47 protein-coding genes, 4 tRNA genes and 4 pseudogenes (1 of these 55 only partly in view) are annotated in these 56,235 nt (G+C 64.4%); 42 read left to right on the top strand and 13 right to left on the bottom strand.

Annotated features, from left to right (window positions below):
• From EG19_RS04960 to EG19_RS04930, 8 genes and pseudogenes are all read left to right on the top strand, one after another.
• Window positions 1-717: the 3' portion of a glycosyltransferase gene (locus tag EG19_RS04960; RefSeq protein ID WP_038048185.1), read on the top strand. Its footprint begins 231 nt before the window's first position; the window shows 717 of its 948 coding nt (coding positions 232-948); its start codon lies beyond the left edge, outside the window; it ends in the stop codon at window positions 715-717.
• Window positions 714-1,302 (top strand): annotated as a pseudogene (locus tag EG19_RS14405) (glycosyltransferase family 4 protein); the annotation flags it as partial. The gene EG19_RS04960 and the pseudogene EG19_RS14405, both read left to right, overlap by 4 nt.
• Before the next feature lie 2 nt (window positions 1,303-1,304).
• Window positions 1,305-1,709, top strand: a pseudogene (locus EG19_RS14045) (hypothetical protein); the annotation flags it as partial.
• Window positions 1,706-2,998 carry a protoporphyrinogen/coproporphyrinogen oxidase gene (locus EG19_RS04950; protein ID WP_161685395.1) on the top strand — a complete coding sequence of 431 codons (1,293 nt, stop codon included), beginning with the start codon at window positions 1,706-1,708 and terminating at the stop codon, window positions 2,996-2,998. The pseudogene EG19_RS14045 and the gene EG19_RS04950, both read left to right, overlap by 4 nt.
• Window positions 2,995-4,146, top strand: a complete 1,152-nt coding sequence (locus EG19_RS04945; protein ID WP_152543920.1) for a glycosyltransferase — start codon at window positions 2,995-2,997, stop codon at window positions 4,144-4,146. Before EG19_RS04950 ends, EG19_RS04945 begins: the two co-directional genes overlap by 4 nt.
• On the top strand, window positions 4,143-4,925 hold the full coding sequence (locus EG19_RS04940; protein WP_038048178.1) for a prepilin peptidase: 783 nt from the start codon (window positions 4,143-4,145) through the stop codon (window positions 4,923-4,925). The genes EG19_RS04945 and EG19_RS04940 overlap by 4 nt, the downstream gene beginning before the upstream one ends.
• Window positions 4,922-6,223 carry a sensor histidine kinase gene (locus EG19_RS14260; RefSeq protein ID WP_038048176.1) on the top strand — a complete coding sequence of 434 codons (1,302 nt, stop codon included), beginning with the start codon at window positions 4,922-4,924 and terminating at the stop codon, window positions 6,221-6,223. The genes EG19_RS04940 and EG19_RS14260 overlap by 4 nt, the downstream gene beginning before the upstream one ends.
• The gene (locus tag EG19_RS04930) at window positions 6,223-7,467 is read left to right on the top strand and encodes a sigma-54-dependent transcriptional regulator (protein WP_081799930.1); all 1,245 of its coding nucleotides are present in this window, start codon (window positions 6,223-6,225) and stop codon (window positions 7,465-7,467) included. The genes EG19_RS14260 and EG19_RS04930 overlap by 1 nt, the downstream gene beginning before the upstream one ends.
• On the opposite strand, the gene selA is transcribed toward EG19_RS04930, so the two are convergent.
• Window positions 7,452-8,774, bottom strand: coding sequence for an L-seryl-tRNA(Sec) selenium transferase (gene selA, locus EG19_RS04925; RefSeq protein WP_038048174.1), 1,323 nt, complete (start codon window positions 8,772-8,774; stop codon window positions 7,452-7,454). The two genes, EG19_RS04930 and selA, sit on opposite strands and share 16 nt — an antisense overlap.
• Window positions 8,775-8,805: 31 nt before the next feature.
• Here selA and EG19_RS04920 point away from each other — a divergent pair, with 31 nt between their 5' ends.
• Together EG19_RS04920 and EG19_RS12430 are read left to right on the top strand one after the other, a co-directional pair.
• A complete protein-coding gene (locus EG19_RS04920; protein WP_038048172.1) occupies window positions 8,806-9,321 on the top strand; it encodes a hypothetical protein in 516 nt (171 codons plus the stop codon).
• A complete protein-coding gene (locus tag EG19_RS12430; RefSeq protein ID WP_053334908.1) occupies window positions 9,318-10,151 on the top strand; it encodes a tetratricopeptide repeat protein in 834 nt (277 codons plus the stop codon). The genes EG19_RS04920 and EG19_RS12430 overlap by 4 nt, the downstream gene beginning before the upstream one ends.
• On the opposite strand, the gene ychF is transcribed toward EG19_RS12430, so the two are convergent.
• From ychF to EG19_RS04900, 3 genes are read right to left on the bottom strand one after another with little or no spacing between them, the layout of a single operon-like run.
• Complete coding sequence (gene ychF, locus EG19_RS04910) at window positions 10,141-11,208, bottom strand: redox-regulated ATPase YchF (protein ID WP_038048170.1); 1,068 nt, start codon at window positions 11,206-11,208, stop codon at window positions 10,141-10,143. The genes EG19_RS12430 and ychF overlap by 11 nt on opposite strands.
• Before the next feature lie 28 nt (window positions 11,209-11,236).
• Entirely contained in the window at window positions 11,237-12,463 is a 1,227-nt protein-coding gene (locus EG19_RS04905; RefSeq protein WP_038048168.1) for a hypothetical protein, read from the bottom strand.
• Window positions 12,460-13,641, bottom strand: a complete 1,182-nt coding sequence (locus tag EG19_RS04900) for a metallopeptidase TldD-related protein (RefSeq protein ID WP_038048166.1) — start codon at window positions 13,639-13,641, stop codon at window positions 12,460-12,462. Before EG19_RS04900 ends, EG19_RS04905 begins: the two co-directional genes overlap by 4 nt.
• 39 nt (window positions 13,642-13,680) lie before the next feature.
• Here EG19_RS04900 and EG19_RS04895 point away from each other — a divergent pair, with 39 nt between their 5' ends.
• The 5 genes from EG19_RS04895 to EG19_RS04875 all read left to right on the top strand — a co-directional run bounded on the left by EG19_RS04895 (window position 13,681) and on the right by EG19_RS04875 (window position 22,825).
• Window positions 13,681-15,228 carry an acyl-CoA carboxylase subunit beta gene (locus EG19_RS04895; protein WP_038048164.1) on the top strand — a complete coding sequence of 516 codons (1,548 nt, stop codon included), beginning with the start codon at window positions 13,681-13,683 and terminating at the stop codon, window positions 15,226-15,228.
• Between the two features lie 2 nt (window positions 15,229-15,230).
• Window positions 15,231-16,718: an acetyl-CoA carboxylase biotin carboxylase subunit gene (locus EG19_RS04890; protein ID WP_038048161.1), complete on the top strand. Its 1,488-nt coding sequence runs from the start codon at window positions 15,231-15,233 to the stop codon at window positions 16,716-16,718.
• Window positions 16,715-17,209, top strand: coding sequence for an acetyl-CoA carboxylase biotin carboxyl carrier protein subunit (locus tag EG19_RS04885; RefSeq protein ID WP_038048159.1), 495 nt, complete (start codon window positions 16,715-16,717; stop codon window positions 17,207-17,209). The genes EG19_RS04890 and EG19_RS04885 overlap by 4 nt, the downstream gene beginning before the upstream one ends.
• Window positions 17,210-17,527: 318 nt before the next feature.
• Window positions 17,528-20,440, top strand: a complete 2,913-nt coding sequence (locus EG19_RS04880) for a TonB-dependent receptor (protein WP_038048157.1) — start codon at window positions 17,528-17,530, stop codon at window positions 20,438-20,440.
• Window positions 20,441-20,512: 72 nt separating this feature from the next.
• Window positions 20,513-22,825, top strand: a complete 2,313-nt coding sequence (locus EG19_RS04875; RefSeq protein WP_038048155.1) for an alkaline phosphatase family protein — start codon at window positions 20,513-20,515, stop codon at window positions 22,823-22,825.
• On the opposite strand, the gene EG19_RS04870 is transcribed toward EG19_RS04875, so the two are convergent.
• Window positions 22,826-22,901, bottom strand: a tRNA-Ala gene (locus EG19_RS04870).
• A 54-nt stretch (window positions 22,902-22,955) separates the two neighbouring features.
• Between EG19_RS04870 and EG19_RS14335 the strand changes: the two are divergent.
• Window positions 22,956-23,993, top strand: a pseudogene (locus EG19_RS14335) (radical SAM protein); the annotation flags it as partial.
• A 122-nt stretch (window positions 23,994-24,115) separates the two neighbouring features.
• Here EG19_RS14335 and EG19_RS13065 read toward each other — a convergent pair.
• Together EG19_RS13065 and EG19_RS04850 are read right to left on the bottom strand one after the other, a co-directional pair.
• Window positions 24,116-25,558, bottom strand: coding sequence for an ArnT family glycosyltransferase (locus tag EG19_RS13065; RefSeq protein ID WP_081799925.1), 1,443 nt, complete (start codon window positions 25,556-25,558; stop codon window positions 24,116-24,118).
• 15 nt (window positions 25,559-25,573) lie between these two features.
• Window positions 25,574-26,494: a DUF4097 family beta strand repeat-containing protein gene (locus tag EG19_RS04850; RefSeq protein ID WP_038048147.1), complete on the bottom strand. Its 921-nt coding sequence runs from the start codon at window positions 26,492-26,494 to the stop codon at window positions 25,574-25,576.
• A gap of 159 nt (window positions 26,495-26,653) precedes the next feature.
• Here EG19_RS04850 and EG19_RS12425 point away from each other — a divergent pair, with 159 nt between their 5' ends.
• From EG19_RS12425 to EG19_RS04770, 16 genes are all read left to right on the top strand, one after another.
• Window positions 26,654-27,403 (top strand): class I SAM-dependent methyltransferase, encoded by a 750-nt coding sequence (locus tag EG19_RS12425; protein WP_152543917.1) that lies wholly within the window; start codon window positions 26,654-26,656, stop codon window positions 27,401-27,403.
• Entirely contained in the window at window positions 27,400-28,218 is an 819-nt protein-coding gene (locus EG19_RS04840) for an aldolase/citrate lyase family protein (protein WP_081799924.1), read from the top strand. The genes EG19_RS12425 and EG19_RS04840 overlap by 4 nt, the downstream gene beginning before the upstream one ends.
• Window positions 28,215-29,168, top strand: a complete 954-nt coding sequence (locus EG19_RS04835; protein WP_038048145.1) for an NAD-dependent epimerase/dehydratase family protein — start codon at window positions 28,215-28,217, stop codon at window positions 29,166-29,168. Before EG19_RS04840 ends, EG19_RS04835 begins: the two co-directional genes overlap by 4 nt.
• Window positions 29,152-29,949: a glycosyltransferase family 2 protein gene (locus EG19_RS12420; protein ID WP_053334906.1), complete on the top strand. Its 798-nt coding sequence runs from the start codon at window positions 29,152-29,154 to the stop codon at window positions 29,947-29,949. Before EG19_RS04835 ends, EG19_RS12420 begins: the two co-directional genes overlap by 17 nt.
• Complete coding sequence (locus tag EG19_RS04825) at window positions 29,939-30,667, top strand: class I SAM-dependent methyltransferase (RefSeq protein ID WP_038048143.1); 729 nt, start codon at window positions 29,939-29,941, stop codon at window positions 30,665-30,667. The genes EG19_RS12420 and EG19_RS04825 overlap by 11 nt, the downstream gene beginning before the upstream one ends.
• Complete coding sequence (locus EG19_RS04820; protein WP_038048141.1) at window positions 30,661-32,190, top strand: hypothetical protein; 1,530 nt, start codon at window positions 30,661-30,663, stop codon at window positions 32,188-32,190. The genes EG19_RS04825 and EG19_RS04820 overlap by 7 nt, the downstream gene beginning before the upstream one ends.
• Window positions 32,191-32,431: 241 nt before the next feature.
• Window positions 32,432-32,508, top strand: a tRNA-Val gene (locus EG19_RS04815).
• A gap of 34 nt (window positions 32,509-32,542) precedes the next feature.
• A tRNA-Val gene (locus tag EG19_RS04810) sits at window positions 32,543-32,618 on the top strand.
• A 66-nt stretch (window positions 32,619-32,684) separates the two neighbouring features.
• Window positions 32,685-34,625, top strand: coding sequence for a threonine--tRNA ligase (gene thrS / locus EG19_RS04805; RefSeq protein ID WP_038048139.1), 1,941 nt, complete (start codon window positions 32,685-32,687; stop codon window positions 34,623-34,625).
• 12 nt (window positions 34,626-34,637) lie between these two features.
• Window positions 34,638-34,838 (top strand): 50S ribosomal protein L35, encoded by a 201-nt coding sequence (gene rpmI, locus EG19_RS04800; RefSeq protein ID WP_038048137.1) that lies wholly within the window; start codon window positions 34,638-34,640, stop codon window positions 34,836-34,838.
• A 12-nt stretch (window positions 34,839-34,850) separates the two neighbouring features.
• Window positions 34,851-35,219: a 50S ribosomal protein L20 gene (rplT, locus tag EG19_RS04795; protein ID WP_038048136.1), complete on the top strand. Its 369-nt coding sequence runs from the start codon at window positions 34,851-34,853 to the stop codon at window positions 35,217-35,219.
• Window positions 35,219-36,247, top strand: coding sequence for a phenylalanine--tRNA ligase subunit alpha (gene pheS, locus EG19_RS04790; protein ID WP_038048135.1), 1,029 nt, complete (start codon window positions 35,219-35,221; stop codon window positions 36,245-36,247). The genes rplT and pheS overlap by 1 nt, the downstream gene beginning before the upstream one ends.
• Window positions 36,244-38,280, top strand: coding sequence for a phenylalanine--tRNA ligase subunit beta (gene pheT / locus EG19_RS04785; RefSeq protein ID WP_053334905.1), 2,037 nt, complete (start codon window positions 36,244-36,246; stop codon window positions 38,278-38,280). The genes pheS and pheT overlap by 4 nt, the downstream gene beginning before the upstream one ends.
• 9 nt (window positions 38,281-38,289) lie before the next feature.
• Window positions 38,290-38,514, top strand: coding sequence for a cell division protein ZapB (zapB, locus tag EG19_RS04780; protein ID WP_038048134.1), 225 nt, complete (start codon window positions 38,290-38,292; stop codon window positions 38,512-38,514).
• The gene (locus tag EG19_RS04775) at window positions 38,514-39,662 is read left to right on the top strand and encodes an AAA family ATPase (RefSeq protein ID WP_053334904.1); all 1,149 of its coding nucleotides are present in this window, start codon (window positions 38,514-38,516) and stop codon (window positions 39,660-39,662) included. Before zapB ends, EG19_RS04775 begins: the two co-directional genes overlap by 1 nt.
• A gap of 193 nt (window positions 39,663-39,855) precedes the next feature.
• Window positions 39,856-40,110 (top strand): hypothetical protein, encoded by a 255-nt coding sequence (locus tag EG19_RS04770; RefSeq protein ID WP_038048133.1) that lies wholly within the window; start codon window positions 39,856-39,858, stop codon window positions 40,108-40,110.
• 42 nt (window positions 40,111-40,152) lie between these two features.
• Here the strand turns inward: EG19_RS04770 and mfd are convergent, their stop codons facing one another.
• The 3 genes from mfd to EG19_RS04755 are packed head-to-tail and all read right to left on the bottom strand — an operon-like array spanning window position 40,153 to window position 45,515.
• Window positions 40,153-43,473, bottom strand: coding sequence for a transcription-repair coupling factor (gene mfd, locus EG19_RS04765; RefSeq protein WP_053334903.1), 3,321 nt, complete (start codon window positions 43,471-43,473; stop codon window positions 40,153-40,155).
• A 6-nt stretch (window positions 43,474-43,479) separates the two neighbouring features.
• On the bottom strand, window positions 43,480-44,625 hold the full coding sequence (locus tag EG19_RS04760; RefSeq protein ID WP_152543916.1) for a cysteine desulfurase family protein: 1,146 nt from the start codon (window positions 44,623-44,625) through the stop codon (window positions 43,480-43,482).
• Window positions 44,622-45,515, bottom strand: coding sequence for a CAP domain-containing protein (locus tag EG19_RS04755; RefSeq protein ID WP_038048130.1), 894 nt, complete (start codon window positions 45,513-45,515; stop codon window positions 44,622-44,624). The genes EG19_RS04760 and EG19_RS04755 overlap by 4 nt, the downstream gene beginning before the upstream one ends.
• 27 nt (window positions 45,516-45,542) lie before the next feature.
• Between EG19_RS04755 and EG19_RS04750 the strand changes: the two genes are divergently transcribed.
• Genes EG19_RS04750 through EG19_RS04730 form a run of 5 tightly spaced genes read left to right on the top strand, consistent with a single transcriptional unit; the run spans window position 45,543 to window position 50,999 of the window.
• Window positions 45,543-46,970 carry a phosphohexomutase domain-containing protein gene (locus tag EG19_RS04750; RefSeq protein ID WP_038048128.1) on the top strand — a complete coding sequence of 476 codons (1,428 nt, stop codon included), beginning with the start codon at window positions 45,543-45,545 and terminating at the stop codon, window positions 46,968-46,970.
• On the top strand, window positions 46,963-48,252 hold the full coding sequence (eno, locus tag EG19_RS04745) for a phosphopyruvate hydratase (RefSeq protein WP_038048126.1): 1,290 nt from the start codon (window positions 46,963-46,965) through the stop codon (window positions 48,250-48,252). Before EG19_RS04750 ends, eno begins: the two co-directional genes overlap by 8 nt.
• Entirely contained in the window at window positions 48,225-48,506 is a 282-nt protein-coding gene (locus EG19_RS04740) for a septum formation initiator family protein (RefSeq protein ID WP_038048125.1), read from the top strand. Before eno ends, EG19_RS04740 begins: the two co-directional genes overlap by 28 nt.
• A 33-nt stretch (window positions 48,507-48,539) precedes the next feature.
• Window positions 48,540-50,414 (top strand): serine/threonine-protein kinase, encoded by a 1,875-nt coding sequence (locus tag EG19_RS12415; protein WP_053334902.1) that lies wholly within the window; start codon window positions 48,540-48,542, stop codon window positions 50,412-50,414.
• A gap of 9 nt (window positions 50,415-50,423) precedes the next feature.
• Window positions 50,424-50,999 (top strand): peptidylprolyl isomerase, encoded by a 576-nt coding sequence (locus EG19_RS04730; RefSeq protein WP_053334901.1) that lies wholly within the window; start codon window positions 50,424-50,426, stop codon window positions 50,997-50,999.
• On the opposite strand, the gene EG19_RS04725 is transcribed toward EG19_RS04730, so the two are convergent.
• Window positions 50,962-52,122: a hypothetical protein gene (locus tag EG19_RS04725; protein ID WP_161685392.1), complete on the bottom strand. Its 1,161-nt coding sequence runs from the start codon at window positions 52,120-52,122 to the stop codon at window positions 50,962-50,964. The two genes, EG19_RS04730 and EG19_RS04725, sit on opposite strands and share 38 nt — an antisense overlap.
• Here EG19_RS04725 and EG19_RS04720 point away from each other — a divergent pair.
• The 3 genes from EG19_RS04720 (at window position 52,121) to EG19_RS04710 (ending at window position 53,404) form a co-directional block, all read left to right on the top strand.
• Window positions 52,121-52,546, top strand: a complete 426-nt coding sequence (locus EG19_RS04720; protein WP_038048273.1) for an ATP-binding protein — start codon at window positions 52,121-52,123, stop codon at window positions 52,544-52,546. The genes EG19_RS04725 and EG19_RS04720 overlap by 2 nt on opposite strands.
• The gene (locus EG19_RS04715; RefSeq protein ID WP_038048123.1) at window positions 52,543-52,884 is read left to right on the top strand and encodes an STAS domain-containing protein; all 342 of its coding nucleotides are present in this window, start codon (window positions 52,543-52,545) and stop codon (window positions 52,882-52,884) included. The genes EG19_RS04720 and EG19_RS04715 overlap by 4 nt, the downstream gene beginning before the upstream one ends.
• Window positions 52,885-53,026: 142 nt before the next feature.
• Window positions 53,027-53,404 (top strand): response regulator, encoded by a 378-nt coding sequence (locus EG19_RS04710; protein ID WP_038048122.1) that lies wholly within the window; start codon window positions 53,027-53,029, stop codon window positions 53,402-53,404.
• A gap of 4 nt (window positions 53,405-53,408) precedes the next feature.
• On the opposite strand, the gene EG19_RS04705 is transcribed toward EG19_RS04710, so the two are convergent.
• Entirely contained in the window at window positions 53,409-54,665 is a 1,257-nt protein-coding gene (locus EG19_RS04705; RefSeq protein WP_038048121.1) for an aminotransferase class III-fold pyridoxal phosphate-dependent enzyme, read from the bottom strand.
• Window positions 54,666-54,715: 50 nt separating this feature from the next.
• A complete protein-coding gene (locus tag EG19_RS04700) occupies window positions 54,716-54,919 on the bottom strand; it encodes a hypothetical protein (protein ID WP_038048119.1) in 204 nt (67 codons plus the stop codon).
• 56 nt (window positions 54,920-54,975) lie between these two features.
• On the opposite strand from EG19_RS04700, the gene EG19_RS04695 reads away from it, so the two are divergent.
• Together EG19_RS04695 and tilS are read left to right on the top strand one after the other, a co-directional pair.
• A tRNA-Met gene (locus tag EG19_RS04695) sits at window positions 54,976-55,050 on the top strand.
• A 6-nt stretch (window positions 55,051-55,056) separates the two neighbouring features.
• Window positions 55,057-56,235 (top strand): annotated as a pseudogene (gene tilS, locus EG19_RS14400) (tRNA lysidine(34) synthetase TilS); the annotation flags it as partial.

Genomic DNA, 56,235 nt, shown 5'->3' with positions numbered 1-56,235 from the left:
GCGGATGTCCACGTGGTGGGCTTCTTCAACCCCGACTGCTTTCCCCGCCCGGACTTCTTTGCGGTTTGCCTGGAGGTTTTCCAAAAAAGTTCGCAGGTGGGCGGGGTTGCCCCCCGTCTCCTGCGCCCGGGGGAAAGCACCCTGGACTCCTGCGGGCAGGTGCTTTCCCCATGGGTTTTGATGGTGCGGGACCGGGGGTACGGGGAGCCAGCTATCGGCCGCTTTCTCTCCCCGGAAAAGGTGCTGGCGGCTTGCGGGGCGGGCATGGTGTACCGGAGGGAGGCCCTGGAACGGGTCAGGGTGGCCGGGGAGGTGTTTCCCCCGGAGTTCTTTGCCTTTTGGGAGGACCTGGACCTGGGCTGGCGGGTGAGCGCTTGCGGGTATCACGTGGTGTACGAACCCCGGGCGGTGGCGGTGCACCGCCGGGGAGCCACTGCCCAAGAGGGCAGGGGGCGTCTTCTCTTTCGCCGCTCTCCGGCGCTGGCGGCCGGCTACCTTTTGAACCGCTGGGCCACCCTGGTGCGAAACCTCCACATTGCCGACGCTTGGTGGCGGCTGCCGCTGCTGGTAGCCTGGGATATGGCCATGGCGGCGGCTCTGGTGGTACGGAAACCGGCAGTGGTTTCTTCCCTGCGGGCCTTTCCCCACAGGTTGGCACTGGCTTTTCACCAGCGCCGTCTCCTGCCGCAAAAACGTCTCCGGGAGCTTTTGCCATGAGCTGGTGGTTTGCGCCTGTGGCTTTTGCGCTGGCTTTCCTGCTTTCCCTGTACCTCACGCCGGTGCTGCGGCAGGTGGCGCTGCGGGCGGGGGTGGTGGACCGCCCGGACGGCAAGCTCAAAAGGCAAGCGGAGCCGGTGCCGTACCTGGGGGGCGTGGCGGTGTTTCTGGCCTACCTTTTGAGCTTGGGGCTTTTTGCCGAGTTCGATCGCCAGGTGCTGGCGGTGCTGCTGGCCGGGACCCTGGCGCTTTTGGTAGGCCTGGTGGATGACTTTGGAGCGCTCACCCCCCTCCCCAAGCTCCTGGGCCTTGGGGTTTCGGTTTTTGCTCTGCTGCGGGCCGGGGTGCTGGTGGAGCTTGTGCAGCTTCCCTTTGCCCTCCACTGGATTTTGGCGGTGTTCTGGCTTTTCTTGGTGGCCAACGCCGTCAACCTGGTGGACGTCATGGACGGCTTGGCTCCCGGCCTTACGGCGCTGGCCGCGTTGGGCATGGCGGTGGTGGCGTTTTTTACCGATCAGGCGTTTTTGGCCATCCTGGCTGCCAGCCTGGCCGGCGGGCTGGCGGGTTTTCTCCCCGCCAACTTGCNNTACCTGGGGGACGCGGGGAGTTTGTCGGTGGGGCTCACCCTGGGAGCTCTGGCGCTGGCGGTAAAGTGGAGCGAGGTTTCACCGGCGGGTTTTCTGGCGCCCCTGGCTTTTCTGGCGTTGCCGCTTTCGGAGGTGGGTTACGTGACGCTGCTGCGGGCGCGCCAGGGGATCCCCTTTTGGAAGGGCAGCCCCGACCACTTTGCCCTTCGCTGGCGGGCCCTGCACGCGGGGGACACCCGCGGCACGGTGTTGCGCTGCTACCTTGTGGGTTTGGCCTTCCTGGGGGTGGGGCTGGCCCTGGCCCTCGTGCCGTCCTTTGAGCTGACTTTAGGGGCCTTTGTCGTGGTGTGGCTGGCCTGGGCCCTGTGGCTTTTGCGCTTGAGCTTTGTGCCGGTGAAGCCATGAAGGTGGTGATCGTTGGTGCCGGCCTATCGGGGCTTTCGGCCGCTTGGCATTTGGCCCAAGCCGGGGTGGAGGCGCAGGTTTTTGAAAAGGAAGCGGAAGCCGGTGGGGCCTGTCGAACGGTGGTGCGGGACGGCTTTGCCTTTGACTTTACCGGCCACCTGCTGCACCTGCGCCTGCCCGAAAGCCGCACTCTTCTGCAGCAACTGGGGTTAGGCCACGCCTTTCGCCGCCACAAGCGGCGGGCGGGTATTTTGCTTGCTGGCCGGGTGACCCCTTACCCTATCCAGATCCACACCGCCCGCCTGCCCCGGGAGATCCGCCGGGACTGCCTTTTGGGGTTTATCCAGGCCTGGGCGCAAAAGCGAGAGGACGACGGCAGCTTTGGCTCCTGGGTGCTATCCCGCTTTGGGGAGGGCTTTGCCCGGCACTTTTTCTTCCCCTACAACCGCAAGCTCTTCTGTACGGACCCTTTTGCCCTGACCTGCGAGTGGGTGGGGCGCTACGTGCCCAGGCCGGAGCTTGCCGACGTGGTGGACGGGGCTCTGGGGCTTTTCCCCAAATCCCGGGCGGTGGGTTACAACGCCTGGTTTCTCTACCCCCGGGTGGGCGGCATTGGCCTCTTGCCCCAAACCTTAGCCCAGAGGGTTCCCAGGCTCTTCCTGAACTCGCCGGTGGTGGCCGTGCGCTTGAAGCAACGTCAGGTGCTTTTGGCCAACGGGCAGGCGGTGCCCTTTGACGCCCTTATTGCCACCTGCCCCCTGCCGCAGCTTCTGGCCATGGCTGAGCCGGTGCCGGATGAGCTCCGGGAAAAGGCGAAAGAGCTGGCGGCGGTGGGGGTTTGGAACTTGAACCTGGCGGTGCGGGGTCAGGCCAAGCGGAGGGAGCACTGGATTTACTGCCCCGAGGAGCACCTGCCCTTTTACCGGGTAGGTTTTCCCTGTAACCACGGGGTTTTGGCGCCGGAGGGTTTCCACACGGTTTCGGTGGAGGTGAGCGTGCCCTCGGGACAAGAACCGCCCCCGGGGTGGCAGGAAGCTTGCCTGGACGCTTTGGTCCGGGAAGGCCTGTTGTCTTCCCGCAGTGACGTGGCGTTTTCCCATGTGGCCAGGGTGGACCCCGCCTACGTGATCTTCAACCCCCGGCGAACACAAGCGGTGGCGGCGGTCCGCGACTTTTTCCGCAAAGCCAACGTGTTCCTCTGCGGGCGGTGGGCGGAGTGGAAGTACTCCACCATGGAGGATGCCCTGTGGGACGGGGCGGCGGTGGCGCGCAAGGTGGTTCAGCGGTGAAGCTCAGGGTTCTGCACGTCATCACCATGCTGGAGCTGGGAGGCGCCCAGCGCAACACCCTGGACACCGTTCGGCAGCTGGATCGGCAGCGGTTTACGCTGGGGCTGGCGTGTGGCTTGGGTGGGGAGCTTTACCCGGAAGGGGCAAGCCTGCCGGACACGGAGTTTTTCCCCATTCCCCATTTGCGGCGGGAGGTGCGCCCGCTTTCCGATTGGCGCGCTTTTGGGGAGCTGCGCTCCGCCATCCGCGCCTTTTCCCCCCACATCGTGCATACCCACTCCTCCAAAGCCGGCGTGCTGGGGCGGCTTTCCGCCTGGTGTGAGGGGGTCCCCATCATCATCCACTCGGTGCACGGCTTTGGCTTTGGCCCGCACCAGTGGCTGCCGGTGCGGGCCGCTTTTATGGCCGCAGAAAAGCTCGTTGCCACCATGACCACGGCTTTCATTGCGGTTTCCCGGGAAAACCTGGAAACCGGTGTGCAGCTGGGGCTTTTTCCCCGGGAGCGGGTCACGGTGATCCGCTCGGGCATTGACCTGCGGGCGTTTTCCCAGGCGGCCGACGGCCAAGCCGTGCGGGAGGAGCTGGCTATCCCCCCGGAAGCTCCGGTGGTGCTGCAGGTTTCCTGCTTTAAGCCGCAGAAAGCCCCCGAGCGCTTTGTGGAGCTTTCGGCGCGGCTGGCGCCGGTTCTTCCGGAAGCGCGTTTCCTTTTGGTGGGCGATGGCGAGTTGCGGGAGCGTCTGGAGCGCTTGCGGCAGAAGTGGGGCCTGGAGCAGCGCTTGCACTTTTTGGGCTGGCGGCGGGATGTACCGCGGCTTTTGCGGGCAGCCAACGTGGTGACCCTTACCTCGCGCTTTGAGGGCTTGCCCCGGGTGCTGGTGGAGGCCCGCTGCGCCGGGGTGGCGGTGGTGGCCATGGCGGTGGACGGGGTGGTGGAGGTGGTGGTGGATGGGGTCAACGGCTTCTTGGTCCCCCCCGGGGATGTGGCCACCATGGCGGAAAAGGTGGCCTTGTTGCTGGCCAACCCGGAGCTGGCCAGGGCCCTGGGAGAAGCGGGGAAGCAGGGCCTGGAGGAGTTTTCGGTGGAAAGGATGGTGGCCGACCAGGAAGCTCTGTACCTTAAGCTCTGGGGGCAAAGGGTGGGATCATGAGCGAGCTGCCGGCTTGGTTTTTTCCGGTTCTTGCAGCCAACGTGGGGTTGGTGGTGGGCTCGTTTCTCAACGTGGTCATCCACCGCTTGCCCCGGGGGGAGTCCCTTTCCCACCCCCCTTCCCGCTGCCCCCGGTGCGGGGCGGCCATCCGCTGGTACGACAACGTGCCGGTGTTGTCGTACCTCTTTTTGGCGGGGCGTTGCCGGGACTGCCGGGCTCCCATCTCCCCCCGTTACCCGCTGGTGGAAGCGGCCACGGGCCTGCTGTTTTTCGCGGCGGCGCTGAAGCTTCCCCAGTGGCTTTGGGTTTTTCATGCGGTGGTGTTGGGAAGCCTTTGCCTGGCCTTGGCCCTCATTGACCTGGAGCACATGATCCTGCCCGATGCCCTCACCCTTCCGGGCGTGGCTTTGGGCTTGCTTTTCGCCTGGCTGGGTGGGCCCACCCCTTTGCTCCCCGCGGTCATAGGCACAGTGCTGGGGGCGGCGCTGCCGCTTTCGATCATTTGGGCTTACCGTTGGCTTCGCGGGGTGGAGGGGATGGGCCTGGGTGACGTGAAGCTGTTGGCCATGCTGGGGGCTTTTTTGGGCTGGCAGGGGATGCTGCTCACCTTAGCCCTGGGAGCGGTGGCGGGAGCTTTGGTGGGGGTGGGGTTGATCCTGCTGGGGAAAGGCTCGCGGCAAACCGAGCTCCCCTTTGGCACCTTCCTTTGCGCGGCCGCCATCGTGGTGCTTTTTTGGGGCGAAAAGCTTTTGACGTTTTGGAGCTGGAGCCAGCCGTGAAGAGCTTGCCGGTGCGCCGCTTTGCCGAGGTGAGGGCGCTTCTCCTTTTGGTCATCCTGCTTTTGGTTTTAGGGTGCCTGTTGCCGTTGGTGGGCCTTTACGTCATGGCCTACGCCCCGCGGGAGGATCCCGACCCGCTGATGACCACCGCGGCTGCCGTGGCGGCGGCCATCCAGGAAGGGCAGCTGCCGGTGGTGCCCGGGACCAAGGTGGGCGTGGCCCTTTACCGGGGGGAAACAGGTCTTTGGAAGGTAGGGGCGGTGCCTCCCACCCCCTACTGGCCCTTCCCTAGCCGTGCCGGCTGGGAACAGGCGGGACGGCCAACGGTGGCCCAGGGGGAATGGCAGGGGCAGAGGCTGCGGGTGGTGCTTTGGCCGGTGGGGGAGGATCGGCTCTTGCAGGTGGTGGCCCCGGTGGAGGAAAACCGCCACCAGCGGTGGCTTGCGGCCACGGTGTTGCTTTCCCTGGTTTTGGCCCTGGCCGGTGGAGGCCTGGCCTGGTTTTTGGTGGGGCGGGTGCTTTCCCCTTACGGCGAGCTGCTGGAAGAAGCCAGGAGGTTTTCGGGCAGGATGGGCGGTGGCCCCGAGGACGTTTTCCTGGTGAGCACCTTCCGCCAGGCGGTGCAACGGGTGGAGGAGCAGGAGCGGGAGCTGGCCGCCCGGGCCCAGGAGCTTTCGGAGCTTTCCGCTGGCTTAGCCCATGAGCTGCGCAACAACCTTTCGGTGATGGAGGGCTACCTGCGGTTAGCCCGGGAAAACCCCCAGGAGCTGGCCCGCTACCTGCAGGTTTTAGCGGCGGAGGTGCAAGCGCAAAGGGAGTTTTTGGAGCGCTTCATGACCTTTGTGCGACCGGTGGCGGCGCAAAAAACCACCTTCCGCCTTGGGCCGCTGGTCACGCAAGTGGCTTCCCGTTTGGCTTCCGCCTTCCCCCAGGTGAAGCTGGAGTGTGTGGGGGATGCCGAGCTGGTGGCTGACCCCACGGCGGTGCGGGTGGTGCTGGAAAACCTCCTGCGCAACGCCTGTGAAGCGGCCTCCCGCCGGGCCGATGGCCGGGTGAAGGCCACCGTGCAGCTTGAGGCGCGAAAGGTGCAGGTGGTGGTGGAGGACAACGGCCCGGGCATTCCCGAAGACCAGCGGGGCACGCTTTTTGAGCCCTTTGTTTCGCAAAAGCCCGCCGGTGGCATTGGTTTGGCTTTGGCCCGGCGCCTGGCCCGGGCCATGGGCGGGGAGGTGGAGCTGGTGTCCGCCCGTGAGCCTACGGCGTTTGTGGCCCGCTTCCCCCAGGAGGCCTCGCCGTGATGGGCCCGGTTCTGGTGGTGGAGGACCGGGAGCAGCTGGCCGCCATGCTGGCGGAAACCCTCACCCGGGAAGGGTACGCCGTGGAGGTGGTGTACCGGGGGGATGAGGCCATGGAGCGCATTGCCCATGGCCCCAACCTGCTGGCGGTCATTACCGATTTGAAGCTGCCCGGTGCCGACGGCCTGGAGGTGCTGCAGGCCGCCCGCCGCCGCGATCCCCAACTGCCGGTTTTTTTGATCACCGCCTTTGCCACGGTGGAAACCGCCGTGCAGGCGCTGAAGCTGGGCGCCCGGGATTACTTCCCTAAGCCCCTGGAGATGGCCCGGCTGCTGGTGGCGTTGCGATCGGCGGCTAGCGCCCGCGGTCAGCTCCTGGCCCTGGAGCCGGCTCCCGGGGCCCCCACGCTGGTGGGGGAAAGCCCCAACTTCCTGGCGGCCTTGGAGGCGCTGCGGCGGGTGGCGCCCACGGAAGCCTCGGTGCTGCTTTTGGGGGAGTCCGGCACCGGCAAAGAGCTCTTTGCCCGCTCCCTCCACGCCTACTCCCCCCGTCGGCATGGGCCTTTCGTGGCCTTTGCCTGTGCGGCGGTGCCGGAAACCCTTTTGGAGGCCGAGCTTTTTGGCTACGAGCGGGGAGCGTTCACCGGTGCCACCGCGCGGCATTTGGGGCGTTTCGAACAGGCCTCTTCCGGCACGCTGTTTTTGGACGAAATTGGCGAAATTGGCCCCGGTGTGCAGGTCAAGCTGCTGCGGGCTTTGGAGGAGCGGCGCATCAGCCGCCTGGGTGGCAGCGGGGAGATCAGCGTGGACGTGCGGTTGGTGGCGGCCACCAACCGCGATTTGGCCACAAGCGTGGTGCGGGGAAACTTCCGCGCCGACCTCTACCACCGCTTGAACGTGTTTCCCGTTACCCTGCCCCCCCTGCGGGAGCGCCGGCGGGACATTCCGGCTTTGGCGCTGCACCTGCTTTCCCGGGCCAGCGCCAAAAACGGCCTGCCCTTGCCGCTGTTGCGGCCCTCGGCGCTGGGAGCGCTGGTGCTCCCCCCTTGGCCCGGCAACATCCGGGAGCTCGCCAACCACATGGAAAGGGTGGCCATCCTCTCCGCGGGCGAGCGGGTGGGGCCGGGGGAGCTGCAGCTTTCCCGGGAGCTGTTGCGGCAGGGCTGGGAGCAACCGGAGGTGCGAGAGCTGGCGCTGGAGTTTGCCGGGGAGGAAGGGGAAGAGCTTTCCCGCTACGTGCTCTCGTAAGCCCAGGCCCGCCGGACGGCAACTGCCAGCGTGCCGTCCTGCTCGGGAAACACCGCCTTTAGGTCCAGAAGGAGCTTGCCCTGCTCCTGCCGGCACACCACTGGCGGCTCACCTAAGCGCAGCGCCCTGGCCACCGCTGGCGCCTCGGGCAAAGCCACGGCCCAGGAGGCCAGCCCCTGGCCGGGGGTGGTCCCTCCCCCCAAAACCGCTTGCGTGGGGACTGCGCTGGCCGGCACGCCGGCAGCCTGCAGCTGCCGCGCCAGCCGCTGGGCGCGCTCTTTCAGCTGGGCTTCCCCTTGGGCCAGCAGCCGGTACAGGGGCACCCGCTGGATATCGCCGCTCAAGTAACAGTCCAATGTGGCGGCCAAAGCCACCAGGGCGCTTTTGTCCGGGCGCAACGCCCGTCGCAGGGGGTGTTGCCGCAGCGGGGCCAGCGCCTGTTTTCGGCCCACCAGGATGCCGGCCTGTGGGCCGCCCAGGAGCTTGTCACCGGAAAACAGCACCACGTCGGCGCCGGCAGCCAAAAGCTCCTGCACCGTGGGCTCGTCCTTCAGCCCGTAGGGGCGCAGGTCCACATGACAGCCGGAGCCCTGGTCCACCCAAAACCCCACCCCCGCTTCGTGGGCCAGCTGGGCCAGGCTGGCCGTATCCGGGGTGGCCACAAAGCCGGTCATGGCGAAGTTGGAGCGGTGTACCTGGAGGATGGCGGCGGTTTCCGGGGAAAGCGCTTTCCGGTAATCGGCAATATGCGTGCGGTTGGTGCACCCCACCTCCACGAGCCTGGCCCCCGCTTCCGCCATGATTTCCGGCAGGCGAAAAGAGCCACCAATTTCGATGAGCTCCCCCCGGGAAACGATGACCTGGCGACCGCGGGCATGGGCCGCCAGAAGCAAGAGGAGCGCTGCGGCGTTGTTGGTGACCACCAGCGCGTCCTCGGTGCCAAAGTAGCGGCAGAGCTTCTCCCGCACTGGAGCCAGCCGCTCCCCCCGCTCCCCGCTTTCCAAATCGAACTCCAGGGCCAGGTAGCCGGGGGCTTCCACCGGCAGACGCGGGCTTCGCCCCAGGTTGGTGTGGATCAATACGCCGGTGGCGTTGATCACGGGGGGGTAAGAAGGGCGGGCCATTGCGGCCAGCTTTGCCTTGAGTTGCCCGATGATCTCGGAAGCTTCCGGAAACGGCCCCCCTGCCGCTCGCAGTTGGGCCAGGTGGTCGCGGATGACCCCCTTCACCGTTTCCCGCCCCAGACGGAAAACCGCATCCCCCAGGGCCGCCAAAAGCCTGTGGACCGCCGGCGGGTGCCCACTCATGGGGGCATTGTACGCGGTGTAAGCTATCCCCGTGGACGTACCGCTGGAAGATTTGGAAAAGAAGCTGGAGCTTTTGGCTCGCAAATGGGAGCGGTATTTTGCCGGGGACCGCGAGGTGCCCATTCCCCCCGAGCGGGAGCGGCAAGCACTGGCTCGCCAACTGCAGGTGGTTTCGCGCATGGAGGGCTTGCCCACGGCGGTGCGTTTTCGGCTGGACGGCCTGCTCCACCGTTTTTCCAGCTACTGCCAGCTCTGGGAGCGGCAGCTGCGGGCCAGAAACGAAGCCCGGCGCACAGCCGACGCTTTGGCCGCGGCATCCGTAAAGCCAGCGGACGAGGTGGATCGTTTGTATCGGGACTACGTGGAGGCCATGGAGCGGGCGGGCAAGAAACCGGCCTGGGATCGCGAGGGCTTGCGGCGGTTTTTGGACGGCCAAAAGCGGCGGCTGGAGGAGCAGGGCTTCGAGGTCCAGGGGTTTTCGTTGGTGGCCAGTGGCGGTGGGGTGTCGCTGAAGGCTAAGGCCCGCAAGAAGAAGGAGGGCTCATGAGGAAGGTTTTGTGCTTGCTTGGCGTGCTTTGGGCTGGGGTGATTAGCGCCGCGGTTTTTGAGCGCTTTTTGGACCCCAACGTGCCCCGGGATCGGGCCATCCTCGGTTATTTGCAGCTGGAAAAGGAAGGTAAAGCCACGAGCAACGATCTCGCGGAGCTGGCGGTGCTGCTCGTGGAAAAGGGCTTTCCGCAGGATGGCGAGACCTACTTACGGAAGGCTTTAAAGCTCGACAAGAAAAACGTGCAAGCCCGCTATCGCCTGGGCTTGGTGCTGCAGCGGCTAGGTCGGGACGGGGCGGCGGCCCGGGAGTACAAGAAGGTGATCAAGGCTCGGCCGGGCTTTGCGGAAGCCCAGTTCATGCTGGGTCTGGCTCTGGAGCGCAGCGGCCACCGGCGGGCGGCCATCAAAGCCTACGCCAAGGCTTACAAGCACAACCCGGCGCTGGCTGACGCGGCCAAAAACCCGCTGGTGTTGGACTCCAAGCTGCAAACCCAGGCGCAGCTCCTGCGGTACAGGCGGGAGGTGGCCAGCGCCACCCTCAAGCTCCAGCCGCTGGACCCCCAGGCGGTGAGGCAAATGATGCTGGCCAAGCCGCCGGCAACGCCGCCAGCTGCACCGCCGGCCCCTCAGCCGGCGCCGCCTCCTGCGGACAAAGGCCAAAGCCCACTGCCTTTACCGCCGGCAAAGGGTGACCAGGTAACCCCCGAAGGCAAGGCCTCCCCGCCCCCTTCGCCTTCACCGACGCCCAGCGAGGATGCCGGTGCCACCCCTCAGAGGCCGTTGCTCCCCCTGGGCAACGTCTCGCGGCCGCTGCGGCTTAGACGTTGAACTTAAAGGTGATCACGTCGCCGTCTTGCACCACGTAGTCCTTCCCCTCCTGGCGCAACAGCGCTTTGCTGCGGCAGACGGCCAGCGACCCACAGGCTAAAAGCTCATCCCATCGCACCACCTCGGCGCGGATGAAGCCCCGCTCGAAGTCCGAATGGATGACCCCCGCGGCTTTTACGGCCGTGGTGCCTTGGGGGATGGACCAGGCCCGACACTCGTCTTCACCCACGGTGAAAAACGAAATTTGCCCCAAAAGCGCATAGGCCTTTTCCAGTACCCGGGAAAGGGCCCGGTCGGGGAGCCCCAGCTCTTTCAGGAAAGCTTCCTGGTCTTCCGCTGCCAGCCGGGAAATTTCCTCCTCCAGGCTGGCACATACGGCGGTAACCGCCACCCGCGGGCGGCTTTCCAGCTCCTGCAAGCCCCAGCGCGCCAGGGCCTGGGGCAGGTTGCTGGCTTCGGCCTCGTCGGCGTTCAGGATCAACAGCAAAGGTTTGCGGGTGAGGAAGGTAAAGCCCTTGAGCACCCGCTCTTCTTCGGGCGTCAAGGCAAGCTCCCGCAGCGGCCGCCCTTCTTCCAGAAAAGCCAGACACCGTTCCAGCACCTGCTTTTCCCGTTCCAGCTCCGGGGTGCGGTGCTTGGGGAGCTCCTTGGCCAGGCGCTCCAGCCGCCCGCTGGCCACCGTCAAATCGGAAAGCAACAGCTCGGTTTCGATGAGCTCCAGGTCCCGTTGGGGGTTGAGCTGGCCCTCGGGGTGGGGAACCTGGGGGTTGGTAAAGCCCCGCAGGACCAGAGCCAGCCCGTCCATGGTGCGGAGCTCCGGCAGGTTCAAAGTGGCAGCGCCGCCTTTGGTCACCGGGGGCACGTCCACGAACTTCACGGTGGCAGGGGTGTGCTTGCGGGGCTTGAAGAGCTCGGAGAGCAAGTCCAGCCGGCGATCGGGGACCTTGGCAATCCCCACGTGGCTTTTCCCTGTGCCAAAAGGCACCTCGGCTCCCGTGAGCAGCGAGAAGATCGTGGTTTTTCCGGCGCCAGCAAGTCCCAGAATGCCAAACTCCATGCAGCCTCCGCCGCCATTGTACGCGGTTTCAGCTCACCTCCAGGTTTTTAAAGAAAAGCCAGGGGGTGCTCACCACGCAACCCAGGGCCACGTGCTCCTGCGGCCCAAAGGTGGCCACCAGGGAGCGCGAAAGCCGCGTCAAGGACCCCGAAAGCACCACAACACCTTGCGCTTGGATCTTGCCCCCGTGGGACTCCACCGCCAGCACCAAAAGCCGGAAACGGCCATCGCCCTCCATCACCACCTCGCTCACCGGTGCCAGAGCCATGAGGCCCTCAAAGCCCGGGGGTGGCGCCTCCGAGCCAGGGACCGGCGGAGCCTGCCAAAGATGGACGGGGTGGGGAGCCGGTGGGGCATCCCACGGAACCCGCACCGCGCCCCGGGGAGCTCCGCCGGCTTCTGGCCGCCGGTGGGGAGCCTCTGGGGGTTCGCCCACGAGAACGGGAAGGTTCTGGGCGGCGTAGCCTTCCCCGTCGCAAGCCATGGGCAAAAAGGCCTCCCTTCCCTGCCGAAGGTCCCAGAGGTCCCAGGGCGGGAAAGCCTGGGCTTTCCCCGGTGGTCCCCTGCGGGCCAGGGAAACCAGGAGAGGGGCGGCCACATCGGGGGCCAGCAAGACCCGCAGCAAACCCCGCTCCCGGCGCAGGGGAGGCAAGTGCTGCCCGGGTTCCAAAACCTTTAGGCACGAGGGCGCTCTGAAGTCTTCCGCGTGCCGGCCGGCCCGGCGGAAGGCAACGACCACGCCGGGAAGCACCTCCTGCTGCCATTCCACCAGGAAAAGCCGGTTTTCCCATGAAACCGTAAAGCCTTCGCTGCGGAAGAAAAGCGTTTCGGCGCTGACCAGGGTGACGGTGAGCTCTTTTCTTGCCGGATCTTGGGCCAGCTCAGAAAAAAGCCCCTCCACCTCATCCCGGTTGGCCTTGCGGCCGGGGGGCACCGGCACCGCTCCGAGCTGGTGGGGCTCGGGCAGCGGTGGGTGACCGGGGCTTAAGAAAGCCCACGCCAGCCGCGCTGCTTCCCGTCCGGCCTCCTTTTCGCTGCCCGAGGCCCGCCCGAAGCCCACCAGCTCGCCCTTTTGCAGGCGACAGGCGACACCCAGCTCGGTGGCTTCCCGCCGCAAGAGGAAGCCGCGGCGATCGGCGGTGAGCTGGAAGCTCTCGGCCCGGCGGCAGAAGACCTCCAGAGCATCCACCTTTCCGCCTACCCCTTGCTGGGCGGCGTGGACCGCTGAGGCGAGGTTTACGCTTGCCCCCTTCACGCCGCCTCCACCCGCTCCAGAAGCAGCCAGCTGGCCGCCGCCCCCACCGGCAGGAACTGGTGGTTCTTGCCGCACCATCCCGGTTCCGCCACGGTGACAGAAGGGCTGCCGCCGGCGAGGATGCGGGGACCGCTGGCATCCAAAGGCAGCTTCAAGAAAAATGGGGCCAGCTTTTGCTTCCGCTTCCCGCGAAAAAGCGTGTAGCTTTCCGAGACGGCCAAAAGCAGGGAGCGCTCGGCGGGAACAAAAAGGCCGGAACGCACCCGCACGATTTCCACCCGCGCTTCCGCCAGGGGCGGAGTGGCCTCGCCCCCTTCCACCCAGGCCATGAGGTTGGAAAGGCGGGGCATGGGCGGGTGGTGGGGGCTGGCCCGCCGGGCGTTGCCGGGCTCCGCGGCCCAGGAGGCCCCGTAGCTGCGGTCGGCCAGCACGCCGGTGAGCACGCCGGCGGTGACCAAAGGCTTGGGCCGCGCCGCTTCCCCCTCATCATCGCGCAAGAAACCACCGGGCAGGGGCAACGTGGGGTCATCCACCACGTGCAGCGGTACTGAGGTGATCCGGGTTCCCATGCGCCCGGTCCAGGGGGACTGGCGGGCAAAGAAGCTGTCGGCTTCCAGGGGGTGGCCGAAAAGCTCGTGGCACAGCACCGCTGCGGCTTGCGGGTGGAGGAGGGCGCGAAAGCCGCCACCCGGCGGTGCTGCGCTCCCGCTCTGGGCCTCCTCCAGGTTTGGGGGGTTATCCCCGAAAACCCAGGTGAAGGTTTCCCCCGCTTGGTTTCTGGCATCCACCACCACCGGACGGGAAGCCGCAAACGCTCCATCGGCCCGCACCACCGCAATTCGGCTGGTGGTCAACCCCACCTGCAGGGGAAGTCCGGGCAAAAGCAGTGCCAGCACCTGCGGGTCCGGCAGGGTGAGCTCCCCGACCCAGGACCACGCGGGAAGCGCGCGGGGTTTTGCCCCCAAAAGCCTGGCCAGGTGCTCCCTTCCGCAGCCATCCACAGCCAACAGCGAGTTTTCCTCCCGCAGCGAACAAGCGGCGCGGGTGCGGGCGGAAAGCCGGGAAATTTGCGTGCCCGTCCAGAAAAACTGCAGGCGCAGCTCCTGCCAAAGGTAGAGCTCCCAGGCTTTGGGCTTTTTGCGAGCCAAAACCTCCACCAGGGGCGCCAGGCCGTCCATCCCAGTGCTAGCATAAGGTGCTTTTGCCGGGAGGTGGCGATGGGCGGGGGCATCCGCGAGAAGATTGCTGAGCTCACCGAGGCGAGCCTCATGGGCGGTGGTGAAGAGCGGATCGCCCGCCAGCACGCCGCCGGCAAGCTCACGGCCCGGGAGCGCCTGGCGCTGCTTTTAGACGAGGGCTCCTTTTCTGAGCTGGATCGGCTGGTCACCCACCGCTGCCACGACTTTGGCATGGAGTCCCAGCGCATCCCCGGCGATGGGGTGGTGACCGGTTTTGGCCGCATTGATGGCCGGCCGGTGGCGGTTTTCGCCCAGGACTTTACGGTGTTTGGCGGCTCCCTCTCCGAAGCTCATGCGGAAAAGATCTGCAAGGTCATGGATTTGGCTTTGAAGTTTGGGATTCCGGTCATTGGACTCAACGACTCCGGGGGGGCGAGGATTCAGGAAGGCGTGGTGTCCTTGGGCGGGTACGCCGACATCTTCCTGAGAAACACCCTGTGCTCTGGGGTCATCCCGCAAATTTCGGCGATTTTGGGACCCTGCGCCGGGGGGGCGGTGTACTCTCCGGCCATTACCGACTTTATCTTCATGGCCCGGGGCACCAGCTACATGTTTGTCACTGGTCCCGAGGTGATCCGCACCGTCACCCACGAAGAGGTGACCATGGAAAAGCTGGGTGGGGCCGATGTCCACGCGCGGGTCTCGGGTGTGGCCCACTTCGTGCGGGACTCGGAGCAGGAGGTGCTTTCGGCCATCAGGCAGCTGGTGGGCTTTTTGCCCTTGAACAACGCCGGCGACCCGCCCACAAAAGCCACGCAGGACCCCCCCAACCGGGAGGACCCGGCGCTGGATTCGGTGGTCCCCGAGGACCCGGAAAAGCCCTACGACATCAAGGCCATTATTCGCTCGGTGGCGGATGATGGCGAGTTCTTCGAGGTCCACGAGCACTTTGCCCGCAACATCGTGGTGGGCTTTATCCGCTTGGCGGGTCGCCCCACCGGGGTGGTGGCCAACCAGCCCATGCACCTCGCTGGCGTTTTGGACATTGACGCCTCGGTGAAGGGGGCCCGTTTTGTGCGTTTTTGCGATGCGTTCAACATCCCGCTTTTGATCCTGGAAGACGTCCCGGGCTTCTTGCCCGGGGTAGCGCAAGAACACGGCGGCATCATCAAGCACGGGGCCAAGCTGCTTTACGCCTTGGCGGAAGCCACGGTGCCCAAGGTCACGGTGATTACCCGGAAAGCCTACGGCGGCGCCTACTGCGTGATGGGCTCCAAGCACATCCGCACGGACTTTAACTTTGCTTACCCCACCGCTGAAATTGCGGTGATGGGTCCCCAGGGTGCAGTGAACATCCTTTACCGCCGGGAGCTGGAGCAAGCCCAGGACCCGGACGCCCTGCGCCGGGCCTTGGTCCAGCAGTACACGGAAAAGTTCGCTAACCCCTTGGTGGCGGCGGAACGGGGTTTTGTGGATGCGGTCATTGAGCCCCGGAGCACCAGGCCGCTCATCATCCAGAGCTTCGCCTTGGCTTGGGGCAAGCGGGACTGGATGCCGGCCAAAAAACACGGGAACATACCGCTCTAGCCATGCGCGTCCTTATTGCCAACCGCGGCGAAATCGCCCTGCGCCTCATCCGCGCCTGTCACGAGCTGGGGTGGGAGGCGGTGGCGGTGTACTCGGAGGTGGATGCCGAACAGCCGCACGTGCTGGCGGCGGATGCGGCGGTGTTGCTGGGTCCTTCGGCGCCGCAGGCCTCCTACCTCAACATTTCCGCGCTCCTGGAAGCCGCCCGCCGCACCGGCTGTGAGGCGGTGCACCCCGGGTACGGCTTTTTGGCGGAAAACGCCAGCTTTGCCCGCGCCGTGGAAGGTGCTGGGCTTACCTGGATGGGCCCATCGCCGGCGGTGATCGAGCTTTTGGGCTCCAAGGTGGCAGCCCGCCGGTTGGCCACCCAGGTGGGGGTGCCGGTGGTGCCGGGCACCGAACCCCTGGCCCACGAAAGCGAGGCCCGGCGGTTTGCCCAAGAGGTGGGCTACCCCATCCTCCTCAAAGCCGTGGGCGGGGGAGGGGGCAAGGGCATGCGGGTGGTGGGAAGCGACCGCGAGCTGGCCGACGCTTTTGCCCGTGCTTCGGCGGAAGGGCAGGCGTTTTTTAACGATCCCCGGGTTTACGCGGAAAAGCTCATTGAGCGCCCGCGGCACGTGGAAGTGCAAATCCTGGCGGACCGCTACGGCCATGTGGTGCACCTGGGGGAGCGGGAGTGCTCCCTGCAAAGGCGACATCAAAAGCTCTTAGAGGAATCCCCCTCGCCGGCAGTTTCTCCGGTACTGCGGGAAAAGCTGGGAGCGGCGGCCGTGGCGGTGGCACGGGCGGCTTCGTACGTGACCGCTGGCACCGTGGAGTTCCTCCTGGCGCCGGACGGCTCCTTTTACTTTTTGGAGGTCAACACCCGCCTGCAGGTAGAGCACCCGGTGACGGAAGTGGTTTATGGCGTGGATTTGGCCCAATGGATGATGCGGCTGGCGTTGGGTGAGGAGCTTACCCTCCGGCAAGAAGCGCTTGTCCCCCGCGGCCACGCTTTGGAGTGCCGACTGTACGCCGAAGACCCCGCTCGCGATTTTGCCCCTTCTCCGGGGAAGATCCAGGTGTACCGGGAGCCCTCGGGTCCCGGGGTGCGGGTGGACAGCGGCATTGCCGAGGGCTTGGTGGTGCCTCTGGATTACGACCCCATTCTCGCCAAGCTCATCGTCTGGGGTGAATCCCGGGGGCAAACGCTTTGCCGTTTGCGTCGGGCGCTGGGTGAGTTTGTGGTGCTGGGGGTGCGAACCACATTGCCGCTTTTTCAAGCATTAAGCGTTGACCCCCGGTTCGGGGCGGGTAAGGTGGATACCGGCTTTTTACCGGAGTTCCTGAGGCAGTGGCGGGAAAGCCACCGGCCGTTGGCGGTGGCTTTAGCAGCGGCCCTGCAAACCCTGGGTGTGGGTTCGCCGGCTGAGCCCTACGGCCACGAAGGGGAGCTTTCCCCCTGGCGAGAGGCTGGCCGTCAGCGTTTGCGGTCACGGTGGGTGCCATGATCCGGCGTTTTCGGCTTGCCGAAAGTGAAGTCGAGGTTTTGGTTCGGGTGCTGGCCGGAGAAGTGGAAGTGCGGGTGGGGCGTGAGCTCTTCCGGTTTCGCTTGACGCTTGCCGGACCGCACCGCGGAAAGGTGGAGCTTCCCGGGGAGGTCAAGCCCTTTTGGTTTTCCCGGTTGGGTTCGGGAGTGTGGCAGCTCTTTATCGAAGGTGTAGAGCAAAAGGTGGCCCTCGAAGACCCGCTGCAAGGGCGTGGTGGAACCGGTCGCAGCCACGACGGGCAGGAGGAGCTGGTGGCTCCCATACCCGGGAGGGTTGTGCAGGTTTTGGTGGCAGCGGGGAGCGAGGTTTCGGCGGGAACGCCCATCGTGGTGCTGGAAGCGATGAAAATGCAAAACCTCATCACCAGCCAGCTGGGGGGAAGGGTGCGCGAGGTGCGTGTCAAGCCCGGGACCACCGTGGAGGCGGGGCAGGTGCTGGCGGTGGTGGGGTAGTTTGTTCGGAAAATTGAATGTTCCTCCAAAAACTGGAATATTCTGGTTTTGGGCGACCGAGCTACGTTCTTGCAAGCAAAAGGGTTTTACATGGGCAGGGGGTGGCACGCTTTTTGCTCACAAGATTTAAGGCCGGGTGTTGCCACAAGCCTAGCTTTTGTGGTAGAAAACCGGCTATGAAGCGTCTTAGAGAAAGGAGGGCAAAGCCAGGAAAAGAAGGAGTGAGGTTGCGTGTGGCTTGAATCTGGCATCAGCAAAGCCTAAACGAAAGGAGGAAGTATGAGGAAGATAGGCTGGTATTTCCTAGCATTCTTGGCGATGGGCCTGTTTGTAACCGGGGCCTTCGCCCAAACTACCGGCTCCATTGAGGGCGTGGTGGTGGACGAGAACAATGTGCCGCTGCCGGGTGTCACCGTGGAAGCTACTTCCCCGGCGTTGCAGGGCACCAAGGTGGCGGTCACCGACACCCAGGGCAAGTTCCGTTTGGTGCTTTTGCCTCCTGGGAGCTACACGGTGAAGTTCACCTTGTCCGGTTTTGCTCCCACCGAGCAAACCGACATCAAGGTGGGCTTGGGCCGCGTGGTGACCTTGAACGTGCAGATGAGCTCTGCGTTTAAGGAAGAGGTCATTGTGTCCGGCGCGGCGCCAACGGTGGACACCAAGACCGCCGAGGTGGGCGTCAACCTGGACAAGGACTTCTTCACCAACCTGCCCATCGGCCGTAACTACGCCTCGGTGGTGCGTGTGGCCCCCGGTACCGGCAACGACGCTGCCGGCGTCACCGTGTACGGGTCCACGGGCGCTGAGAACGCCTACTACATTGACGGCATCAACACCACCGGCGTGGAGCTGGGTACCCAGGGTAAGGTCCTGAACTTCGAGTTCATCCAGGAAGTGCAGGTGAAGACCGGCGGCTACCAGGCTGAGTTCGGCCGCACCACCGGCGGTATGATCAACGTGATCACCAAGTCCGGTGGTAACGAGTTCCACGGCGACGTCTTTGGCTACTACGACTCCGACGCGGCTCAGGCCAAACCGGCCGCTGATGTGAACTACTGGGCTTCCCGCCTTTCTCGGTCCTACCTGGTGGATGGCTACACCCGTAAGGACTTCGGCTTTGGCTTGGGTGGCTACTTCATCAAGGACACTTTGTGGTTCTACGGTTCTTACGACTACGTGAAGAACGACGAGGACCGCAAGGTCATTCAGGACTTCCAGGCGCTGGCGCGTCAATATAACGCCCACGACTACGGTTTCCCGGCCTACGGTTCGATCTTCACCAACTCCCAAACCCGGGACCTCTGGTCGGCCAAGTTCACCTACCGCCTGAGCCAGAACCACTCCTTCATCCTTTCTGGCTTTGGCGACCCCTCCAAGACCGAGGGCCCCATCCGTGGTCTGGCCGGCAACCCCGACTCCTTCATGGGTACGGTGGATGAGGGCGGCACGGACCTCGTGGCTAAGTACGAGGGCGTCTTCGGCACCAACTGGGTGGTCAACCTGTTGGCGGGTCAGCACAAGGAGAAGTCCAATGAGGGTGGCCGCGGTTTGAACCAGGTGGCCTTCATTGAGTACTCCAACCCCATTTACGCCCAAACCGGCGTGGTTCCGGTGTGGGATGGCTTCGGCTTTGCCCAGCGCCAGGAGTTCGGCCGCGATGTGTATAAGGGCGATGTGTCCTACTTCCTGAACAACTTCCTGGGTGACCACGAGTTCAAGTTCGGGGCCGAGTTTGAGGACATCTCGGTGAACAACAAGAACTACAACACCGGCGGCCAGCGCATTTACGGGCTTTGCCGCGGTGGCTACACGGGTGACGGTGCTCAACCCTGCGGCCGCGAGATTTACTACCGTCACCGGTTCTTTATGCGGTCGTTCCCCTCGTCTCGTTTTGCCATCACCAACGCCGACATCCTAGTGCCTCTGGTGGTGGACTCCAAGTCCGAGAACTTCGCCATGTACGTGCAGGACACCTGGCGTCTCACGCCCAACTTGACTTTGAACGTGGGCGTTCGCTGGGAGCAGCAGAAGCTGTTCAACTCCGAGGGCAAGGTCAACGCCAAGCTCAACGACGAGTGGGCGCCCCGTGTGGGTGTGGTTTGGGATCCCAAGGGTGATGGTACCGCCAAGGTCTTCGCTCACTTTGGCCGCTTTTACGAAACCATCCCCATGGATATGGTGATCCGTTCCTTCGGGAAGGAAATCACCGCCTTTACCTACAACTACCACGGCGCTCGGGAAGAGGATCCCTCCACCCGTTACAACGTGGCTTGCGATCCGGCGGTGGATGCCTTCCGCCGTTGCTCGATCCTCGGCCACGACTTCACGCCCGTGGACCCCAACCTCCAGGGTCAGTACATTGACGAGGCGGTGGTGGGCGGTGAGTACGAGGTCATGAAAGACCTGGCCGTAGGCGCCAAGTACATCTACCGCGACCTGGGCCGTGTGATTGAGGACGCCCTTGGTTTCGACCAGGGCTACTACATCGGCAACCCCGGCCGTGGTTTGCTCCGCGAGTCCTGGGATATGAACTACGAGCGGTCCTACCCGGTGCCCGAGCCCAAGCGCACCTTCAAGGGCATTGAGCTCGTGGCCCGCAAGCGCTTCTCCAACAACTGGGGCATGATCGCTTCCTACCTCTGGTCCAAGCTGGAGGGCAACTACGACGGGACCTTCCAGGTTTCCACCGGTCAGCTCGACCCCAACCTGAACTCCGCGTTTGACTACGCCGAGTTCCAGGTCAACAACAAGGGTTACCTCTCCAACGACCGTCGTCACCAGTTCAAGGTGGACGGCTACTACGTGTTCCCCTTCAACCTCACCGTGGGTCTCTCTGCCTACTACCGCACGGGTCTGCCTGTGACCGCGATGGGTTACTCCATTGCCTACCAGAACTGGGAGTACTACCTCTCCGAGCGGGGCGCCTTTGGCCGCACCGACGACGAGTGGGAAGCCGACCTCCACTTGGATTACCCGGTGAAGTTCGGTGGCATCCAGGTCAAGTTCTTGGCTGACGTGTTCAACCTCTTCAACCGCCAAGGTGAGGTGGGCCGCAACATGCGTTACGACTTGGGCGAGGATTACACGCCCATCAACTACGACACCGGCGCGTACGAGCCGCCCATCAAGCCCGGCGATGCCGATCGTCCACCTACGAACCCGGCGTTCAACACGCCCAACGCTTGGCAGTCTCCGCGTAGCTTGCGGTTGGGTGTGCGCATCAGCTTCTAGTTGAGCTCACGCTGAAACCCAAAGGGGGGCCGCAAGGCCCCCCTTTTTCTTGCCCTGCTATCCTTAGACGGCATGAAAAAGCTTTTTCTTCCACTTCTTTTCGTCTTGATGGGGGTGGCCGTTGCGCTTTTCCGGCCGGTAGGCCCGAGCAGCGCCCTGTGGGATTCCGCGTCTGGAACGCTGCGGGTTTGTTCCTCGTGGACGCTGGTGCCGCGGTGGGGGAAGGCGGTGGTCTTGCCGCGGGTCGCGACCACCACGACTTTCACCACCCCCGAGGGGGCCACGGTAACGGCGCGGGTGCAGCTGGAGTTAGGCCCTGGGGCGCACCTGCAGCTGGCTGCCGCTCCTACTCCTGAACAGGGCTTGGCCGTTAAGGCCGGACAGCTGGCACCCACAGCAAAGCTTGGGTGTTTGGCGCAGAACACCTGTCGCCAAAAGCTTCAGGAGGAAATGGAAGCCAGCCTGCAGCGGCTGGCTTCGGGGTCTGCGAAAGCTTCTGTGGTGTTAGAGCCTGACCCCGCGGCTTTGTTGGCCTTCCGTCGCCAGGAGCTGCGGCAAAGGGTCTCGCCGCCACGCCGGCGGGTTTTGGTGGTGGGTTGGGATGGGGCTGACTGGGAGCTGCTTTCAAAGCTCGTGGCCCGGGGGCTCATGCCAAACTTGCAAAAGCTCATGGCGGTGGGCACCTACGGTGAGCTTTCTTCCCTCACGCCGCTGCTTTCCCCGCTGATTTGGACCACCATGGCCACCGGCGAGCCACCGGAAGTGCACGGCATCCTGGACTTTCTGGAGGCGGACGCGGCTACCGGAGCGCGGGTTCCGGTGACCAGCCGTAAGAGGAAGGTTCCAGCGTTGTGGAACATGGCTTCGGCTGCCGGGCTGACCGTGGGGGTGAGCGGCTGGTGGGCCAGCTGGCCGGCAGAAGCGGTAAACGGGGTGCTGGTTTCCGATCGCCTGTTTTTCCTGCTTTCCGATGCCCCCGGGGATGCCCCTCCCGGTACCGTGGTGTTTCCGCCGGAGCACGAGGCCAGCTTCCGCGAGCTGGCGGAACGGGCCAAGGTGGAAACCGGTGCGCCAACGGTTGCCACTTTCTTGCCTTTAGAACTGCCCCGCATTCAGGAGGCCTTAGCCCAGGGGCGCGGGATGGCCGACCCCATTGACGGCTTCCGGCGGATTTTGGTGGGCACCCGCGTGTACATGGGGGCTGCGCTTAAAATTGCCGAGTCCAAGCCGCACCTCCTGATGGCGTACTGCATTGGCACCGATGAAATTGGCCACCTGCTGGGGCCTTACCTCCCCCCAGCTTCCCCCGGTGCCGATCCCGCCCTGGTGCAGGCTGCACCACCGGCAGTGGAACGCTACTTTGCGGTGGTGGACCGCTGGTTGGGACGGCTTTTGGAGCAATGCCCGCTTTCGGAGTGCGCGGTGCTTGTGGTTTCCGACCACGGTTTCAAGTGGGGGAGCGACCGTCCCCGGGAGTTTTCGGGTGTGGCCGCCGCCACCGCGGCCCTTTGGCATCGGCCCAAGGGGATCTTTGTGCTGGCGGGTAATGGGGTCATGGCCAAGGGGCGGACGGGCGAGCCCGCTTCGGTGTACGACGTGGCCCCCACGGTAGCGGTGCTTTTGGGTTTGCCTCTTGGGGCCAGCTGGCCGGGAAAGCCGTTGCCGGGCGTTTCGCTTGCGTCAGGGGAAAAAGTAGCCTGGAGCGAGCTGGTGCCACCGGAAAGCTACCGCCCCCGCGTTCAGGAGGTGAAACCCTCAGCGGAGTACGTGGCGCAGCTTAAGGCCTTAGGCTACCTGGAAGGCGGGGAAACCCAGGGTGGCTCCGGGAGCAACACCGAAGGTGAGCTCAACAACCTGGGGCTTTTGCATCTGGAAGCGGGGCGGTTGCAGGAGGCTGAGGAGGCTTTCAAAAAAGCCATTGCTGCCAATCCTGCCTATGCGTCTCCGCATTACAACCTGCGTCGGCTTTACTTTGAAAGCGAACGCTACGAGGAAGCGGATCGCGAGCTCCTGGAGGCCCTGCGCCTGGGTTTGCGCGATGGGCGCGGGGCGTTGCAGCGAGCCCTGGCCGACTACGAGCGCCTGGGCTTGCGGGAGCGGGCAGCGAGCCTGGCCAGCTCGGCGGTTACGCTTTTCCCCCGGGATGCCATGTTGCGGGCGGCGGTGCTGCGGTACCTGCTGGAGCTCAACCGCTGCGGTGAGGCGGTGGAAAAGGCGAGGGAGGCGGTTTCGGCCTTCCCTCAGGATGCGGCGGTTTTGGCTTTTGCCGGGCTTTCGGCCGCCTGTGCCGGCGATACGGCGAGCGCCAAAACCTGGATGGAACGCTCCCTGGTGCTCAACCCCAACCAACCGGAGCTTAAACAAGCCTTGAGAATGCTGGAGTAATGGTGGAGCCGAGGAGGATCGAACTCCCGACCTCCAGAGTGCGATTCTGGCGCTCTCCCAGCTGAGCTACGGCCCCACCAGGCAAGCGTTATCCTAACACGGGGGCAAAACCCCCTCAAGGGGAGGGGCGGTGGCAAGCTTAAACCCGTGCGAGCTGGAAATTGAGCTTTTCTGTCGGGGTCTGCGTATTGATTCTTCGTGCACTTTGGAGGAGGACGCCCGCGGGTTTCGCCGCACCCGCGCCGGTTTGGGCTCGGGGCTGGAGCTGGTGATCCCGGGTAGGCTCAAGGACATCTGGTGCAACGTCCCGGTTTTCGAGCACTTCTGCGCCGCCTCGCCGTTTCTGCTGGTGAAGGAAAACGGGCGCTACGTGGTGGTGGACACCCGCAGCGACGAAGCCTATCAGGTGATTGTACCGCCGGAGCCCTCCTGGTACCGGCGGAAGACCTCCCGCGGCCACGAGATGGCCAGCATCGGGGTGCTGCAGGGGACCTACCTGGGGGTTTACATTTCCGAAACCTGCCGTTTCTGGGACCCCGGTAACGACCGCCACTGCCACTTTTGCACCTCCGGGCTCAACGTGGGCAAGGCCGAGGTGTTGCGCAAGCCGGTGGATGAGGTGGTGGAGGTGGCAAAGGCCGCCAAGGAGGAGTCCGGCGTGACGTTTTTCCACTTCAACGCCGGCTACCAGCGGGAGGACCGCCCCGATGCCAGCCCTTACCACGGGCTTAACCTGGCGGCACCTTACGTCAAAGCCATCCGTGAGCAGGTGGGCGGCTTCATTGGCGTGCAGGTGGCGCCGGTGCTTCGCCACGATTTTTGGAAGTACGACTGGCTCATTGCCCTGGGCGCCGATCACTTTTCGTTTTGTTACGAGTTCCACAACCCCCTCTACTTCGAGCGGTACTGCCCGGGCAAGTGTGGGGCTCTGGGGCAGCGGGCCTTCTTCGAGGCCATGGAATACACCGCGGAAAAGCTGGGTAAGGGTGCGGTTTCCGGAGAAATCATTGCCGGTGTGGAGCCCGTGGAGGACACGCTGCGGGCCATTGACTACATCACCTCGCTGGGGGCTTTCCCTACGGTATGCATCTTCCGCCCGCTGCAGGGCTCCCTCATGGAAAACCACCCTTCCCCCGAGCCGGAAGCCATGAAGCGGGTTTTTGCCCATTTGTGGGATTGCTGCGTTAAATACGGCATCCCCACCGACGTAATCCCCAACATCCAGGTTTCGCTGGTGGTGCAGCCTGGAGACACCGTTTACCTTGCCAAAAACTCCCTGCGGGAGCGAGCCTACCGTGCCAAGATGGCGGTTCTGCGGGTGCTGGGTAAGCCGTTTTTTGCTGCCAAAATGAAGCCCCGGCCGGTGGGGCTTTCGGCGGAAGAGCCTCCCGGCCCTGGGTTTTCCTTTTCCCGGCGGCCGATCTTGAGCTGGTAAAGGCGGAGGGTTTCCTTCCGGCCTTTGGCCAGGTTCCAGCCGGAAAAGGTGCTGATTGGTTGAGCGTTTGGGGCGAGGAACTCCTCAAGCTTTTCTTCCTCACCGGCCCGCAGCAGCCAAAAGCCACAACCTCCGTTGGTAGAGGGCGTTACGATCAGCTTCTCCCCGGCGTAAAAGCGCAAGCTGGGCTCCTGCAAGGGGAAGGCGCAGGTGAGTTGGGGCAGGCGGCGCACCAAAAGCCCTGCGGGGCGGTAAGGCGTTCCCAAGGTCAAAAGCAAAAGCCCCAGGGCGAGGACAGCGCTGGCAATGGCTCCCGCGACCTGCTGGCCCCGGGTGGGTCTTGAGGCCACAAAAAGAAGTGGCAAAGCCGGCAGGATGTAGTGGGGAAGCTTGGTGGCTACGACGCTGAGCACGGCCATAGGGCCCAGAACGCCCCACACCACCGTTCGCCACACCTGGGGGTCCTTCTTCTCATCCGCGCGAAGAAAACGAACCAAGCTCAACAGCAGCGGAAAGCCGGCAACCGCCAAGCTGGCAACGTAAAAAGGCGGTCCCAGAAGAACGCCCAGGGGTCCGCGAATGCCGTGGCTTTCCAGCGGCGAAAGCGCCCTTTGCACCACGTGCTTGCCCAGGCCCAACCGGGCAAAATCCCAGTCGGTGGCGAGGTTGGCCGGCAGAAACCAAGCGGCCACCACGGCGGCCGAAAGCAACGGCCCCCACCACGGCACTGCCGCCCGCCAGAGCTCTTTGCCCCTCCCGCAGTAGCCGGCTAAGGCGGGCAGCACAAACAGCGGCGTCACCGGTCCTTTGGCCAACACCCCCAGCCCAAACAGCAGCCAGGCCAGAAACGCCCATCTGGGACTGCGACATTTGGCTACTCGCACGAAGGCTAACAGAGAAGCGGTGGTGAGCGCTCCCACCAGCGCGTCGGGGGTGGCCAAAACCCCAGCCAGGGCTATCCCGGGTAAGAGCGCCCAGCGTTTCTCTCCGCAAAGCTCCTGGGCTAGTTGAGCGGCCAGCCAAAGCCATGCCAACAACGCCAAAAACGAAGGCAGGCGAAAGCCCAGCTCCCTTTCCCCCACCAGCGTGGTGGCGGCCCACTGCAACCAGTAAATGAGAATGGGCTTGTCCGGGCGCAGCTGGCCAAAGTTTTTGGGCACCAAAAGGTCGCCGGATTGATGCATCTCCCGCACGGCCCGGGCGTAACGCGGTTCGTCCCGGTCCACCAGGGGCGCCCAGGCGGCCACCGCCAAGAGGATGGCCAATGCCAGAACGGTGGCAATCCTGGGGGCGTTCATGCCCCCTGCCCTCCCTTAGTAAAGCTCGATACGCCCGCTGGTGGTGCTCACCAAGAGCTTGGGTCCGCTGCCCGAAAGCACCAGCTTGCCGCCCTTTCCTGGGGTTTCCCCGGGGTAGGCGGAGCGGATCTCCCCGCTGACCGAGGAAACCTCGCCAGCGGGCTTGCTTCCCGGGGGCAAGACAAGGCGCACCTTGCCCGAGGTGGTGGTGACCCGGACTTCGCTGCCTTCGGGGAGGGCGTCAAAGCTCAGCGCCACGTCGCCGGAGGTGGTGGCCACCCCTACCGGCCCCAAGAGCCCGGTCATGCGCACCTCTCCCGAGGAGCTGTCCGCCCGCACCAGCCGTGCTCCGCCCACCAGCTCCACGTCCCCGGAGGAGGTGCGGGCAAAGGCCGAGTCCACGGGCTTGGAAAAGCGCAGGCGCATGTCACCGGAAGTGGTGCGGGCTTCCACTTCCGGGGCGTAACCCACAAACTCAATGTCGCCGCTGGCGGAACGCAAGCGCAAGGGCCGAGCCTTGGGCAGTTCCCCGTCCAGCTGCAGGTTTCCGGAGGTGGAGGAGAGGTCCAGCTGCACGTACGGCGGCACCACCAGGTTCAAACGCGCCCGGGTGACCACCACGCCCTTGAAAAAAGCGGATTCCGTAGGCTGAACCAGCACCTTGAAGGCTTCAGGTTCCTCCACAAATTGCGGGCGGTGGGACGCCATCCACGCCTCTACGGCTTTTTCCTTCAACCCGGCGCAAGCCAGCTCCACTTCCACCCGCACCTCATCAATGGCCGAAACCCGCACCACCAGGTCCAGGGAGCCCGCTTCCACCACCACGTGCATGCCTTCTTTGGCCGCCGCTTGCTTGACGATGGTTTCCTTGCGCTCGGCAGCCTCCAGGCAAAGGCCAAAAAGCATGAGCACGAGCCCCATCCAGCTCTTCCGCATACGCGCCTCCTTAGCCCATGCTAGCAAAAAGCCTTTTGGGCTTTGCGCTGCAGCGGCAAAGACGGCCGCTTATCGCGACTTGCCAGAGCTGTGCAAAGTTCTTGCGTTTGCTAAGCTACGGCGGTGCCCGCCAAGGAAAAGGCAGAAGCGGCAGGGGCCGTGTCTTTTTCTGTCGAGCGTCTGCAGCGCTTGGCGGCCATGGAGGAGGATCACTTTTGGTTTCGGGGCCGTTGGCTTTGGGTGCAGCGGTTTCTCCAGATGGTGCGGGGCGCTTCCTCAGGGCCGGTGTTGGATATCGGTTGCGGCACGGGTTTTTCGGCGGCGTTGCTGGCGTCCCAGGGCTTTCCGGTCGTGGCTTTGGACCCCATGCTGGAGGGCCTGCGGCTGGCGGCCCACCGAAAACCGAGACTTCATTTGGTGCAGGGGAGCGCCCTGAGCTTGCCCTTTCGCCCCGGATCCCTCCAAGGCGCGCTGCTTATGGACGTTCTCGAGCACGTCCCGGCCGAGCAGGCGCTGGGCGAGGTATGGCGGGTCCTTACGCCCGGCGGGTTCTTGATCTTCTCGGTTCCGTCCTTGCCCTGGCTTTGGAGCCGCCGGGATGAGGGCGCCGGTCACTTTTGCCGCTACACTCGCAAGCAAATGAGGCGTTTGCTTATTCAGGCGGGCTTTATCCCGCAGGAGCTGCGCTACTATCTCTTTCTCCTCCTGCCGGTGGTGCTTGTAAGCCGTCTGCTTGCGCGCTTTTGGCCTGCTTCCGAGCAGCTGGAGGAAAGGCCCGGGAAGCTCGCCAACACCCTGGGGTACGTTTTGGTGCGCGGGGAGGTGGGAGTCGGCCGCTGGATATCCTGGCCGCTGGGCTCCTCCCTGGTGGGTTTGGCCTTTAAGCCAAGGGAGGGCTTCCGGGGATGAGCGGTCCTTTTGAGCTGTTCCTCTTTTCCACCGATCCCGCCTTTATTCGCAGGGCCGTGGCCGGGGGCGTGAGCGCAGTGGTGGTGGATTGGGAGGTGGCGGGGAAAGCCAAACGCCAGTGGGGATTTGACACGGAAATAAACGCCGACACCTTTGAGGACCTCCAGCGGGTTCGGGCTGCCACGGAAGCCCGGGTCGTTTGCCGCGTGAACGCTTTCCACCCGGCTACCCGAGAGGAGCTGGAGCGAGCTATTGGCGGGGGAGCGGACGAAGTCCTCCTCCCCATGGTGCGGACCACGGCGGAAGTGCAGCAGATTTTGGAGTGGCTGGCGGGGCGAGCTGGGCTCGGGATCCTGGTGGAAACCCAGGCCGCGGTGGCCATGGCCCAGGAGCTTGCCCGCTATCCCCTTTCCCGGGTGTACGTGGGGCTCAACGACTTGGCCATTGACCGTGGTTGTGCCAACATCTTTCGAGCTTTAGCTGACGGCACGGTGGAGCTGCTGCGCCAGGTCTTCCAGGTGCCCTTCGGTTTTGGTGGCCTTACCGTACCAGACCAAGGGTTTCCCATCCCTTGCCGCCTGCTCATTGGCGAAATGGCCCGCCTGTCGGCAGGCTTTAGCTTTCTCCGCCGCTCTTTCAAGCGGGATGTGGGCTCAGGTGACCCTGCTGCTGCTGTGGGGAAAATCCGTGCCGCTTTGGAACAAGCCCGCCGCCGCTCACCGGAGCAGGTGGTCAGCGACCACCGGGAGCTGCTGGCGGCCATTGAAAGGGCCGAGGCGTTCTTTGCTGCCCGAAACCGCGGGGAAGGGTTATGAGGTTGCAAGAGGGGACCCGCGTCTTGCTTACCGGAGGCACCGGTTTTATCGGCGCCAACCTGACTCGAGCGCTCCTCTCCCGGGGCGCTTCGGTGCACCTCCTCTGCCAGCCTTCAAGCTCCTTTTGGCGGATTAACGACCTCAAGGACCGGCTCACCATCCACCAAGCTGACCTTTTGGAGGCCGAAACGGTGCAAGCCGTGGTGCAGGCGGCCCAACCCCAGGGGATCTTCCACCTGGCCATGGCGCCGGGGCACCCCTCCTCGCCGGCGGAGCGAAGCTTGTCGCTGGCGGTGGCCACGTTGGGTACCGCCCATCTGCTGGAGGCGGCGCGGGCCGCGGGGGTTGCCCGGGTGGTTCACGGGGGAAGCTCGCTGGAGTACGGCCCGCGGGAGAGGGCATTGGAGGAAAGCGATCCGCTCCAGCCCAAGACCTTCCGGGGTTTGGCCAAAGCCACCGCCAGCATGGTGGCGAGCTGGTACGCCCTTCACGGCGGGCTGAACGTAACCATCCTGGGCTTCTTTTCCGTCTATGGCCCCTGGGAAAGCCCAAGCCGCTTCATCCCTACGGTCTTGCGCGCAGCCCTTCAGGGAGAGGAAATTCGCCTCACCGCTCCCGGGTTTCGCCACGATTTTGTGTTTGTGGAGGACGTGGTGGCCGCTTGCCTGCGGGCGGCGGAAGCGGAGCTGGCCTCGGGGGAGGTGTTCAACATCGGTTCCGGCCAGCAGTGGGCCAACGAGGAGGTTGTGGCTTTGGTGGAGCGTTTGGTGGGCCATCGCCTGCCCGTGAGGGTGGGGGCATACCCGGCGCAACCTCCGGACACCCACCACTGGCAGGCCAATATTGCCAAAGCACGAGCCCTTCTGGGGTGGGCCCCGGCTCATTCCCTGGAAGAAGGGCTGCGGAAAACCCTCACCTGGATGCAGGAGCACCATGATCAGCTCGGTTGATACCTCCGTGGTGGTCCCGGTTTTCAAAAACGCCGAAACGGTTTTGGAGCTTTACCGTCGTGTGGCCACGGTGCTGCAATCCCTGGGCGGCACCTGGGAGCTGATTTTCGTGGACGATGCGTCCCCCGATGGTTCCCTCCAGCACCTGAGAAAACTAGCCCAGGAGGATACCCGGGTGGTGGTGCTAGCCTTGGCGGAAAACGTAGGGCAACACCGGGCGGTTTGGCTGGGTCTTCAGCGTGCCCGGGGGCAGATGGTGGCGGTTATGGATGCCGACCTCCAGGACCCCCCGGAAGCGCTCCCGGCTGTCCTCAGGGCCCTCCAGGATGCGGGAGCGGAAAAGCCAACCGTGGTTTTTGCCGGCCGGCAGGGGCGGTATCAGTCGTGGCCGCGGATGGTGACCTCCCGTTTTTTCAAGCACCTGCTGCACCTTTGGCTGGGTCTGCCGGCTGATGCTGGCTTGTTTTGCGTGATGAACCGCAAAGCTGTGGCGTGCCTGGCCCGCTGGGACGTGCCCCGCCCGTACCTTCAGGTCATGCTGGCCTGCGCCGGCGCTTCCTTCGTTTCCTTACCAGTAACCCGCCCGCTCAGGCCTGCAGGGGTGTCAAGCTACAGCTCCTGGCGGCGGCTGGTGTTGGCTTTGCGGGCGTTGGGCCTTGCCCTCCGCTTGAAGCTACATATGCCGCCCCGGGGCCGGGCCCCGTGGCCCATCCGTGAGTGCATCGGTGGGTCAAGCGAGCACGAAAAGCGATCCTGGGAGGTTTTCCGCGATGCCAGCTGACGATCCAGTGGAGCTTCACAACGCTTTGCAGCGGGAGTACTTTGGCCGGCGCATCAAAAAAACCATGCTTCCGCAAAAAACCCCCTACGTGTGCCATCACGTGGAGGTGCTGATGGCCTGCTTGAACCTGGATTCGGGGGCCCGGCTGCTGGAGGTGGGTGCGGGTCTGGGACGGCACGCCTTCATCCTGGCGGAAATGGGCTTTCAGGTGGAAGGGTTGGAGCTTTCCCCTTTTCTTGTGGCCAAGTTCCAGGAGCTGGCCGGACCGCAGCCGCCTTTTCCCATGCACTGCGGCGACATCCACAGCTTCCCTCCTGAGCTTCGCGGCCGCTTCGATGCTGTGGTGGGGTTTTTTGTGTTGCATCACTTGGCCGATTTGCCGCGGGCTTTTGCCTCCATGAAGCTGCTTTTAAAACCCGGGGGCAAGATCGGTTTTGTGGAGCCCAACCCACTCAATCCGCTTTACTACCTGCAGATCTTCCTCACTCCGGGCATGTCGTGGAAGGCCGAGCGCGGGATTCTCCACATGCACGCGCCGCGTTTGCAGGGGCTTTTGCAGGCGGCGGGTTTTGCGGGGGTGGGGGTAAAGCGCTTTGGTTTTTTCCCGCCTTTGTTGGCCAACCGCCGGTGGTTGATCCCTGTGGAGCGCGCCCTGGAGCGGCGGAAACTGCTGCAGCCCGTCTTGCCGTTCCAGGCCTTTTGGGGTACCCAGTGCTGAAGAAAGCGGCAGCGGGCTTTGCGCTTTTCCTGGCAAGCCTTTACGTTTCCTGGGGCCTGGGTGTGAACCCTGCGGATGAGGCCTGGTTTCTCCAGGTGCTGTGTCGCATCTACCAAGGAGAAACCTTATACCGCGACGTGTTTTTCGGTACACCACCGCTGTCCGTGTACGTGAGCATGCCGTTTCTCTGGGTTTTGGGTCCCGAAATTTTGGTGGTGAAGCTCGTTTCGGCTCTTTCGTACGCTTGTTTGCTTTTCCTGGGTTGGCAGGGTCTGTCCTTGTTAGGTGCTGGACCTTCTTTTCGCCTGGCCTTCGTGGCCTTAAGCCTGGCTTTGGCCCCGCCTTTCCCCACCTCGCCCTACCACCTGCTGGCCATGGCCGGTTTCATGGGCAGCCTGGTGGCTTTTGTGGCCTGCGCTCAGGGACGTCCCAGCCCCGGGGTTTCCTGGGCTAGCCTGGCGGGCTTCAGTGCCGGCCTGGCGTTTTTGGCCAAGCACAACGTGGGCGCTTTGGCCCTGGCTGCGGGGCTTGTGGCGTTCCTTTTGGCGAAGCCGCAGCCAGTTCGGGAGGTCGTAAGGTGTGGCTTGGCCTTTGGGATAACCTCCCTTGCCGGGTTGGTCCCCGTGGTGCTGCAGGGAGCAGGGGGACCATGCCTGGAATACCTCGTCTTCGGCAAGGGCAACTACCTCAAGCAGGCTTCCCTCCCGTATTTTGGTGGCCTCGGGGAAGCCTTGGAAAAAGCGGGCGGAGCGCTACACAGCTGGGATTGGCGGGCGGCGGTGCAGCTGGGCCAGCTTTTTGCCTACACCCTGCCGCTGGTGGTGGGGGTTGGGTGGCTTTTTCTTGTTTTTTACCGGTGGCGCGGGTGGCAGCGTCTCCCTCTGGCCCTGGGGGTGTTCCTCCTAGCTGCCTGGGCGGGGATTTACCCGCGGTTTGACCTTTACCACGTGCTCGGGACCTTGCCGGTGTTTCTCTTTGCGCTGGTGATCTTGACAAGCGTCATTTGGAAGCAGCGGTTGGCGCAAGCGCCTGGGGCTCGGGTCTGGGTTTTGGCTGTGGGAGCTGCCCTGGCCCTGGCGCTTGTCGGCCAGCTGGTGCTGCCGGTGGTGAGACTTGCCCGGGGAGATTTGGTGTTGGCGTTGCGACCGCACTTCCGTGGCGCGTTGCTGCCCGCCTCTTGGGTGCAAAAAGCTGAGCTTCAAGCCCCGCGCTTGCGCGCGTTGGCGAGCAACTCTCCGGGCTTTTTGCTTTCCCCGTTTGCCGGGTTTTGGTACTTGGCCGCGGACATCCAAAACCCCACCCCCTTCGACTACCCCATGAGCACGGCCTTTGGCCGGCATGGGGAGGAGCAAGTGGTTCATGCCTTGGAAAACGGCCACATTGGCTGGGTGTGCTGGCAAGAGGGGAGCTGGCCGCTTAAACCCCAGCGTCTGGAGCGTTACTTGGCCGAGGCTTGGCAGGCCGGAGAGGACCTGTGCGACTGCCGGGTTTACCGCCCCCGCCTGCCGTCCAGCGAACGTTGATTTCTTCCGGTTTTCGTGGCCTGCCAGCGGCTTGCCTCACCGGGATGGCGCTGTTTTTTGGCCGCCCGCTAGCGGAAGGGCCGCAGTAGGGGACCGGAAGGGGGAAGCCTTGACGGGTTGGGTGGCCTGGGGTATATTCAAGGCCTCCGGCAATGCCGGAGAAGGGGTTCTTTGCCAAGCAAGGGGACGAGGGCAGGTTGCAAAAGGCTTGCAAAGCCTACCTGCCGGCAGCCCGCGGAGCAGGCGCGTAGCTCAGTTGGTTAGAGCGCTACCTTGACACGGTAGAGGTCAGCGGTTCAAGTCCGCTCGCGCCTACCATCGGTTTTGCTCCGCTTGCGCACGATGAGGATATAGGCGCGTAGCTCAGTTGGTAGAGCGCATCCCTCACACGGATGAGGTCTGCGGTTCGAGCCCGCACGCGCCTACCATGCGCCAGCCCTGCCGTCCCCAGCTTGGACGGCTTTTTTGTTTTTTGCGGAGCAGAGGGAAAAACAATGAGCGAGCGCATCGTGCTGGAGCTGGAAGGCGGAGTCACGCGGGAGTTTCCCCAGGGAACCACGCCCATGGACGTGGCCCGCGAGCTGGCCGGGGATCGCCTTGCCGAGGTTGTGGCCGGCCTTCTGGACGGTCGCATCGTGGATTTGCGGGCTCCCATTCCCGCCTCGGGTCCCTTCCGCTTGCTTTTTGTGAGCGACCCCGAAGCCGGTGAGGTCATCCGCCACTCCGCCGAGCACGTGCTGGCCGATGCCGTCGAGCGCCTGTTCCCCGGGACCATCATTGACGCCGGCCGGCAGGATCACTCGGAGAAGTTCCAGTACGATTTCCGCCATCCTCGGCCGTTTACCCCGGAAGATCTGGCCAAAATCGAAGAGGAAATGGCGCGCATCATCGCCCAGGACCTCCCCTTCACCCGGGAGGTGGTCACCCGCGAACAGGCCTTCGAGCTTTTCAAGGCTCGCGGTGAGGAGCTCAAGCTCATCCGCCTCCAGGACATTCCCGAAGGCGAGGAAATCACGGTTTTCCGGCATGGGGATTTTGTGGACCTGTGCCGAGGTCCGCACGTGCAGCGCACCGGGCAAATTGGCGCCTTTAAGCTTTTGGAAACCTCGGGGGCCTACTTCAAGGGCGATGAGCGCAACGAGATGCTCCAGCGCATTTACGGCACGGCTTTTGCCACCAAGGAGGAGCTGGACGCCTACTTTGCCCGCATTGAGGAGGCCAGGCGCCGGGATCACCGACGGCTGGGCCGCGAGCTGGATTTGTTTTCCTTCCACCCCCTGGCCCCGGCTTCGCCGTTTTTTCACCCCAAAGGCGCCATCGTGTACAACGAGCTCATCGGCCTCATGCGCGAGCTTTACCAAAAGTACGGCTACCAGGAGGTCATCACCCCCCAGCTTTTTGACGCCGAGCTGTGGAAGATCTCCGGCCACTGGGATAACTACCGGGAAAACATGTTCCTCACCGAAGTGGAGGGGCGGGAGTTTTCCTTCAAGCCCATGAACTGCCCTTCCCACTGCTTGATTTACAAGTCGGCAGCCCGTTCCTACCGCGAGCTGCCGCTGCGTTTGGCGGATTTTGGCCGCTTGCACCGGTTTGAGCGGTCCGGTGTGGTGCAGGGTTTGACCCGGGTTCGCTCGTTTTCCCAAGATGACGCGCACATCTTTTGCATGCCCGAGCACATCGGCCCGGAAATTGACAGGCTTTTCGACCTGATGTTCGAGGTGTACCACCTGTTCCGCTTTACCTCTCCCAACATTTACCTTTCCACCAAGCCGGAAAAGGCCATTGGCGAGCCGGAGCTCTGGCAGCACGCCGAAGCCACACTGGAAGCGTGCCTCAAAAACCGTGGTGTGGCTTACACCGTCAACCCCGGGGAGGGGGCGTTTTACGGGCCCAAGATTGACTTTGTGGTGCACGACGCCATTGGCCGGGAATGGCAGCTGGGGACCATTCAGCTGGATTTCAACCTGCCCCGCCGCTTTGAGCTCACCTACGCCGCAGAGGATGGCAGCGAAAAGACGCCGGTGATGATCCACCGGGCGGTTCTGGGTTCCATTGAGCGGTTTTTTGGTGTGATGTTGGAGCACTTTGCCGGCGACTTGCCGTTTTGGCTGGCCCCGGAGCAGGTGCGGGTGCTGCCGGTTTCCGACAAGTTCCTGGAAGGGGCCCAGACCATTGGCGAGCGCTTCCGGCAAGCTGGCCTGCGGGCTTCCGTGGACAGCCGCAACGAAAAGCTGGGGGCCAAGATCCGCGATGGGGAGCTCGCCAAAGTGCCGGTGCTTTTGATCGTAGGAGGCAAGGAGCTGGAGCAGGGAACGGTTTCGGTGCGCCTCCGGCATCGGGGCGATTTGGGGGCGCACCCGGTGGCGGAGGTGGTTGAGCGCTTGCGGGAAGCCAAAGCGTCCCGGAAGCTTGCACCGTGGGAAGAAAACTAAAAGGGAGGCCACATGCCAAAGATCAAGACGTTAAAAGCAGCAGCCAAGAGGTTTAAGCGCACGGGAACGGGGAAGTTCTTGCGCCATCACGCCTTTCACAGCCACATCTTGACCAAAAAATCGGCCAAGCGGCGGCGGCATTTGCGGCGAGAAGCCCTGGTTTCCGGAGCGGACAAGGCCAAGGTGGAGCGCATGCTCCCCTACGCCCACTGAGGAGGGTTCACCATGAGGATCAAAAGGGGTAACCACCGCGTTCAGCGGCGAAAGAAAATCTTGAAGCTGGCCAAGGGCTACTACCTGACCCGGCACAACGCTTACCGCATTGCCAAGCTGCAGGTGGAGCGGTCGCTGGTCTACGCCTACCGGGATCGTCGTCAGCGCAAACGGCAAATGCGGGCTCTGTGGATTGTGCGCATCAACGCCGCTGCTCGCCTGCACGACCTCTCCTACTCCCAGTTCATTGCTGGGCTTAAGGCGGCCGGGGCGGAAGTCAACCGCAAGATGCTGGCGGACATTGCGGTGCGGGATGCGGCGGCCTTTGAGGAGCTGGTGAAGGTTGCCAAGAAAGGCTTGGCCTCTAAGGTCAGCGGGTAATGCTTTCGGAGCTTGAGCAGGTAAGGCTTGAGTTTGATCGGGCCTTGGCCGCGGCCGGCGACGATCCCCGCCAGCTGGAAGAGGTGCGGGTGCAGTTTGCCGGCCGCAAAGCGGGTATCCTGCGCAAGCTGGAGGAAAAGCTCGCCTCCCTGCCGCGGGAGGAAAAACCCGCCTTTGGCAAGGGGCTTAACGAGCTCAAGGCGTACATCGAAGGACAGCTCAAAGCCGCCAGCGAAAAGGCCCGCACCGCCAAGGCCAAAGGGGAGGACGTGGACGTTACCCTCCCCGGGCGCAAGCCCACCCTGGGGGCGCTGCACCCGGTAACGCTGGTGCGGCGGGAAATTGAAGAGATCTTCCTGCGCATGGGCTACTCGGTGGCCGATGGCCCTGAGGTGGAGGATGACTGGCACAACTTCGAAGCCCTGAACATCCCCCCCGATCACCCGGCCCGCGACACCCAGGACACCTTTTACCTCCCCGGGGGGCTGTTGCTTCGCACCCACACCTCGCCGGTGCAAATCCGCACCATGGAGCAGTTCAAGCCGCCCATTCGCGTGATCATCCCCGGTCGGGTTTATCGGCGGGACTCGGATTTGCGTCACTCCCCGATGTTCCACCAGGTGGAGGGGTTGGTGGTGGACGAGGGCATCTCCTTTGCCCACCTCAAGGCCACTCTGGAAGCCTTTCTCCACCGCTTGTTCGATCCCTCCCTTCAGGTTCGCCTGCGCCCGAGCTTTTTCCCCTTCACCGAGCCTTCGGCGGAGGTGGACATCACCTGCGTGCTGTGCCGGGGCAAAGGCTGCGGGGTTTGCTCGGGTTCCGGGTGGGTGGAAATCCTGGGGGCGGGGATGGTGGACCCCCGGGTTTTCCGGGCGGTGGGGATTGACGCCACCCGCTTTACCGGCTTTGCCTTTGGCCTGGGTCTCGATCGTGTGGCCATGTTGAAGTACCAAATCCCCGATTTGCGCTTGCTGTTTTCCGGAGATGAGCGGATGTTGCGGCAGTTTCCCGGAGGGCTTGGGCGGTGAAGGTGCTTTATTCCTGGATTTGCGAGCATTTGGAAGGGACTCTGCCAGCTGCCGAGATGGCCGAGCGCTTGACCGCTGCCGGGCTCAACGTGGAGCTGCGCACCCCCCAGGGGGATGACGAGATTTGGGAGGTGGATGTCACCACCAACCGCCCCGACTGCTTGAACCACCGGGGCCTGGCCCGGGAAGCGGCGGCAGCCGGTAGCGGGCGGCTCAAGCCCTTGCAGGTGACGGTCTCGGAAAAGGGGCCGGCGGTGGAGCAGCTGGCCAGGGTCACCGTGGAGGACCCCGAAGGTTGCCCCCGCTACTGTGCCCGGGTGATCCGTAGGGTAAAGGTGGGTCCGTCACCCCAGTGGCTGGCCGACCGCCTTGCCGCCTGTGGCATTCGCCCCATCAACAACGTGGTGGATGCCACCAACTACGTGCTTTTGGACTTAGGTCATCCCCTCCACGCCTTCGATTTGGCCAGGGTGGAAGGCAGGCACATCCGCGTTCGAAGAGCGGGCGCCGGCGAAAAGCTCGTCACTCTGGACGGCGAGGAGCGAACCCTTACCGTTGAGGACCTGGTGATTGCCGACGAAACCAAGGCGGTGGCGCTGGCGGGGATCATGGGCGGGGCCAACTCGGAAATCACCGATACCACCCAGGACGTGCTTTTGGAATCGGCGTACTTTGCCCCTACGGCAATCCGCCGCACCCGCAAGCGGCTGGGGCTGGATACCGAGGCGTCCCGCCGTTTTGAGCGGGGGGCCGATCGCGCCATGGCCCGCATTGCGGTGGATGCGGCGGCTCAGCTCATCGTGGAGCTGGCGGGGGGCGAGGTAGCCTCCGGTGTTCTGGACTCCTGCCGGGAGCTGCCGTCTCCGGCCACCATCTCCTTCACGCTGGAGGGGCTTTCGGCCTTTGCTGGCGTGGCGATTCCTGAAGCCTTCGTTCGGGAGGTGCTCACGGCCCTGGAAATCCCCTTCCAGGTGCAGGGTCACAGCTTTTCCTGCCAGGTACCCACCCACCGGGTGGATCTGGAGCTTCCCGAAGACCTTTACGAGGAGATCCTCCGCCACTGGGGCTACGACCGCATCCCCTCGGTGCTTCCACCGCTGCGAGAAGGCCCAGGGGAGCGGCGGGGGAGCTTCCCGGTCACCGATCGGGCGCGGGATCTGGCCCAAGGCTTGGGGTTGGCGGAGGCCATTACCTACGCCTTTGTCCCCGAGGAGGTGGAGCTTTCCTTTCAGGCGTCGCCTCTGGTTGCCCGCGGGGAGCTGGTACGCCTGGAAAACCCCTTGTCCGCACGCATGGCGGTCATGCGCCGCACGCTGTGGTCGGGGTTGGTGGAAGCGGCAGCTTCCAACCTGCGGCGGGGCGCGGAGCGGGTGCAGCTCTTCGAGGTGGGGCGGGTGTTCTTTGCCAGGGAAGGCAAGGTCCAGGAGGAGGAAAGGCTCGCGGTGGTGCTTTCCGGCGAGGTGGGGGCGTGGGACCGCCGGCGTCCGGTGGACTTTTTGGACCTCAAGGGGTTGGCTGAGGCGCTGGCGGAAGGGCTGGGGCTTCCTCCTTGCGCCTTTGCCCCGCTGGCTGATCCTTTTGCCAACGGCTGCGGGGCGGTAATGCAACGGGATGGGGAAGCGGTGGGCGTGCTGGGCAAGCTCAGCGAAAAGGCTCAAGCCCTTTACGATGCCCCCCGTCCCCTTTGGGCCCTGGAGCTGGTTCTGGACGTGGCGGCTGCCCCCGCTCCACCGAAATTCCAGGAGCTTTCCCGCTTTCCGGCGGTGGTGGCCGACCTCACCGTGCGCCACCCCCTTTCGCTCCCCTACGGCACCCTGGTGAGCACCCTGTGGTCTTTGGCTCCGGAGATCCTGGAGCGGGTGGAGCCGGTGGTGCGCTACCGGGGGGAGCAGGTGGGGCCCGATGAGGTGAAGACCACGCTGCGGCTTACCTACCGGCACCGGGAGCGCTCCCTCACCCAAGAAGAGGTCAACGCCGCCCATTTTGCGTTGATGGAGGCTTTGGCAGCCAAGCTTTCGGTTTCGTTTAGCTAGGGAGGGGCCATGGAAAGCCTGGACATCCTCGAGCAGCGCATTGACCGATTGATAGCGGTCTACACCGAGCTCAAAGAGAGGGTGCGGGAGCTGGAGGAGGAAAACCAGCGTTTGCGCGAAAACGCGGAGCAGGAAAAGCTGCAGGAGGAACTTGCCGCCCTCCGGGAGGAGCGGGAAAAGCTCCGGCAAAGGCTTTCTAAGCTGTTGCAGCAGCTGGAAAGCTTGGGAGTCTAATGACCGGGCTTGCCAAGCAAGAATCGGCTTCTCCCTGGCCCGAAAACGTTCGGGAGATCACCCCCCGGCGTATCTTTGAGGCGCTCTCTTCCGGGGTGCTGGGGCAAGATAAGGCCTTGGAGTTCGTGGCGGTTTCGGTGTACAAACACGCCACCGGCACCCTGCCCGGCAACCTCCTGCTCATCGGCAACTCCGGCACCGGCAAAACCACGATCATGAACGAAATCCAGCGCCTCTACCACGAGGTGCCGGCTTTCAGGCCCCTGCGGGCCATGACCATCATCAACGCCAACCTGCTGGTGGATTCCGACCGCATGGAGTTTCGTCCGGAAAGGCTTTTGTCGGCGGTGGAGCAGCGGGCCCGGGCGGTCATCGGCCACCCGCCTTCGGCTGCTGAGCTTACCGAGCTCATGGAGCGGGCCACCGTGTGCGTGGACGAAATTGACAAGATGTCCTCGGTGGTAGCCGGCAAGCCCAACCCCATTGGCGTGGTGTTGCAGCAGGGTCTGTTGACGCTCATGGAAGGGGAAGTGGTCCCATACCGCACCTTTGTGGTGGAAAACGGTGAGGAACAACCCAAGGTGCTGGACATCAACACCAAGGGCATGATGTTCATTTGCGGCGGGGCTTTTGAGGGCCTTTACGACCAGGTGTTTTACCGGGTCACCAGCCCCGGTTCCGGGGAAAAGCTGAAAAGCACCGCCATCCGCACCGCCGACGGGCAGGTGCGCATTGAAACCCGCTTCTCGTTGGCCGATTTCTTCCGCCTGGAGGACCTTTTCACCTACGGCATGGTGCCGCAGTTCATTGCCCGCTTTGACAACGTGGTGATCCTCAACGACCTCACCGTGGACGTGCTGAAGGCCATCCTCCTTTATGCCAACGATTCGCCGCTGGTGCGCACGCGGAAGTATTTGGCGCTTTTCGACATTGAGCTGGAGGTGGAAGAGTTAGCCGCTGCCATCATTGCCGAGCAAGCGGAGCGGCAAACCCGCACCGGTGCCCGCGCTTTGCGCGGGATTTGGGGCAGGATCATGAACCCCGTGGAGTTTGACCCCTTTGGCTCGGGGTTGGTGAAACCCAAACCCGAAGGGGGCTTCCGCCTCACCGTCACCGCCGACCTGGTTCGCCGCACGTTGGGCGTATAAAGCGCGTCGCGGAGCACCCCCTGCGCGCTAGCCCAACGTGGGGCTGCCGCACCGGTGCCAGGCAAGCCAAAGCGCCAGCTCGGAGCTTTGGTCTGGCTCGCAAAGGGCTCGAGAACCACGCCCGGTCTGGGGTTAACGCAGGATTGCTGGCAGTTAACCGCGACCTGCCGGGGCCACGGTAAGCTTTGGCAGGATGAAGCGCAGGACGCTCCACTTAGACCACGAATACTTTCCAGAACAGCCTCCCGGTTGCGCAGGCTTCGGCTGTGGGTTTCTTTTGGCTTTTGCTCTTTTGTTTCGCTGGTGGCTTGCCAGCGACTGGAGCTCGCCAACTAACTTTCTGGGTCCCCCGGTGCTTGCGGTTTTGGCGGGCTTGGCCGTAGCCCGCTTTGGCGAGCGCTTTTTTCGCAAGGTACTGGACCTTTTCTTCTGGTGGTGGTGGCCCTAGTTGCCGGGCCGTTTCCGCCGGCAGAGCTTAGAGGGCAAGGGGTCAGGCGACGGCCTGCAGAAGCTCGCCTGGACCAAGGGGCGGCAGCAGTACCTGACCTGAAGGGGTGAGGCGGCTGCCGGGGAAGCGCGCCAGCAAGCGCAAGGCCAAGTCGTGGGAGGTGGGGGCGGCAGGGTCGAGAGTCAGCTCCAGGCCCGAAGGGGTCCTGCGGATGCGGCGGATGCGGTGAGCTTGGGCCATTTGCCGCAGCTTTTGCAGCTCCAGGAGGTTCCGCACTGGCTGGGGCAAGGGCCCAAAGCGGTCGGCCAGCTCCTCGGCCAGGCTTTCCAGCTGAGCCGGCGTTCGGGCGGCGGCCACCCGGCGGTACAGGGAAAGCCGCAGGGCTTCTTCGGCCACGTAGGTCTCGGGGATGCGGATGTCTAAGCCCAAATGCAGCTCCACCGCTGGGGCCTCCTCGGGCAACGCTTGCCCCTTGAGCTCCGCCACCGCTTCTTCCAGCAAGCGGCAGTAGGTTTCGTAGCCCACCGCTTCCATGTGGCCGTGCTGCTCGGCGCCCAGGATGTTGCCAGCACCGCGGATTTCCAAATCCCGGGCGGCCAGGCGGAAGCCGGCCCCCAAATCGGCAAACTCCAGAATGGCGGCCAGGCGCGAGCGGGCGGTTTGGCTCAAAGCGGCTTCTTCGGGGATCAGCAGGTACGCAAAGGCCAGTCGGTCCGATCGCCCCACCCGCCCCCGGAGCTGGTAAAGCTGGGAAAGACCGAAGCGGTCGGCGCGGTTGACGATGAGGGTGTTGGCGTTGGGGATGTCCAGGCCGTTTTCCACGATGGCGGTGGCCACCAGCACGTCGGCCCGGTGCTCCACGAAGGCATCCATGGCCCGCTCCAGCTCCCGCTCGGACATCTGCCCGTGGGCCACCACCACCCGGGCTTCGGGCACCAGCTCCCGCACCAGCTTGGCCATGGCCGGCAGCGATGCCACCCGGTTGTGCACGAAGAACACCTGGCCCTGGCGGGAAAGCTCAAAGCTGATAGCTTCGCGGATGACCTCGGGGTTGAAGGGCACCACGTGGGTTTGCACCGCCAGGCGATCCCGGGGTGGGGTCTCGATGATGGAGACGTCCCGCAAGCCCAAAAGCCCCAGGTTCAGGGTGCGGGGAATGGGGGTAGCGGACATCGCCAGCACGTCCACGTTGGCCTTGAGCTTCTTGAGCTTTTCCTTTTGCGCCACGCCAAAGCGCTGCTCTTCATCCACGATCAAAAGCCCTAAGTCCCGAAAGCGGACGTCCTTGGCCAAAAGCCTGTGGGTGCCGATGACGATGTCCACCGATCCTTCGGCCAGGCCGGCCAGCACGGCCTTTTGTTCGGCAGCCGGCAAAAAGCGGGAAAGCATGCGGATTTCCACGGGGAAGCCGGCAAAGCGGCGCAGAAACGTGCGGTAGTGCTGCTCCGCCAGCACCGTGGTGGGCGCCAGAAAGGCCACCTGCTTGCCGTCCATCACCGCTTTGAAAGCGGCCCGCATGGCCACCTCGGTTTTGCCGTAGCCCACGTCTCCCACCAGCAAGCGGTCCATGGGGCGGGGCGACTCCATATCGCGCTTGACCTCGGCCACCGCTTGCTCCTGGTCCGGGGTGAGCTCCCACTCAAAGGCCGCTTCGAACTCCTTTTGCCAGGGACCGTCTTTGGAAAAGGCGTAGCCGGGGGTCAGCTCGCGAGCAGCGGCCACGCGCAGGAGCTCCTCGGCTAAATCCTTCAAGGCCTTTTTCACCCTGGATTTGGTGGCCTTCCAGGTGCTGCCCCCCAGCCGGTCCAGGCGCGGGGCAGCCGCCTCACCGGCGGTGTACTTTTCCAGAAGGTCGGCCCGCTCCATGGGCACCAGGAGCTTGGCACCACCGGCGTACTCCAGCTCCACGCACTCGTGTTTGCTGCCGTCCAGGGTGACGGTGCGAAACCCCAAGAACTTGCCGATGCCGTGATCGCGGTGCACCACGAAGTCGCCCACCTTGAGGTCGCGAATGTCGAAGAGCACCTGCGCCAGCGTGCGGGAGCGGGGCGGCGCTTTAGGCAAGTTGGTGAGGTCCTGGCGGCCAAACACCGCGAGGTGAGCTTGCGGCCAAAGAAAACCGTGCCCCAGGGTGCCGTGGACGATACCGATGCCGCCCGCTTCCGGAAAGCCCTCGCGGAAGGGCAGCTCCTGGTCCCGGAGGAGGTGGGCTAGCCGCTGGGCTTCCCCGGGGCTGCCGGCCACCAGCACTTGCGCCATGCGCTCCGCCAAACCCCGCCGCAGCTCTTGAAGCAAAAGCTGGGGGTGAGAGGCCAGCTGAGGCGCGGGCTGGGTGACCAGCCGAAGCGGGTTGGGGCGGTTTCCGCTTTCCAGCTCTTCTACCACCGGCGCCTTACCCAGCTTTTCCAGCAACTCGGTGGGTGGATGGAGCCACGCTTCCGGCGGAGGGAGGGGGAGCTGACGGCAGGCGGTTTCATGGGCCTTCGTAAGGGCGGTCCAGGCCCGGGCCAGCTCCGCTTCCACGTCGGCGGGCTCCACCACCACCAGGGCTTCCGAAAGCTCCCAGGGATGCCCGCAGGCCTCTCCCACCGCGGCAAAGGGGGCTACCACCGGGTTTGCCACCCCTTCCCGCAGCATTTCCGCCAAGAACGGAAACCCCTGTTTTTCCCAGTGTTCGGCAGCCCGCGTGCGCACGCGGGGGTTGGTGGGGAAAAGGCTCATGGGTGAAAGCTGCAGCTCGCCCCTTTCCTCCACCGAGCGCTGGCTTTCCGGGTTGAAGGCGCGGATGGTCTCCAAGCGGTCCACATCCACCACCAGGCGGAAGAAGCCATCGGTGGTGCCTAAGTCCAAAACTTCGCCGCGGAGGGCAAACTCCCCCGCTTCCTCCACCACCTCCACCCGGTGCCACCCCTCTTCCCTGAGGAAACCCGCTAGCTCCTGAAGGTCCAGCGGCTCGCCGGGGACGAAGCGCCGCACGCGGGCCAGCAAGCTCTCGGGCCGGGGAAAGGGCAGCGGCAGCAGGCGGGCGGGAACCACCAGGCGGCTGAGACCCCCCTCAGCCCACCGAAGAAGGGCCGTCACGGCTTCAGCGGTGGCAGCCAGGGGGGTGCCCTGGGGGGCGTAGGGGAGCAGCATGTGGGCGGGAAGCGCCGCCGCCGGGTGCTGGGGGAAGAAAAGCCCGTAGCTTGCCGCCAGCTCCAGGGCGTCGCTGGGGGTGGGAACCACCACCACCGCCTTTTCCTTTTGGCCCAGGAGCAGCTCCACCCCCAGGACCCGGGCGCCGGGGCACACCCCTACCACCCGCTGGGGTGACGTGGCCCCCAGCACGTTCAGGGCCTCCTGCAAAAGCGGGAAACGGCTCATGTCTCCCTACCCACGGGTGAGCTTGCGCACCGCTTCTGCCACCATGGCCGCTGCCTCCTCCACCTCTTCTTCGGTGGTGGGCCTGCCCAGGGAAAAACGCAAGGCGCTGTTGGCTTCGGCGGGGGTCCTGCCGAGAGCCAGCAGCACGTGGGAGGGCTTGGGCTTGGCGGTGGCGCAGGCCGAAGCCGGGGACACCGCCAGGCGCGGCAGGGAAGCCACCAAGGCCCCGCCATCAAGGCCCACAAAGGAAACGTTGAGGGTGTTGGGGACCTTCTGGCTGGCATCGCCGTTTTCCAAAAGCCGCGGGAACGCCTCCAGTAGCTTTTCCCGCAGGCGGTCGCGGAGGGCCGCTTGCCTCTTGCTTTCCTCCTCGAGGTTTGCGACCGAAAGCTCCAGGGCTTTGGCCATCCCTACGATCCCAGGCACGTTGAGGGTTCCCGAGCGCAAGCCGCCTTCCTGCCCGCCCCCGTGCAGCAGGGGCTCCAGGCGCAGGGGCGGCTTTTGCCGGCGCACGTACAAAAGCCCCACCCCCTTGGGCCCGTAAAACTTGTGCGCTGAAAGCGAAAGCAGGTCCACCCCCAGCTTCTGCACGTTAACCTCCAGCTTGCCAGGGGCCTGGGTGGCGTCGCAGTGCACCAGCACCCCCCGCTGGTGGCAGAGGCGGGCAACTTCCGGCACCGGCTGGATGGTGCCGATCTCGTTGTTCACCAGCATCACCGAAACCAAAAGCGTGTCGTCGGTGAGGGCCTGGACCACCGCTTCGGGGTCCACCACCCCGCTTTTCCCCACCGGCACCCGGGTGACCGTAAACCCTTCCCTTTGCAGGCTGTCGCAAGCCTCCAGAACGGCCGGGTGCTCGATGGCCGTGGTGACGATATGCCGCTTCCGGCTGCTGCGGGCAAGCCCTTTGATGGCCAAATTGTTGGCTTCGGTGGCGCCGGAGGTGAACACCAGCTCCTCGGGGTTTGCCCCTAAAAGCTTGGCCAGCGTGGTGCGGGCTTGATCCACCAGCGCCGCGGCCGCCCACCCGTAGGCGTGAGTGCGGGAGGAGGCGTTGCCAAAGTGCTCGGTGAAAGCCGGGAGCATGGCCTGAAGCACTTGCGGGTCCACCGGCGTGGTGGCGTTGTAGTCCAGATAAATGACCTTGGTCATGGCCACTCCTTGCGTTGCAAAGCTATCCAAAACTCTATGTCCGGGCTGGGCGGCTCCGAAAGCACCAGGCACCCGCTCAGGGCCACGGGATAAAGCTCGCTGGTGCCGGGCCTCTGGGCCCAGAGCACCAGAAGCTCCACGCCCTGGTGCGGTCCGGTGGCCGACCGAAACTCAAAACGGCCCCCAGCTTGAACCGAAAGGGCCCCGGGGAGCGTAACGCGGGTGCCGGGCAAGAACTCCTGGGGCTGAAACCACCCCCGTCGGGGTGGGTAGCTGTAGCTGTTTCCCTCCGGTACCGGAGCGGCTCCCGGGAGCGGCTCCCAAAGCACCTCCACCGCCGCCGGTTGCCAGGGCGCCGGAAGGCGACCGGAAAGCACCAGCCGGCCCTTGGGTGGGCAGATGGCCGCTGGGGCGGAAAGCTCGGCAAACTTGGTGGCCACCTCGTGGGTGAGCACCAGCCGATTCTGGGAGAAGGCAAGCCCCACACCCAGGTGGGTGGCCTCGGGTACGAGCAGCGTACGGCGGTGGCCGTCGGCGGGTGGCTTTTCGTCAAGCATGGCCCGGGTGAGCTCCACGGCCAGCGCGGGGATGGCCTCGGGCGACAGTGTTCCGGTGGTTTGGTAGCTGCCCACGTTTTCCCGGTGGAAGCCTGTGCCTCCCGCCAGCACATAGCGCAGGTGCGGGGCTACCCCATCGCTGGCGAAGTGGCCGCGCCGTTCTTCCGCCAGCAGCTTGTGGCAAAAAGCGTCCCCCACCTTTTGCAAAAGCGGGTCGGGTGCCAGCGGGGCCAGCCCGTGCTGGCTTCGGGCTTCGTTCACCAGCGCCAGGACCTGGTTACGAGCGAGCGCCAGCGGGTCGGAGCTGGCAGAAAGAAGCACAAGGGCGAACAAGCTGTGGTAGGCTTGCCGCGAACGACGATGATTCGTTTTGGCACGGCTGGTTGGCGGGGGGTGGTGGGCCAAGATTTTACGTTTCGCCAAGTCCGCCGTTTGCTTTGGGCTTTGTCCCGCCTGCTCCCGAAAACCGACCCCCCCCAGCCGGTGCTGGTGGCTTACGACACCCGGCTGCTTTCCGAGAAGCTGGCCCAAGAAGCGGTGGATGTGTTTACGCACTTTGGCTTTCCCACCGTGTTGGCGGATCGCGATCTCCCGGCCCCGGCTTTGGCTTGGGCGGTGCGCCAGCGCCCGGGGCTCTTGGGGGTCATGTTCACCGCCTCCCACAACCCCCCAGAATACAACGGCGTGAAGCTCTACACCAAGGACGGGGTGCTGGCGGGGCGGGAGTTCACCGACCGCGTGGAAAGGGAAGTGGAGCACTTGGCCTCCCAGCCGGAGCCGTTTTTCCTGCGGCGGGAAGAGCTGGTGCGGGTGGAGCCGCTGGGGGAGGCGTACCTGGCTGCCCTGGAGGCCCACGTGGACTGGGACGCAGTGCGCCGAATACCCGGGAAGGTTGTGGTGGACCCCCTCTTCGGCACCGCCCGGGAGTTTTTGGATCGCCTGCTGCTGGCCCACGGGGTGCCTACCCGGGTCCTCCACGCCACCAAGGACCCTTACTTTGGGGGCTACGCCCCGGAGTGCACGCCGGCCAACTTAGCCACGCTCCGGGAGGCGGTGCGGGAGGAGGGGGCCATCCTGGGGCTGGCCACCGACGGCGATGCCGATCGCTTTGGGGTGGTGGACGGCTCCTGTCGGGTGTTGCCCCCCAACCCGGTGCTGGCGGCGCTGGTGGATTACCTCACCGGCTCTCGGCGGCTGGGAGCGGGGCCTGGTGGGGTGGGGCGAACCGTGGCCACCACCCGCCTGGTGGACCGCATCGCCGCCGCCCGCGGCCTGGAGCTTTTGGAAACCCCCGTGGGTTTTCCCAGCCTTGGGCCGCTCTTGCTTTCGGGTAGGGTTTGCGTGGGGGTGGAGGAATCGGCAGGGCTGGGTGTTTCCGCGCACCTTCCCGAACGCGACGGGATCTTCGCGTGCCTTTTGCTGGCGGAAATGGTGGGGGCCACGGGTTTGCCGTTGCGGGCCCTGCTGCGCAACCTTTTTGGCCGCTACGGCACGTTGCTTTCCCGCCGCGTGCAGCTGCCCCTGCGGGAGGAAAGCCCGCGGGCTTTGGAGCTCCTCCGGGGCCGCCAGTTCCGGGAGTTTGCCGGGCTTGCGGTGACGCGGGTGGAGCGGGAAGGGGGGGTGTTGCTGGAGCTGGCAGGGGGAGCGTGGGTGCTGTGGCGGCTTTCCGGCACCGAGCCCAAGGTGCGGCTGTACGCGGAGGCGCCCACCACCAACCTGCTGCGGGTGCTGGTACGGGAAGCCAAGAAAACCTGGCGCAAAGCCGAAGAGGAGGTGCGACATGTTTGAGATCGTGGCGGTTCGGGGGCGAGAGGTTTTGGATTCCCGGGGCAACCCTACGGTGGAAGCGGAAGTAGAGCTGGCTTCGGGGGCGGTGGGCACCGCCTGCGTGCCTTCGGGGGCCTCCACCGGTAGCCGCGAAGCCCTGGAAAAGCGGGACGGGGACAAGAGCCGCTTTGGCGGCAAGGGGGTTTTGCAGGCGGTGAAGGCCATCAACGAAGACCTGGCCAGCGCGGTCATGGGCTTGGATGCCAGGGACCAGGCGTTCATTGACAAAACCATGCGCGAGCTGGACGGCACCCCCGACAAATCCCGGCTGGGCGCCAACGCCATCCTTGCGGTTTCGCTGGCTTGCGCAAAGGCAGCCGCGGCGGAGTGCGCCCTCCCCCTTTACCGCTACCTGGGAGGTGCGGGGGCGGTGGTGCTGCCGGTGCCGCTCATGAACGTCATCAACGGCGGGGTCCATGCCGACAACTCCCTGGACATTCAAGAGTTCATGCTGGTGCCGTGGGGCTTTGATTCGTTCCGGGAAGCGCTGCGGGCCGGCGTGGAGGTCTTCCACGCTCTGAAAGCCAAGCTCAAAGCCGCCCACCACGTCACTTCGGTGGGGGATGAGGGGGGCTTTGCCCCTAACTTGCCCTCCAACCGGGCGGCCCTGGAGTTCTTGGTGGAGGCCATCCAGGCGGCGGGCTACAAACCCGGGGAACAGGTGGCCTTGGCCATTGACGCCGCGGGCTCCGAGCTTTTCACCGGCGAGGGGTACGATCTGGCCGGGGAAAAGCGGTTCGGTTTGGACGCCGGAGACCTGGTGGCCACCTACGAGGAATGGGTCCGGGACTTCCCCGTGGTGCTCATCGAGGATGGCCTGGCGGAGGGGGACTGGGAAGGTTGGAAGCTGCTGAAGGCCCGTTTGGGGCACAGGGTGGTGCTGGTGGGGGACGATATTTTCGTCACCAACCCGGCGCTCATTGCCCGGGGGCAAAAGGAGGACGTGGCCAACGCGGTGCTCATCAAGCTCAACCAAATTGGAACCTTAAGCGAGACCCTGGAAGCTTTGCGCTTGACCCTGCACCATGGGTGGAAGGCGGTGGTTTCCCACCGCTCGGGGGAAACCGAGGACACCACCATTGCCGATTTGGCGGTGGGGTGCGCCTGCGGCCTCATCAAGACCGGTTCCGCCTCGCGCGGGGAGCGCACCGCCAAGTACAACCGCCTCCTGCGCATTGAGGAGGAGCTGGGTGAAACGGGGAGGTTTGCCGGGCCGTGGCTCTTCGCCCGTTCCGCTTCTTGAGGCTTTTGGGCCTGGTTGTGGTGCTCGCCTACTGGGCGTGGAACTACCCCAGGGCCCAGAGGGAGCTTTTGGAAGCTCGCAAGGAGTGGGAAGAGTTGCAAGCCAAAAGGCAAGCCCTGGTGGAGCAGGTGGCGCAACTGCGGCGTGAGGTGGAAAGCCTGGAACGCGACGCGGAAAGTCGCTCCCGGGCGGCCCGGGAGCTTCTGGGGGTGGCGGGAACGCAGGAAAAGGTCGTGATCCTCTCCCAGCCTTAGGACCCCTGCGTGCAGGGTACAATGGGCGTACCTATGGGTGCGGAACCGAAGGCCATAGGCCGGTTTGAAATCGAGGGGGTTTTGGGGCGTGGGGCCATGGGGGTGGTGTACCTGGCCCGGGACCCGGTCATTGGCCGCAAAGTGGCCCTGAAAACCCTGGTGCTTCCCGAAGGGGCTGACGAAGCCGAGGAGTTCCGCATTCGGTTTTTGCGGGAGGCGCAAGCGGCGGGCATCCTCAACCACCCGGGCATCGTCACCGTGTACGACGCCGGAGTGGATGAGGCCACTGGCCTTTCCTATATTGCCATGGAGTTCGTGGAGGGCAAGAGCCTGCGCGACCTCATGCGCCAGGGCTACCCGTTTTCCTACTCTGATGTGGCGCGCATCGGTGCAGCTTTGGCGGTGGCCTTGGATTACGCCCATGCCAAAGGCGTGGTGCACCGGGATATCAAGCCCGCCAATATTCTCATTACCGACCAGGGGGCGGTGAAGATCACCGATTTTGGGGTGGCGCGGCTTGCCACCTCCAGCCTCACCACCACCGGGCAGTTCATCGGCACCCCCAACTACATGTCCCCCGAGCAGGTGACCGGCTCGCCGGTGGATGGGCGGTCGGACCTCTTTTCCTTGGGTGTGGTGCTTTTTGAGCTGCTCACCGGTAAGCGGCCCTTTGCCGGTGAAAGCGTCACCGAGGTTTCCTACAAGATCGTGCACGAACCACCGCCGGTGCCTTCGCAGCTCCGTCCGGGTCTGCCCCCGGCTTTTAACCCGATCATCCTCAAGCTTCTGGAAAAAAAGCCGGAAAACCGCTACGCCCGGGGCCTGGAGGTAGCTCGTGCCCTGGAAGCCCTCCGCCGGGTGCTGGCGGGAACCGGGGAAATTCCGGTTCCCCGGGTTCCCGAGGGCGAGCCAGCCGCCACTGCCGCTTCGCAAGCGGTGGTGGTCAAGCCGGAAATGGCAGCCACCGCCACCAAGGCCACGGTTTTGGCGGAAGGTGGGGAAAAGCAGGAAGAGAAGGAGGAGACCCCCTCCATTTGGCGGCTGCCCATTGCCACCCGCTGGGTGGTGATCCTGCTGGCTGCTGTCCTGCTGCCGCCCCTGGTGACGGTGGCGGTGCTTTACGGCAAGATTGACCGCGGTCCCTTTGCCGGGCCTCCCCCTGGCGAGCCGGCCCGCCGCCATCAGCTGGCCATGACGGTGCGGCAGGCGGCTTTGTTGCTTTCCCAGGACCCCGAAAGGAGCCTTGGTCTTTTGGCACCGGTTTGGGACCAAGCTCCCCAAAGCCCGGCGGCTCGAGCGGTGGCCGAGAAAGCCCGGGAAGCCCTGGCCCATCGTCAGGAATTGGCAACCCAGCAGGCCAAAATCCAAGCGCTCCTGGACGAGGGCATGGGGCTTTTGCGCCAGGGGCGGGTGACCCAGGCCAGGCAGGCGTTTCAAGCCGTGCTGGAGCTGGATCCGGAAAACGTGCTGGCGCAAAGGGGGTTGGAGCTTTCCCGGGGGGGTGGGGGGTCACGTCCGGGGGAAGCCCAGGTGCAGCGGTTGGGGCAGGCGGCGCAATCCACCCCGGTGGGTGGTTCCGCTCGCCTGGAGCTTTACTTCAACTCGCCTTTGAGCAATGGGGAGTTTGAGCTGGAGCTGGACGGGGCCCTTTTGGGGCGCAAGGCCTTTGACTTTGGCAGCAAGGGTTTCTTGGGCATCCGCAAGCGGGGCACCGGCATCGTGGAAGATGCCTTTCCCGTTAATGCGGGAGGGCACAAGCTTTTGGTGCGGCTCAAAGGCGAGCGGGGGGAGGTGCTGGGGGAGCAGGTCTTTACCGTTCAGTTTGCGGCCGGTGGCCGTTACGTGCTGCGGGTGGAGATGTTTTCGGAAAAGGAAGTGCCGCGCTTTTCCCTTTCGGCGCGCAAATAAGGAGGAGCCGTGAACGCTTGGATTGTGGTTTTTTTGCTGTTGCCTTTGGTTGCCTTCGGTCAAACCAACCCTCGAGTTCGTCTGGAAACCAACCAGGGGGTGATGGTGCTGGAGCTTTACCCAGACAAAGCCCCTAAAACCGTGGCCAACTTCCTGGCCTACGTGCAGTCGGGCTTTTACAACGGCACGATCTTCCATCGGGTGGTGCCGGGCTTTGTCATTCAAGGGGGAGGGTTTGATACCGCTTTCCGGCAAAAGCCCACCAAACCCCCGGTGGAAAACGAAGCCACCAATAAGCTTTCCAACCTGCGGGGCACAGTGGCCATGGCCCGCACCGCCGAGGTCCACTCCGCCACCAGCCAGTTCTTCATCAACTTGAAGGACAACACCTTCCTGGACCATCGGGAGACCACCCCGCGGGGCTACGGCTACTGCGTGTTTGGGCGGGTGGTGGAGGGCATGGAGGTGGCCGACGCCATTGCCAAGATCCCCACCGGCCCGGGTGGTCCCTTCCCTGCCGAAGTGCCGCAACAGCCGGTGGTGATCCTCAAGGCTGAGGTGCTGGCCAATCCACCCAAACCGTAAGGGTTCTCCCCTCGGACACCACCGTAACCTGGGGGGGCGGGCCCTGGCGGAAGGAAGCCAAAAGCTTGGACACGTGCTGACGGACAAAGGCCTGCGCCCAGATCGCTTTTGCCTGCCTTTTCAGCCGGAGCTTCCAGCATAGGGCCCAGCGCTGGGGGACCCTTGCATCGCGGATGAGGCGCAAGCGGTCCCCGTCCCAGGCTCTGGCCAGCTTTTCGGCTTCCTCCCCCCCAGCCACCTGGGAAAACCAAAACTTTACGGCCCACGCCCCCAGGCTATCGGTTAAAAGCTCCTGAAAGCCCTCCGGGACGGGCGGCAAGGCGCGGTTTGCCAGGTGATTACAGGGCGAGCCAAAAAGCAAATGCGCCGTGCACGTCGGCGGGTTGGTCAAAAGGCCGTCCACCGCTGGCCACCCCCCTTTCTTGTAAGCCGAAAGCACCGTGCGCAAGCCCTGGGCGTAGGGGAAGGCCAGGTCCTCCACGAAAAAATCGCCGATGTTGGCCGAGCGGGCCAGGGACTTGCTGACCTCCACCAGCGCCTGGGCCGCTTGCTCGAGGCTTTCGGTGGGGGGAGGCGAGGGGCTTTCCAGCAGCAACATCACCAGCATGGCTTCCCCTTCGGCGATGGCCGAAAAGCTGCGCTGCTGGTCGGAGTTGTCCTTGACGCTCAAGAGCTTGGTGGGAAGGCCGAAGCGCGCCTCCTGGGCGGCGTGGGCGAGCTCGTGCACCCATACCACCGAGCTTTCCTCCTCGCTGGGCAGGGGGCGGTTCACCACCACCATGGTGTCCCGGGAGGGCTCGTAAAAGCCCAGGACCTGGCTGGCGTAAAAGTCCAGAAGCCGCTCGTAAAGCTCTGGTGTGGAGGGCACAAAGCCCAGGCGCTGGAGCACCTCCATGTACAGCTTTGGCGGTAGCGGCAGCTCGTTGGCAAGCTTTGTGGCCAGCCTGTCCTTGAGGGAAGCGGCGGCCAGGAGCTCACACCGGGGCTGCCAGCGGCCATCCAGCCCGCGCAACTGGGCTACCCTGGGGACTTCGGTGAGGAGAGCGGGGGGGCAGGGTGTGGCCGCCCAGGCACTTAAGGCCAAAAAGAAGGTGGCGGCGAACGTGGTAAACTTCCTACGCATGACCGTGGAAGCGAAAATTTCCATTTTCTCGGCGTATGAGAACATTGAGCTTGCGGAAAAAATGCTCTTTGAAGTGGCCCGCGCCAAGGTCAACGAGGAAGACCTCTACTGGGCGGCTATGGCCTTGCGGGAAGCCCTGGCTAACGCCATCAAACATGGCAACAAGCTTAACCCGGAAAAGCGGGTTTTTGTTACCATTCAACTGGAGGAAGGGCAGGAGCTCAGGATGATCGTGGAGGACGAGGGGGAAGGCTTCGACCCCGGACGCCTCAGCGATCCCCGAAGCCCCGAAAACTTGCTCAAGGACAGTGGCCGGGGGGTTTTTTACATCCGCCACTTTATGGATGAGGTGAGCTTCGACCGCTCCGCAAGCGGTGGGACTAAGGTCGAGCTTAGGAAGAAGTTGGCAAGGAGGAGCGCATGAAAGGGAGTTTTCGCGACGTACAAGGCGTAAGGGTGCTGGATTTGTCCGGGAAAATCACCATCGGTGCTGGGGATGTGGAGCTTCGGCGCCTGGTGGAAGAGGCTTTGGCGGCGGGCAAGACCAACATCCTGGTGAACCTCAAGGACGTGACCCATATTGACTCTTCCGGGATCGGGGAGTTGGTGGCGTGCTTTACTACCGTCAAGCGGCGGGGCGGGAGCATGAAGCTGGTGAACCTGCCTCCCAAGATCAACGACATCCTGCAGGTCACCCAACTCATCACGGTGTTTGACGTCTTCGACAACGAAGCGGAAGCGCTGCAGAGCTTTCAAGCTTGAGCTGCCGCTGGGGAGCTGAGAGCGGCTGCGTTTGCTTTTCTGGTGGGGCGCCGTATGAGGACGGCAACCTAGGTGTGGGGTGTGCGGGTGGATTTTGGGTTTTTAACTCGGGGTCGGTGGTAGCATTTTCCCGGAGGGTGGCATGCAGGTTCTGGTGGCTGACGACAGCCGGATCTTTCGGGTTTTGGTGAAGGAGCTCCTGGAGGAAAAGGGGGTTACGGTGTTTGAGGCGGCGGACGGCAAACAGGCGCTGGACGCCGCCCTGGCCTACCGCCCCGAGCTTTTGATCCTGGACGCCCTCATGCCCCGGCTTTCCGGTTTTGATGTGATTGCCAAGCTCAAGGAAAAGCTTCCTGAGTACCAACCCAAGGTTTTCATCGTCACCGCGGTGTACAAGAGCTACCGCTGGGAATCGGAAGCCAAGACGGTTTACAAGGTGGACGAGTATTTGGAAAAACCCTTGGAACCCGAAACCCTGCTGGCTGCTCTCCGGCGCCACTTCCCTGGGGAAAACTTCTAAGCCTTTACGCCTCGTCTTCCTTTTGCATCTTGCGAAGGGCCGCTTCCATGGCCTGGAGGATGGCTTCTACGTCTTTTACCCCGTGGGCCAAGGAGAGAAAGGCCGGTGCTGGGCTTTTGGCGGGGAGCAGGGCGCCGTTGTCTTTGACCGCTTCGTAAAACCGCCGATAGGTGGCCTGGTCGCAAGCCGCAGCTGAAGCCGCATCCCGCACCCCCTGGCGCGAGAAGCTGAAGGAAAAGATCGAGCCCACACGGTTTACCCGCAGCGGCCGCTCGAACTTTTCCGCCAGCGCCTGCACGCCGGTTTCCAGCTGTACCGAGCGTTCCTCCAAGCGCAGGTAGCCAGCATCGTTGCGCAACACCGAAAGGGTGGCTACGGCCGCTGACACCGCCAGGGGCGAAGGCGGCGGAGCCACCTCTTCCGCCACTGTCACCTCCAGGTGCTTGGCAAAGGCCACCGCCCCCAGGCTGCTCACGCCACCGCCCAGCACGCCCCCCAAAACCAGCACGTCGGCATCAATGTGGAAGGCCTGGTTGGCGCCCCCCCGGTCCACGCGGAAGCCGGTGAGGGTTTCGTCCAGCACCAAAAGCGCCCCAACGTTGCGGGTGAGTTCCCGGACCTTTTGCAGGAAACCCGGGTCGGGGGGGATCACCCCAAACTGGCTGGCAATGGGGTCCAAAAGCACAGCGGCGGTGTCTACCCCCACCTCTTCCAGCACCCGTCCCAGGGCCTCGGCGTTGCCCCAGGGCACCACCCGCACGGTGCGGGCCAGCTCCGGCAGCAAGCCGGAAATCTTGGGCAGCGAAAGCCCCACGGGACCGCCGGGGATCACCTGGAGAGTTTCCACCGCCCCCGAACGGTTACCGTCGAAGACCACCAACCGCATCCGCCCCGTATGGCGGCGGCAAAAGCGAAGGGCAAGCTCGAAGGCTTCGGTTTCGCTGCTGGTGAACACCCAGGGGGCGTAGTTGGGCAAAAACTCGCTGCACGCTTCGGCCAGCTCCACCTCGGCGGTGCTGGCAAACCCCGAGGCCAAACCCAGGGTGGTAGCCTTGCGCACGGCATCCAGTACGTACTGATTGGCGTAGCCCAAAAGACAGCTTCCGCCACCGCAGGTGAGGTCCACGAAGCCCACGTTGTCGGCATCGAAGACCCGGCAGCCCTGAGCCTTGGCCAAAAGCAAGCCCTGTTGCCCGCGGTGGGCAACGATGGGGGCTAGTTCCTTGGCCTGGGCCAAAAGCTCATCCGTTCGCGGTGCCATCCTACCTCCGTTCCAGGAGTGCGCGATTGTACATAAAGCATCCCGCCCCTTCAACCCTCCTCGGGGGTTTCTTCGGGATCCCCGTGGAAGAAGAACGCCGCGCAGTGTGGGGAGCAGAAGAGCCGCCCGTACTGCCACACCCCGCAACGCATGCACGAGAACTTACCGCAAATGGGGCACTCCCGCACCGACCAGCTGGGGCGCAGCTCGCCGCATTTGGGGCACTGGGTCTGAAGGCCAACCTCTTCCACCATCGCTTCCAGTATAGGGCCTGCCGTGGGGCTGGGGATGGTACAATCCTCGCGGCCGGGCCGGCGTAGCTCAGAGGCAGAGCAGGGGTCTCATAAGCCCCGTGTCAGTGGTTCGAGTCCACTCGCCGGCACCAACGTTCATGCTGGATCGCCCATTTGCCGCGGCCTTCCGCCACCATTTTCCGGATCTCGTGGGACAACGCCTGGTAGTTGCCGTTTCCGGTGGCGCCGACTCCACCGCTTTGGCGCTGCTTTTGCACCGAACTTCCCAGGAGCTGGGAATTTCCTTGGTGTTGGCGCACGTGCACCACGGCGTGCGGGGTAGCGAAGCGGACGCCGATGCCGACTTTTGCCAGGACCTGGGGCGCCAGCTCGGCTGGCCGGTGAAGCTGGAAAGGCTTGCCTTGCCGCCATCTGGGGTTTCCCGGGAGGCCTGGTGGCGGAAGGAGCGCTACCGGGTGCTGGAGGAGGTGCGGGTGACCACACAGGCTGCCGCGGTGGCCACCGGCCATACCCTGGATGACCAGGCGGAAACTGTGCTCTTAAAGCTGCTACGGGGTTCGGGGCCCCGGGGGGTAGCAGGCATTCGCCGGCGCCTGGGGCACGTCATCCGGCCGCTTTTGGATTTTCGCCGGGGACAGCTACGGGAGTACCTGGTAAGCCTGGGGCAAAGCTTTCGCGAGGACAGCACCAACCTGCTCGCCGACCGTCCGCGCACGTTTTTGCGCTGGCGGGTCTTACCGCTTTTGCAGGAGGGCTTTCCCCGGGCGGTGGAGCACCTAGCCGCCTTTGCCGGGGAGCTTTCGGAAGACGAGGCTTTCCTGCAGGCGGAAATGGAGCGGCGGGCACCGCTTGCCCGTTTGGGAAGCCCGGTTCCTATGGAGGCCGTGGCTTCCCTTGCCGCCCCCCTGCGCCGGCGCTGGCTTCTGGCGGTGGCTTCCGCGCTCCCCCTGGCTGAGCCCCCTTCCCGGGAGCAACAGGCGCTTTTTTCCCGGCTGGTGGCGGGGGGTACGCCGCGGGCCCTGGATTTGGGAGGGAGGTGGGTGCTTTCGCGGGAGCGGGGGCAACTGGTCCTCAATCCCCCTCCCTTAAAGCCTTTCCCGCCCATGGCGGTGACCGTTCCCGGGGTCTTCCGGCTGCCGGGCGGCTTCAATATGGGGTTAGGGGTCCCTCTGCAACGGGCGGCGTTCAGGGTCTCCTTGAGCCTGCAAATTCGGGAGGCCAAACTGACGGTGGAATCTCTCCCCCCCGGTTTCCGGTTTGAGGGTCGGGACGCCCGGGCCTGCCTGGCGCGGCAAGGAGTGCCCCGCCAGTGGCGG

The sequence above is a fragment of the Thermoanaerobaculum aquaticum genome, assembly GCF_000687145.1.
GTDB classification, from domain to species: domain Bacteria; phylum Acidobacteriota; class Thermoanaerobaculia; order Thermoanaerobaculales; family Thermoanaerobaculaceae; genus Thermoanaerobaculum; species Thermoanaerobaculum aquaticum.
This window is presented reverse-complemented; position numbering and strand designations above follow the sequence as displayed.

Coding starts and splice junctions, on each gene's coding strand:
- EG19_RS04950 (WP_161685395.1), top strand. CDS start 1,706: ATGAAGGTGGTGATCGTTGGTGCCGGCCTATCGGGGCTTTCGGCCGCT.
- EG19_RS04940 (WP_038048178.1), top strand. CDS start 4,143: ATGAGCGAGCTGCCGGCTTGGTTTTTTCCGGTTCTTGCAGCCAACGTG.
- EG19_RS04930 (WP_081799930.1), top strand. CDS start 6,223: ATGGGCCCGGTTCTGGTGGTGGAGGACCGGGAGCAGCTGGCCGCCATG.
- selA (WP_038048174.1), bottom strand. CDS start 8,774: ATGAGTGGGCACCCGCCGGCGGTCCACAGGCTTTTGGCGGCCCTGGGG.
- EG19_RS12430 (WP_053334908.1), top strand. CDS start 9,318: ATGAGGAAGGTTTTGTGCTTGCTTGGCGTGCTTTGGGCTGGGGTGATT.
- ychF (WP_038048170.1), bottom strand. CDS start 11,208: ATGGAGTTTGGCATTCTGGGACTTGCTGGCGCCGGAAAAACCACGATC.
- EG19_RS04900 (WP_038048166.1), bottom strand. CDS start 13,641: ATGGACGGCCTGGCGCCCCTGGTGGAGGTTTTGGCTCGCAAAAAGCCC.
- EG19_RS04895 (WP_038048164.1), top strand. CDS start 13,681: ATGGGCGGGGGCATCCGCGAGAAGATTGCTGAGCTCACCGAGGCGAGC.
- EG19_RS04890 (WP_038048161.1), top strand. CDS start 15,231: ATGCGCGTCCTTATTGCCAACCGCGGCGAAATCGCCCTGCGCCTCATC.
- EG19_RS04885 (WP_038048159.1), top strand. CDS start 16,715: ATGATCCGGCGTTTTCGGCTTGCCGAAAGTGAAGTCGAGGTTTTGGTT.
- EG19_RS04880 (WP_038048157.1), top strand. CDS start 17,528: ATGGGCCTGTTTGTAACCGGGGCCTTCGCCCAAACTACCGGCTCCATT.
- EG19_RS04875 (WP_038048155.1), top strand. CDS start 20,513: ATGAAAAAGCTTTTTCTTCCACTTCTTTTCGTCTTGATGGGGGTGGCC.
- EG19_RS13065 (WP_081799925.1), bottom strand. CDS start 25,558: ATGAACGCCCCCAGGATTGCCACCGTTCTGGCATTGGCCATCCTCTTG.
- EG19_RS04850 (WP_038048147.1), bottom strand. CDS start 26,494: ATGCGGAAGAGCTGGATGGGGCTCGTGCTCATGCTTTTTGGCCTTTGC.
- EG19_RS04840 (WP_081799924.1), top strand. CDS start 27,400: ATGAGCGGTCCTTTTGAGCTGTTCCTCTTTTCCACCGATCCCGCCTTT.
- EG19_RS04835 (WP_038048145.1), top strand. CDS start 28,215: ATGAGGTTGCAAGAGGGGACCCGCGTCTTGCTTACCGGAGGCACCGGT.
- EG19_RS12420 (WP_053334906.1), top strand. CDS start 29,152: ATGATCAGCTCGGTTGATACCTCCGTGGTGGTCCCGGTTTTCAAAAAC.
- EG19_RS04825 (WP_038048143.1), top strand. CDS start 29,939: ATGCCAGCTGACGATCCAGTGGAGCTTCACAACGCTTTGCAGCGGGAG.
- thrS (WP_038048139.1), top strand. CDS start 32,685: ATGAGCGAGCGCATCGTGCTGGAGCTGGAAGGCGGAGTCACGCGGGAG.
- rpmI (WP_038048137.1), top strand. CDS start 34,638: ATGCCAAAGATCAAGACGTTAAAAGCAGCAGCCAAGAGGTTTAAGCGC.
- rplT (WP_038048136.1), top strand. CDS start 34,851: ATGAGGATCAAAAGGGGTAACCACCGCGTTCAGCGGCGAAAGAAAATC.
- pheS (WP_038048135.1), top strand. CDS start 35,219: ATGCTTTCGGAGCTTGAGCAGGTAAGGCTTGAGTTTGATCGGGCCTTG.
- zapB (WP_038048134.1), top strand. CDS start 38,290: ATGGAAAGCCTGGACATCCTCGAGCAGCGCATTGACCGATTGATAGCG.
- EG19_RS04775 (WP_053334904.1), top strand. CDS start 38,514: ATGACCGGGCTTGCCAAGCAAGAATCGGCTTCTCCCTGGCCCGAAAAC.
- EG19_RS04770 (WP_038048133.1), top strand. CDS start 39,856: ATGAAGCGCAGGACGCTCCACTTAGACCACGAATACTTTCCAGAACAG.
- mfd (WP_053334903.1), bottom strand. CDS start 43,473: ATGAGCCGTTTCCCGCTTTTGCAGGAGGCCCTGAACGTGCTGGGGGCC.
- EG19_RS04760 (WP_152543916.1), bottom strand. CDS start 44,625: ATGACCAAGGTCATTTATCTGGACTACAACGCCACCACGCCGGTGGAC.
- EG19_RS04750 (WP_038048128.1), top strand. CDS start 45,543: ATGATTCGTTTTGGCACGGCTGGTTGGCGGGGGGTGGTGGGCCAAGAT.
- eno (WP_038048126.1), top strand. CDS start 46,963: ATGTTTGAGATCGTGGCGGTTCGGGGGCGAGAGGTTTTGGATTCCCGG.
- EG19_RS12415 (WP_053334902.1), top strand. CDS start 48,540: ATGGGTGCGGAACCGAAGGCCATAGGCCGGTTTGAAATCGAGGGGGTT.
- EG19_RS04720 (WP_038048273.1), top strand. CDS start 52,121: ATGACCGTGGAAGCGAAAATTTCCATTTTCTCGGCGTATGAGAACATT.
- EG19_RS04725 (WP_161685392.1), bottom strand. CDS start 52,122: ATGCGTAGGAAGTTTACCACGTTCGCCGCCACCTTCTTTTTGGCCTTA.
- EG19_RS04715 (WP_038048123.1), top strand. CDS start 52,543: ATGAAAGGGAGTTTTCGCGACGTACAAGGCGTAAGGGTGCTGGATTTG.
- EG19_RS04710 (WP_038048122.1), top strand. CDS start 53,027: ATGCAGGTTCTGGTGGCTGACGACAGCCGGATCTTTCGGGTTTTGGTG.
- EG19_RS04705 (WP_038048121.1), bottom strand. CDS start 54,665: ATGGCACCGCGAACGGATGAGCTTTTGGCCCAGGCCAAGGAACTAGCC.
- EG19_RS04700 (WP_038048119.1), bottom strand. CDS start 54,919: ATGGTGGAAGAGGTTGGCCTTCAGACCCAGTGCCCCAAATGCGGCGAG.